A 56,533-nucleotide genomic window follows, 5' to 3' on the forward strand; every position below is an offset into this window, starting at 1 on the left:
CGCAAGCGCCGCTATCAGGAAAAGCCGGAGATCAAGTATTCGAAGGTCGCCGACCGCCTGTGCGAACAGGGCCGCTTCGGCCAGAAGTCCGGCGCGGGCTGGTACGACTACAAGGCGGGCGAGCGCAACGCGCTGCCTTCGAAGCTCGTGGACGAGATGATCGTCGCGTACTCGAAGGAAGCGGGTGTCGAGCGCCGCAAGATCGGCGACGAGGAAATCGTCGAGCGCCTCGTGTACGCGCTGGTGAACGAAGGCGCGAAGATCCTCGAAGAGGGCATTGCGTCGAAGGCGTCGGACATCGACATGGTCTACCTCACGGGCTACGGCTTCCCGCTGTGGCGCGGCGGCCCGATGCTCTACGCGGACGCGGTCGGCCTCTACAACGTGGCGCGCGCGATCCGCGACTATGCGCAGCAGCCGAACGGCGACGCATGGCAGATCGCCTCGTCGGTTGCCGAACTGGCCGATAAGGGCGGTACGTTCAACTAAGCACCCAGACACATATTTGGACGAACATCATGAGAAGCGCTGAAGACGTGCTCCTGCTGATCGACCTGCAATACGACTTCATGCCGGGCGGAGCGCTTGCCGTCGCGCACGGCGACGAAGTCGTGCCGCTCGCGAATCGGCTCGCGCAAGACTTTCAGCACGTCGTGCTCACGCAAGACTGGCACCCGGCGCAACACGTCTCGTTCGCGGCCGGGCACGCCGGGCGCAAGCCCTTCGAGACGATCGCGCTGCCTTACGGCGAGCAGGTGCTGTGGCCGACGCATTGCGTGCAGGGCACCGAAGGCGCCGCGCTGCATCGCGATCTCGCCGTGCCGCACGCGCGCGCGGTCATCCGCAAGGGACATCACGCACATGTCGACAGCTACTCGGCGTTTCTCGAAGCCGACCGCACGACGTCTACCGGGCTCGCGGGCTATCTGCGCGACACGGACGTGAAGCGCGTCTACTGCTGCGGTCTTGCGACCGATTATTGTGTCGCGTGGTCCGCGCTCGATGCGCGTGCCGCCGGCTTCGAGACCGTGCTGATCGAGGACGCCTCGCGCGCCATCGACTTGCACGGCTCGCTCGCCGCCGCGTGGCAGCAGTTGAGCGCAGCGGGCGTGAAGCGCGCGCAAATGGCCGAGGTGCTGAGCGGCGCGGTCTGATGAGCGTTCGAAATCTATCTGATTCGCAGGATCAACACATTCGCAAGGGATCGCATGTCGAGCTTCGATGCTTGATGCGATTGACTGGAGACACACATGACTGATGCCGTAATCGTTTCTACCGCCCGCACGGGCCTCGCCAAATCGTGGAAAGGCGCGTTCAACATGACCCATGGCGCCACGCTTGGCGGTCACGTCACGCAGGCCGCCGTCGAGCGCGCGAAGATCGACCCCGCACGCGTCGAAGACGTGATCATGGGCTGCGCGAACCCCGAGGGCGCCACGGGCACCAACATCGCGCGCCAGATTGCGCTGCGCGCTGGCCTGCCGGTCTCGGTGCCGGGCATGACCGTGAACCGTTTCTGTTCATCCGGACTCCAGACGATTGCGCTCGCCGCGCAGCGCGTGATCGCAGGCGAGGGCGATGTGTTCGTCGCCGGTGGCGTGGAGTCCATCTCGTGCGTGCAGAACGAGATGAACCGCCACATGGTGGTCGAAGGCTGGCTCGGCCAGCACAAGCCAGAAATCTACTGGAGCATGCTGCAGACCGCCGAGAACGTTGCGAAGCGCTACGAGATCTCGCGAGTGCGTCAGGACGAATATGGCGTGCAGTCGCAACTGCGCGCGGCGGCGGCCCAGGCTGCGGGCCTCTTCAACGATGAAATCGTGCCGATGACGGTGCTCGCCGGCGTGGCCGACAAGGCCTCGGGCCAGCTCGTCACGAAGGAAGTGACGATTGCCGCCGACGAAGGCATTCGCGCCGACACCACGCTCGAAGGCGTGTCGAAGATCCGCACGGCGATGCCGGGCGGCGTGATCACGGCGGGCAACGCGAGCCAGTTCTCGGACGGCGCGAGCGCCTGCGTGGTGATGAACGCGAAGGTTGCCGAGCGCGAAGGACTGCAGCCGCTCGGTATTTTCCGCGGCTTCGCCGTGGCCGGTTGTGAGCCCGACGAAATGGGCATCGGCCCCGTGTTCGCCGTACCCAAGCTCCTCAAGCAGGCCGGCCTCAAGGTGGAAGACGTCGGCCTGTGGGAATTGAACGAAGCGTTTGCGGTGCAGGTGCTCTACTGCCGCGACAAGCTCGGCATTCCCGCAGATCGCCTGAACGTGAACGGCGGCGCGATCGCGGTCGGCCATCCCTACGGTGTCTCGGGCGCGCGCCTCACGGGCCATGCGCTCATCGAAGGCAAGCGCCGTGGCGCAAAGTTCGTGGTGGTGACGATGTGCATCGGCGGCGGGCAGGGCGCGGCGGGGCTGTTCGAAATCGCCTGATCGCGCTGTGGCCGCTGGCCCAGGCAGGTATCATGACGGCTGGATTGCGCCCGCGTGGCGCGTCCGCCGTTCAAGATTGACTGAAAAGGTGAACACGTGATTCGTCATATCGTGATGTGGAAGTTCAAGGAATCAGCGGAAGGCGCAACGCGTGCCGAGAACCTCGCGAAGTTCAAGACGATGCTCGAAGGTTGCCGCAATCTCGTGCCGGGCACGTTGCATCTCGAAGCCGGTCTTGCCGAGCCGGGCCTCGCTTCGACGTTCGATCTCGTGCTGCTCTCCGATTTCGCCGACCGGACTGCGCTCGACGCCTACCAGGATCACCCCGACCACCAGATCGTGAAGGACTTCGCCAGGCGCGTGGTCGAGGCGCGCCAGTGCGTCGATTACGTGCTCTGAAGACTGTGGAGAATTCGAGCGCAACCATGACCGGTACCACGGATACAACGCAGGGCGATGCATCGAGCCAGCAGCCCATCATCGAAAGCCCGTTCGTCGATCATCTCGGCGCGCAGCTCGTGAGCGCGCGCGACGGCGCGAGCGAAGTGCTGCTTTCGCTCGCCGAGCGGCATATGAATACCTGGGACGTCGCGCACGGCGGCGTGACCATGACGCTCGCCGACATCGCACTCGCGATGGCCGCGCGCAGCGTCGCCGCCGACGGTGTGGGCGTCGTCACCGTCGAAATGAAAGTGAACTTCATGCAGCCCGGCCGCGGCGAGCTGCGTGCCTATGGCCGCGTGCTGCATCGCTCGACCACGATGGCTTATTGCGAAGGCGAGATTCGCGACAGCGAAGGTCACTTCGTGGCGAAGGCGCTCGGCACCTTCAAGTACATGCGCCGTCTCGCAGTGGGCCGCGACGTGACGCGTCAGCGCCTGCGCAGCGACCCCAACGCAAAACCCGGTCCGAGCGACGGCTGAACGCCGCGCCCGATGTACCTCGGGCACACAAGCCGCATGCGTGTTTGCATTTGCTGGGCGTGTGCGACTCCACTCCGCTCCCAACCCGCGCGGTGCAAGCCGCGACGACACACCCGAACGCCATGACTCAATCCAATCGTCAGATTCTGCTCGTCTCGCGCCCGGAAGGCGCGGCCAGCGTCGATAACTTCCGCCTCGTCGAAACGCCGCTCGCGCCGCTTGCGCAAGGTCAGGTGCGCGTGCGCAATCACTGGCTTTCGCTCGATCCATACATGCGCGGCCGCATGAACGACAGCAAGTCGTATGCAGCGCCACAGCCGCTCAATGAGGTGATGATCGGCGGCACGGCGGGCGAAGTGGTCGAATCGCTCAACCGCAAGTTCAAGGTTGGCGACCAGGTGGTCGGCATGGCCGGCTGGCAGGAGTACGGCACTTCGGACGGCAGCGATCTGCATGTCGTCGATACGAAATACGTGCCGCTGGCCGCGTATCTGGGGCCGGTGGGCATGCCGGGCGTCACGGCCTGGTACGGGCTGAACCGCATCATCGCGCCGCAGGCCGGCCAGACCGTGGTGGTGAGCGCGGCGAGCGGCGCAGTGGGCAGCGTCGTGGGCCAGCTTGCGAAGCGGGCGGGCTGCCGCGCCGTGGGCATCGCGGGCGGCGCGGAAAAGTGCCGCTATGTCGTGGAGACGCTCGGCTTCGATGCATGCGTCGATTACAAGGCTGGCGATCTCTACCAGCAACTTAAGGCCGCAACCCCGCAGGGCGTGGACGGCTACTTCGAGAACGTGGGCGGCGACGTCCTCAACGCCACGCTCGCGCGCATGAATGCCGGCGGGCGCATCGCGGTGTGCGGCATGATCGCGGGCTATGACGGCGAGCCGATCCCGCTCAAGCACCCGCAATTGTTGCTCACGCAACGTCTGCTTGTGCAAGGCTTCATTGTGACTGAGCACCTGGACGTCTGGCCGAAAGCGCTCACCGAACTCGGTACGCTGGTCGTGAAGAAGCAACTGGTCTATCGCGAGAGCATTGCCGAAGGCCTCGAGAACGCGCCCACGGCGTTCCTTGGCATGCTCAAGGGACAGAACTTCGGCAAACAGCTCGTCAAGCTCGTTTGACGCCTTTGCAGCATTAACGATCAGGTGAGGAAGCGCAATGTCTGACCCGTTTCAATTCGAAGGCCGGGTGGCCGTCATTACCGGCGCGGCGAGCGGCTTTGGCCGCGCGTTCGCGCAGCAGGCCGCGTCGCTTGGCATGAAACTCGTGCTCGCGGACGTGGACGCGCTCGCGCTAGACGAAACCATTCAGGCGCTGCGCGCCCAGGGCACCCAGACGATCGGCTTGCGCACCGACGTGCGTGACCCGGCGCAGGTGGACGCGCTCGCTCAGGCGGCGCTCGATGCCTATGGCAAGGTCCATCTGCTCTTCAACAATGCAGGCGTGGGCAGCGGCGGCTTCGTGTGGGAAAGCAGCGCGCGGGACTGGGACTGGGTGTTCGGCGTGAACGTGATGGGTGTCGCGAACGGCTTGCGCAGCTTTACGCCCATCATGCTCAAGCAGGGCGAGCGCGCGCATATCGTCAACACGGCCTCGGTGGCGGGGCTGCTCGCGCCGCCCGCAATGGGCATCTATAACGCGTCCAAGCACGCGGTGGTTGCGCTCACCGAGACGCTTTACCACGACCTCCGAAACGTGAGTGCTCAGGTTGGCTGCTCGCTCCTGTGCCCCGCGTTCGTGCCGACGGGCATCGCCAACGCCGAGCGCAACCGGCCTGACGATATGCGCAACGAAGCGCCTCCCACGCGCTCGCAGCAGGCCGCCGATCTGCAATTGCAGCGCGCGGTGCGCTCGGGCCGCCTCACGGCCGACGATGTCGCGAAAGTCACTTTCGACGCGGTGCGCGAAGGGCGCTTCTACATCCTCACGCATCCGGGCATACTCCCTTCCGTGAAGCTGCGTCACGAAGACATCGAGACGTTGCGCAATCCCACCGATCCGCTCTCGCTCAAATCCGAAGTGAAGAACGCGCCGGCTTGACGATACCCCTGCGGGCACGGCCGGCGTTCGAGCGGAACCTTCAATCGACAGACTCATGCCGCTCAACGCGAAGATCGCTTTAGTGCTCGACATGGTGGCCCGCGCGGGCCGCACGCCTTATCACGAATTGACACCGCAGCAAGCGCGCGCGTCGTATGAAAAGAGCGCGTCGGTGCTGGAGATCGCGTCCGCGCCGATGCACTCGGTCGAAGACCTGCAAGTGCCCACGCGCGACGGCGAGACGATCCGCGCGCGGCTCTATCTGCCGGTCGAGCCGCAGTGGTCCGAACCCTTGCCAGCGCTCGTCTATTACCACGGCGGCGGCTTCACCGTGGGCAGCGTCGACACGCACGACGCCTTGTGCCGCATGTTCGCGCGCGACGCGCGTTGCGCGGTGCTTTCGGTCGATTACCGGCTTGCACCCGAACACAAGTTCCCGACTGCCGTGAACGACGCGTTCGACGCCTATGCATGGCTGCACGCGCACGCGGCCGAATTCGCGATCGAGGAGACGCGGCTCGCCGTGGGCGGCGACAGCGCGGGCGGCACGCTCGCGACGGTGTGCGCGGTGCTCGCGCGCGACGCGGGCATGCCAGCAGTGCTGCAAATGCTGATTTATCCGGGCACGGGCTCGCACCAGCAAACGGCATCGCACAAGCGCCTCGCCATCGGCTACCTGCTCACGGAGCCCACCGTGCAATGGTTCTTCAATCACTACGTGCGTGATGCGTCCGATCGCGACGACTGGCGTTTCGCGCCGCTCGACGGCACGCATGGCGCGCCCGATTTTCACGGCGTGGCGCCGGCGTGGATCGCGGCAGCGGAGTTCGATCCGCTCGTCGATGAGGACGAAGCCTATGCACAGAAGCTGCTCGCCGCCGGCAACGAGGTCACGCTCGTGCGCTTTCCCGGCATGATCCACGAGTTCTTCAAGATGGGCGGTTTCGTGGACGAGGCGCGGCGCGCGCAGGCGCAAGCCGCACAAGCGTTGCGCGCGGCATTCGGCATCGACGATTGATCAGGCGGGTGGGGCGGCAAGGGCGGGTGGGCCGCCTGGCTTCAGCGCGCCGCGCTTACCGTGAAGCGTTCATGGCGCTCGAATGCGCCGGGCCGCACGATGCGGTGCGAGCCGTCATCGTCGCTGCGCTCGCTGGCTTCCACGCTCAACTGGCCGCCATTCACGCGCACGCGCAGCGCCGTCGTGCCACGTGTGCCGTATTCGGGTGTCTCGATGAAGGCCGCCGAAAGCGCGCGCTCGCGCTCGAGCGGAATGCCCGTCGCGGGTAATTCACTGTCGAGCGCGATGCGCGGGTCGCGCATCAATTCGATCAGGCGTTCGAGTGGCACATCGGGACCATCAGCAGCGAGTTCGGCAAGCCCTGCGCGCTTGTGCACGAGCTTTGGCCACGGCGTGTCGAGCACCGCGTTGGAGATGCCGTGGGTGCCCTCGGGCAGCAGCGCGGGCATGCGCTCGCCTCGGTTGCAGTACCAGGCCAGCTCGCGCCGCCTCCAGTCGCCGATGACCAGGTTGAAGCCGTTATACATTTCGCCGTCGCGCGCGACTTCGGCGAGATAGGCTAGCGGCGTATCGGGGATATCGATCCCGGCACCTTCGGAGCCGGCCGCCAGCCAGCGCGAGACGAGCGTGCCGCGCGTGGGGGCGTCGGGGCGCATCTCGTGCGGCGCGCGGTAGTTGGTGAGCGCCGCGAAGCGGCCACCACGTGTCATGCCGAGCCAGGTGCCGCCGCCCACTAGATCGCGGCCTGCGAGCACGTCCGGCGCGTCTTGCCACCACTGCATGGGATCGGCGGTGCGACGCAGGAATTCGTCGCGGTTCGCGGCGAGCGTGAAGAGCGCGCCATCGGTCGCATGCGGCCGCCAGTCGAAGACGATCAGGCACATCGTGCGCGGCCTCCGCTGCGACCCGCAAAAACGAGGCGCGGCGCGAACTGCGTCGTCACAGGACTCTTTGCCAAGCCGTCACACCTCGGACGGCAGTGCGTACGGCAGCGGCAGGATGCGCAGTGCGGGGCCGTCACCGGCGCCCAGATGCACGCTGCCCGATTCGAGCGCCGCCAGCTTGATCTCCGCGAGCAGATCGACGCAACCTTCGGGCGCTGCCGCCGCGTTCACGATCATGCCGCACGGCTGGCTCGGGTCGTCGGAATGGAACAGCTCCGCTCCCGCGCGCGCGGCGTCGGTCCCGGCTGCGACGCTCGCGAGCGCGGTGCGGCGCTTGATCGTGCCGCGATACTGGCTGCGCGCCACGATTTCCTGGCCCGGATAGCAGCCCTTCTTGAAGTTCACGCCGCCGAGCACGTCGTAGTTGACCATCTGCGGGACGAATTGCTCGCTCACGGCCTGAGTGATGCGCGGCTCGCCCGCGCGGATGTCGAGCCAGTCCCACACCGCGGGCGAGACGGGCTTGAGCACGTCCTGGAGCGAGGCGAGCTTCGCCTCCACGGCGTCTTTCGGACCAACCCACAGATAGCGCAGGCGCCCGAGCGCATCGGGCACGCGGATCAGCGTGCCGGCGGGATCGTCCACCTTCACGTGCACGCCGTCGGGCAGCGCGTCGAATACGCACGCGAGCGCGCCGCGCACATCACCCGCGAGGCCCACCACGAGCAGCTTGTCGCTGTCGTCGGTGAGCCTGGCCTTGGCGCGCAGCACGAACATCGAGAGACGCTTTTGCACGCTCGCCTGGACATCCTTCGAAACCAGCAGGCGGATCGTGTCGCCCGTCTTCCATGTGAGGAACGAGGCGAGCAGTCGGCCCTTGGGCGAGCAGTAGCCGGCGAGGCGCGCGCCGGTCACGTCCAGATGCTGGATGTCGTTCGTGAGCTGGCTGTGCAGGAAGCTGGCTGCATCGTCGCCATTGGCGTCGATTACGCCGAATTGCGGCAGGATCGCCCAGGCGCCTCCCTTGAGGACGGCGTCGAACTCATCGGCGGCAGGCGCCGCGATGGAATGCGTGTCGGGGGAATGCGTGTCGTGGGATTCGAGCGGAGCGTTCATGGATTCGGGGAACAGTCAATCCTGACTTTAGCGAGGGCAAGCAGTTATTATATGAGGTCCGCCTGAGTCACGTTACGCATGTCCCTCCTCAAGAAATGCCTTGTTGCCGGCGCCGGCCTCGTCGTGCTTGGCGCCGTCGCAGCGGGTAGCGTCTGGCGCTGGGCGACCTCGCCCGTGGCGCTCGCCGTCCCGCAACTCGACGTCACCATCAAGCCGCACAGCTCCGTGCGCAGCGTCACTGCACAGCTGCGCCGCGGCGGCGTGCCGGTCCAGACCGATTTGTTCGTGCTGATGACGCGCGTGCTCGGCCTGCAAAGCCAGCTCAAGTCCGGCAACTACGAATTCAAGGCCGGCGTCACGCCCTATGAGGTGCTGCAGAAGATGGCGCTCGGCGACGTCAACGAGTCCGTGGCGACCATCATCGAAGGCTGGACGTTCAAGCGCATGCGCGACGAGCTCGATACCAATCCGGCGCTGCGCCACGATACCGCCGGCATGAGCGACGCCCAACTGCTGGCCGCGATCGGCGCGCCCGCCGCGCCGCAGGGCAGCGGAGAAGGGCTGTTCTTCCCGGACACCTATTTGTTCGACAAGGGCTCGAGCGATCTGGATGTCTACCGCCGCGCCTACAAGCTCATGCAGACGCATCTGAACGAGGCGTGGGCCGCGCGTGCGCAGGGCTTGCCGCTGAAGTCGCCCTACGAGGCGCTCACGCTTGCCTCGCTGGTCGAGAAGGAGACCGGCAAGGCCGGCGACCGTCCGCTCGTGGCGGCCGTGTTCGCGAACCGGCTCAAGGTAGGCATGCCGTTGCAGACAGATCCGTCGGTGATCTACGGGCTCGGGGTGAACTATACGGGGCGGCTGCGCAAGAGCGATTTGCAGACCAACACTATCTACAATACCTACCTGCGTCCCGGGTTGCCGCCGACGCCAATTGCACTGCCGGGCGTCGCCGCCCTGCAGGCCGCGCTCAATCCTGCCTCGACCCCTGCGCTATATTTCGTGGCGCGTGGCGATGGCAGCAGCGTTTTTTCTGACAATCTCGTCGACCACAACAAGGCCGTCGACAAGTACATCCGGGGTAATTAAATGGCGCGGGGCCGATTCATCACGTTCGAGGGCATCGACGGCGCGGGCAAGACCACGCATCTGGCGTGGTTTCGCGAGCGGCTCGAACAGAAGCTGGGCGCCTCGGGCCGCTCGGTGGTCATGACGCGGGAACCGGGTGGCACGCCGCTGGGCGAAAAGCTGCGCGAGATCCTGCTGCACGAGCCGATGGACCTCGAGACCGAGGCGCTGCTGATGTTCGCCGCGCGCCGCGAACACCTCGCACGCGTGATCGAGCCGGCGCTTGCGCGCGGCGACTGGGTGCTCTCGGACCGTTTCACCGACGCCACTTTCGCCTATCAGGGCGGCGGCCGGGGCCTGCCGCGCGACAAGCTCGAAGCGCTCGAGCGCTGGGTCCAGGGCGGATTTCAGCCCGATCTGACCGTGCTGTTCGACATCGAGCCCAATACGGCGAGCGAGCGCCGCGGCGCCGCGCGCGAGCCGGACCGCTTCGAGAGCGAAACCGACGCGTTCTTCGCGCGCACCCGCGCCGAGTATCTGCGCCGGGCTGAGGAAGCGCCGTACCGCTTCGCGATCGTCGACTCGTCGCAGAGCATCGATGAGATTCGTGAGAAGCTCGAAAAAGTCATCGCAACGCTTTGATAAAAAGCGTTATTTGCTGCTCTGATGGTTTATAGAGTTCGCGCGGGTTCTCCGAAATACCGCTTAACAGATTGATTTAAAACATGATCTATCCGTGGCAATCGGGCGACTGGGAGCGCCTCCAGCAGTTGCGCAGCCATTGGCCGCATGCGTTGCTGCTGCATGGCCAGGCGGGCATCGGCAAGCTCCAGTTCGCGCAGCATCTGGCGAAGGGACTGCTGTGCGAGTCGCCGCAGGCCGACGGCCAGCCGTGCGGCGCCTGCCCGGCCTGCACCTGGTTCGCGCAAGGCAACCATCCCGACTACCGCATCGTGCTGCCCGAGGCGCTGGCCGGCCTCGCGGGCCAGACGGGCGCCGACGACAAAGAAGACGCCAAGGCCGATAAAGGCGACGCGGACGAGGGCAAGAAGACCCGCGCGCCCAGCAAGGAAATCCGCATCGAGCAGGTGCGCGCGCTGCTCGATTTCACCGGCGTGGGTTCGCATCGCGGCGGCCTGCGCGTGGTCGTGCTGTATCCTGCTGAGGCGCTCAATGTTGCGGCCGCGAACGCGCTGCTGAAGACGCTCGAAGAGCCGCCCGCGGGCGTGGTGTTCCTGCTGGTTTCGGCGCGCATCGACCGGCTGCTGCCTACCATCATCAGCCGTTGCCGGCAGTGGCCGATGAGCACGCCCGCGCCGGACGGGGCTCAGGCGTGGCTCGCGAACCAAGGCGTGGGTGATCCAGCTGGCCTGCTCGCGGAAGCGGGAGGCGCGCCGCTTGCGGCGCTCGCGCTGTCGCAGGACGACAATCGCGCGCTGCGCGACTGGACCCTCGGCCAGCTCGCGGCTGGCGCGGCGTGCGACGCCTTCGCCTGCGGCGAGACCCTGCAGAAGCTGCCAGTGCCGCTCGTACTCGGCTGGCTGCAGCGCTGGGTCTACGATCTGCTGGCCGAGCGCACGGCGGGCCGGCCGCGCTACTACCCGCAGTCCGCAGCGGCGCTCACGCGCTGCGCAGCGAATCTGGATGCGTCAGCGCTCGCCCGTTACCTGAAGTCCGTAACGCGCCAGCGTGCCGTGGAAAATCATCCGCTGAATGCGCGCCTCGTGTTCGAGGAGCTGTTTCTCGGCTATCGTGAAATGTTTGCCTGAGACGTCTTGCTGAGCGTCCGCCTTATCCGATGATTCGCCGCTGATCCGCACCATGAGCCTTGCTTACCGGGATGCCACCCTTGACGGTCTGCCCACGATCGTCGCCATTTACAACTCGAGCGTGCCGTCCCGCCAGGGGGACGCTGCCGGGCGTGGCCGTGCTCGACGGCGTCGAGCGCGACCTCGTGATTCTCGGCAAGCGGCTTGCCGCCTGAGTTGCAGGCCTGAATTTTTCGTTGCGCACGTTGGTTGCACATTTCCGTAGATTCCGCGCAGTCGGCCTTACCCGTAACCCCATCGCAGGACCGCCATGTTTGTCGATTCACATTGCCACATCAATTTCGAAGGTCTCGCCGACCGGCTACCCGAGGTGCTCGAGAACATGCGCGCGCAGGCCGTCACGCATGCGCTGTGCGTTTCGGTCGACCTCGAGACGCTGCCCTCGGTGCTCGACATCGCGAGCCGCTACGAAAACGTCTACGCGTCGGTGGGCGTGCACCCCGATCACGAGGACGTTCAGGAGCCCAGCGTCGCGGACCTCGTGGAGCTGGCGCAGCACCGCAAGGTCGTGGCGATCGGCGAAACGGGGCTCGATTACTATCGGCTCGGCGAGCGCACGATCGAGGACATGGAGTGGCAGCGCGAGCGCTTTCGCGTCCATATCCGCGCGGCGCACGCGACGGGAAAGCCGCTCATCGTTCATACGCGAGCGGCGTCGGACGATACGCTGCGCATCATGGAAGAAGAGCGCGCCGGCGAACCCGGTGGCGTGATGCACTGTTTCACGGAGCCCTGGGCGATCGCCGAGCGCGCCCTTGTGCAGAATTTTTACATTTCTCTTTCAGGTATCGTGACGTTCAAGAGCGCGACCGAGGTTCAGGAGGTGGCGCGCCGCGTGCCGCTCGAGCGTTTGCTGATCGAAACGGATTCGCCCTATCTTGCGCCAGTGCCATATCGCGGCAAACCCAATGAACCTGCGTACGTTAGCCATGTCGGAAGATTCATCGCCGAGCAACGCGGATTGCCGGACGCCGAACTCGGCGCTGCCACCACGCAGAATTTTTTCCGGCTTTTCAAGATTCCGGCCGCGGCCTGATTCGTGATCCGCTAGCAGTCGATTTTGATTTATCGCTTTTTATCAATTAGATATCGAATAACGTTAAGGTCTGACATGAACTCGAATCCGCTTACGTCCACCGTCCAGGCCGCGCGCGCTACCGGCGTGCGCCGCATCGCTGCCGCGCTCGCCATCGGTATGAGCGCCGCCTTCCTCGCGAGCGCGCCGGTCCACGCCGCGTCGATCGATTCGCTCGTGAAGGGCGTGAAGTTCGACGACGCCAAGGGCGTCGCCAAGGACCTCGCAGACGGCATGGACCCGAACGCCACGGATAGCCAGGGCATGCCGCTGCTCGTGCTGGCCGCGCGCGAGAAGTCGGACAAGGTCGCGGCAGTGCTGCTCGACAATCCGAAGACCAACATCGCCGCCGAGGACAAGTCGGGCGAGAACGCGCTGATGCTGGCCTCGCTCAATGGCGACATGGATCTCGTGAAGCTGCTCATCACCAAGGGCGCCGAGGTGAACAAGCAGGGCTGGACGCCGCTGCACTACGCCGCCGCGAACGGCCGCGACGACGTGGTGAAGCTGCTGGTCGGCTATTCGGCCGACGTCAACGCGCTGTCGCCCAACGGCACGACCCCGCTCATGATGGCCGCGCGCGGCGACCATATGAGCACCGCTAAACTGCTGCTCGACCACGGCGCCAATCTGAACGCAAAGAACCAGATCGGCATGACGGCGCTCGATTTCGCCAAGCAGTACAAGGCGCCTGACGCGATCAAGGACCTCTCGGCGCGCATGGGCCAGGCGGCGCAGTAACGCCGCCGCGGGCGCTGACGGCCGGGTCATCGGGTGCATTCGCGCAAGCTCTTTCGCGGAAGAGCCGCACGACGCGCCCCTAAAACAGTGCACAATACCGGGGTTGCCGCCGGCCGCCAGCGGGCGGCTCGCGGCGCGGCAAATGCCGCACCCGATGACGAATCAAGCGACGAATCAAGGAGAATCATGCTGCGGGCTCTGATCTGCGCCGGCGCGCTCGCTGTGCCGGTTTCGGCTTTTGCCTTCACCGCCTCCGATCTGAACCGGCTGTGTTCGAAGACTGACGTGGCGTCGCGCAGCGCATGCGCGGCTTATATCGAAGGGGCCGCCGACGGCATTTTCAACACCATCGACGCCATCGGCGGCACGACCGGCCCGCGCGTCGGCCAGTATTTCTGCCTGCCGCAGGAGGCTCGCTCGGCGCAACTCACCGACGCCGTGCGCAAATACATCGCCGATAACCCGAACGTCGCCGGCTACAACGCCAGCACGGCCATCTCGCTCGGGCTCGGCAAGGCGTTTCCTTGCAAGACCGGCAATTGACGGGGCACTGGGCCGGGCCAGCAATCGCGACGGCAATCACGCCGAAAACCGACTCAGCGCCGAGCCGTCGGCCTGAATTTTTTCCTGAGCGGCCCGACTTGGCCGATCGCAATCTTTAGCGCATCTTTACGCGCATTCAAGTAGCGTGACGTCGGGTACTGTTGCCTTGCGCCGCGCTCACTACCTTCCCGAACGCTAGCCAGTCCGGCGAGTCCGCAGGCTCCGGCCAATACCGTGGCACGTCCCTTGCTGGGGAATTCGGTTGCCGGAGCAAAACGGAGGAGGAAATATCTCGATGGCCAGACTGATAGTCGTCTCGAACCGCGTGGCGACGCCCACGGAGACCAAGGGCTCCGCAGGGGGGCTCGCTGTTGGCGTGTTCGGGGCGCTCAAGGACGCAGGCGGCGTGTGGTTTGGCTGGAGCGGCGATGTCGTGAGCGAGACGGTGGCCAACGCGGGCCCGACGCTCGCCGAGGAGGGGCCGGTCACTTTCGCGACTGCCGGGCTCACGAAGAAGGATTACGACCAGTATTACCGCGGTTTCTCGAATGCCACGCTGTGGCCGGTGTTCCACTACCGCAACGATCTCGCGCGCTATGAGCGCGATGAATACGCCGGATACCGGCGCGTGAATGCGTGGCTCGCGCACAAGCTCGTCAAGCTGATCCAGCCCGACGACATGATCTGGGTCCACGATTACCACCTGATTCCGTTCGCCGAGGCGCTGCGCTCCGAGGGCATGCGCAATCGTATCGGCTTCTTCCTCCATATTCCGTTTCCTTCGCCGCAAGTACTGCAAACGATTCCGCCGCACGATGAGCTCGTGAGGTCGCTGTGCTGCTATGACCTGCTCGGCTTCCAGACGCGCAACGACCAGCAGGCGTTTCACGATTACATCGCGCGCACCGCGAGGGGCGTGGTGCGCGAGCATGGCGAAAACAAGGAAGCGGGCGAGGTGGAGGCCTACGGGCGCAAGCTGCGCACGGGCGTCTATCGCATCGGCGTGTTTCCCGACGAGATCGCCGAGCAGGCCGCGCGCTACGAGAGCCGCCAGCATGTGCTCGATCTCAAGCAGAGCCTCGAAGGCCGCAAGCTCGTGATGAGCGTGGACCGGCTCGATTACTCGAAGGGGCTCGTCGAGCGCTTTCACGCCTTCGAGCAATTGCTCGAGCATTCGCCCGAATGGCGCGGCAGGGTCACGCTCGTGCAGATCGCGCCGCCCACGCGCTCCGACGTGGCGAGCTACAAGATCATCCGCGAGGAACTGGAGCGCGAGGCCGGACGCATCAACGGGCGTTATTCGGGCCTCGACTACACGCCGATCCGCTACCTGAGCCAGCAGTACGACCGCTGGAAGCTGATGTCGCTTTTTCGCGAGTCGCAGGTGGGCTATGTCACGCCGCTGCACGATGGCATGAATCTGGTCGCGAAAGAATACGTGGCCGCGCAGAATCCCGACGATCCCGGCGTACTCGTGCTCTCGATCTTCGCGGGCGCGGCCGCCGAGCTTACGGGCGCGCTGCTCGTGAATCCTCATGATGCCGCGGGCATGTCGGAGGCGCTCGGGCGCGCGCTGTCGATGCCGCTAGAAGAGCGCAAGGCGCGCTACCTGACCAACATGGAAGCGCTGCGCCGCAACGATCTGGGCGTCTGGCGCGACCGCTTTCTCTCCGATCTCGCGGCCGTGCCCCAGCTGCGCTGACTGCGTGAGTATGGAGATAGCGCGAGCCGCGCCCGATTGCGTATCATCGGGCGCTGGCTCAACCCGCGCATGCGCGCGCTTGCTACGGCCCATGCTTTCGACCCTCGCCATCGCCAACTACCGCTCACTGCGCGAACTCATCGTGCCGCTCGGGCCGCTGAACGTCATCACCGGCCCGAACGGCAGCGGCAAGTCCAATCTCTATCGGGCGCTGCGCCTGCTCGCATTGACCGGGCGCGGTGGCGTGATTCCATCGCTCGCGCGCGAGGGAGGCTTGCAATCGACGCTCTGGGCCGGCCCCGAGCGCTTTTCGCGCGCGGTCGCCCAGGGCGATTACGCCGTGCAGGGCACGGTGCGCAAAGACGCCGTGAGCCTCAAGCTCGGCTTCGCGAGCGAGACCTTCGGCTATGCGATCGACCTGGGCTTGCCGGTGCCCGGCTCCTCGCAGTTCTCGCTGGACCCGGTCATCAAGCGCGAATGCATCTGGGGCGGGCCGCTGCTGCGGCCATCGACTGTGCTCGTCGACCGTCAGGGGCCCATGATCCGCATTCGCGACGGGGAAGCGGAGGGCGGGTGGACGACGCTCGCGCAACCCGTGGCGAGCTTCGACAGCATGATGACGGAGTTCGCCGACCCGCGCAGCGCGCCCGAAATGATCGCGGTGCGCGAACAGATCCGTTCGTGGCGCTTTTACGATCACTTCCGCACCGACGAGCACGCGCCCGCGCGCCGGGTGCAGATCGGCACGCATTCGCCGGTGCTGGCCGACGATGGCGCCAATCTTGCCGCCGCGCTGCAGACGATCCGCGAGATCGGTGACGCCGGTGCGCTCGATGCGGCGATCGGCGATGCGTTTCCGGGCGCGCGCGTCGAGATCGTCAATCACGAAGGGCGCTTCGAAGTCGCGCTGCGTCAGGAGGGTTTGCTGCGGCCGTTGCGTGGCGCCGAGCTTTCGGACGGCACGCTGCGCTATCTCTTGCTCGCCGCCGCGCTGCTGAGCCCACGCCCGCCCGCGCTGCTCGTGCTCGACGAGCCTGCACCCCGACTTGCTGCCGTCGCTCGCACGGCTCATCGCGCGCGCCTCGGCGCACTCGCAGGTGCTGGTGGTCTCGCACGCGGCGCGGCTCGTTGCAGCGCTCGAGCGCGAGGCGGGCAGCCAGTCGATCGTGCTGGAGCGGCGTCTCGGCGCGACGGCGCTCGCCGACGCCGATTCGCTCGATGTACCGGCGTGGCAATGGCCGTCGCGCTAAGCCGCCTCGGGCGCTCTGCGACGGGCGCCAGGCAGGATGTTTCGACGTGTAAGTCCATATAGCAATTGAAAGACTCGCAGCGCGGGCGCGGCGCAAGGCGAATAATAGCGAAATGCGCCGTGCTGCGAGCCGCCCGATCGCGTTCTCCGCGAGTCTGTCCCTTCCATCGATATTCGAAGGCACGATTGCAATACTGGGCTTCCTTTAAAATGGCTCGAACCACCTGGCGGAATTTCCCGCGTGCGTGCGCGGAACACGAAGGAGACACTCAATGAGAATTGCGCAGATCGCCCCGCTGACCGAATCGGTGCCACCGAAGCTCTACGGCGGCACCGAGCGCGCCGTGTCGTACATCACCGAGGCGCTGGTCGAGCTCGGTCACGACGTGACGCTGTTCGCAAGCGGCGATTCGCAAACGCGTGCGAAGCTCGAACCCGTGTGGCCGCGCGCGCTGCGCCTCGACCCCGGCATTCGCGACCGTATTGCGCCGCACATGCTGCTCATGGAAATGGTGCGCCGCCAGGCCGACCAGTTCGACGTGCTGCATTTCCATATGGATTACTACTCGTTCTCGGTGTTCAAGCGCCAGGAAACGCCGTTCGTGACCACGCTGCACGGCCGTCTGGACTTGCCCGAGCAGCAACCGGTGTTCGACACGTTCAACACGGCGCCGGTCATCTCGATCTCGACCGCGCAGCGCCAACCGATGCCGCAGGCTAAATGGCTCCGGACGGTCTATCACGGCCTGCCCGAGGCGCTGTATACGCCGCAGCCCGTCGAGCCGCGCTATCTCGCGTTTCTCGGCCGCATCTCGCCCGAGAAGAGAGTGGACACGGCGATTCGCATTGCCCAGCGCTGCGGCTTGCCGATCCGCATCGCCGCCAAAGTCGACGAGGCCGATCGCGAGTATTTCGAACGCGAGATCAAGCCACTCTTCGCACTCCCGAATGTGGAATTCGTGGGCGAGATCAACGACAGCCAGAAGGCCGAGTTCCTCTCCGGTGCGCATGCGCTGCTGTTCCCGATCGACTGGCCCGAGCCGTTCGGGCTGGTGATGATCGAGGCGATGGCGTGCGGCACGCCCGTGATCGCGTTCAATCGCGGCTCGGTGCCGGAAGTGGTGGATGAGGGCGTTTCGGGATTTATCGTCGAGGACGAAATTGGCGCCGTGGCGGCCGTGAACCGGCTTTCACGCGTGCCGCGCGCCGGTGTGCGGCAGCGCTTCGAAGAGCGCTTCACGTCACACCGCATGGCGCAGCAGTATGTCGAGGCGTATCAGGCGGTGATCCGCGCGAACAAGCGTTCGCGCTTCAAGGTGATCGACACGTCCACGAGCTGAGCGGCGGGGGGCCTTGTTTCGCACAGGCAGCGCCCGAGCGGAACAAGGCCCGGGCGCCCTGCATGCTCGTGAACGCGTGAACCTTACAGCTTCAGCGGGGAGATCTTGGTCGTGCCGAGCGAGAGGTCGCCGATCAGGCCGCTGTTGGTGAGCACGAAGACTTCCACGGGCTTGGTGGCCGTGGTGGTGTCGATCGTGCCGTTCGCGCCGACCTTCGCGATCGCGACCGAGGCGTCGCCGCCTGCCGACCAGCCGCTCGAATTGCGGAATTTGTCGAGTGCTTCCTGCGTCATGAACAGGTAGACGACCGACTTCGACTGCATGCCGAGCGTTGCGCCCACCGAGGCGCCCGTGGTGCTGTAGTAACCAACCGTGCTGCCGCCGACACGCAACGCGCCGTCGCCATGCTCGCCGCCAATGCCGATCCCTGCCTGAGTCACCTGCGGGAAGACCAGCACGCCGCGCGCCTTGCCTACGAGTTCGCGCGCGCCGGGCACGGTCTGATAGAGCCGCGACATCGTGCCGTCGACGCTTGCGTCGATCGACTGGCGTTTCGCATCATTGGTTTGTGCCGTCGGCGGCGTGTTGCCGGTGGTCGAGCAGCCTGCGAGCGCCGCGCTGGCAAGCGCGATTGCAACCGAAGCCTTAAGGATGAAACGGCGTCCTTGCATGTTGTTCTCCGTTCTGTGTTCCGGGATATCCGAAATAGCCTTAAGCCGTGCCGTCATGGCGTTTTGCCAATGAAGGAATCAGCTTTCGCTCTTATAACACAGGGTCCGGATTTGCCCGTTCAAGACCGTGCATCGGCAAGACGCGCATCAGTGTTCCGCCACGGGCTTCGCAGCGGGAGGGCGTCGCAGCGCGCGGCGCACGGCGCCCAGGACGATGCCGATGGCGAGCAGGGTTGCAGCCGGCACGACCCAGTAGCCAACGAATGCGTGCCACAGATAGCTCACGAGTGTGGCGCGCCGCGTGGCGTATTCGTCGAGCGCAGCCTGGTGAGCCGCGGCGTTTTCCGCGAGCACGGCGGCAGGGCAGCCCAGCGCGCGTGCCCGTTCAGGCGTCCCCTGGCAATGCAACGGCGCGCCGACGGCCCGTTCGGCGTCGGTGAAAGTCCAGCTGGCGAGGGCGCGCTGCAGATCCGCGCGGTTGTAGGCCATCTCGTCCTGGGCCTCGCGCACCGCAATGATCATCACCGGCACGAGCCAGAAAACGATCACCACCAGCCAGCGGCGAAACCAGCGATTCTTGTGCTTCCATGCCATCCGCGCCTCCGTACGATGCGACAGGCATCACTCCGGCTCCAACCTTCGTTCGGCGGCCCGATGGCGTCTGTGCGATTGCGTATCAGGGAAAGGGCGCCGCTGCAGCCATCATAGAAGAAAAATCGCGCGCGGGCGCAACGCCGAAGCGCGCGGGATGCAAGTGGACGGCCTGCCAGGCTAGGTGCGCCGCACCATGAAAAACGACGCGCCGCAGCATGAGCTACGGCGCGTCGTGAAAGCGATCGTTCTGCGGTGGTGCGGTGGCAGGGCAAACCCGATGCTTCGATCAAGCTTCGGCCGCCTGGCGGATCAGCTCTTGGTCGTGAGGCACTGCTTCATGAAGGCCTTGCGGTCGTCGCCTTTCTTGTCGCCGGCCTGCGTGTTGCATGCCTTCATGCGCTCCTGCTGCGACATGGTGGGGGACACGCCGGCCGCGGAAAGGCATTGCTTCATGAAGGCCTTGCGCTCGTCACCCTTCTTGTCGCCGGCCTGCGCGTTGCAGGCCTTCATCTTGTTCTGCTGGCTATTCGGGCTAGCGGCTGCGGAAGCCGCTGCCGCGGGTGCGGCGGTCTGTGCGAACGCCGGTGCGGCCAGTGCGCCGCCCAACACGATTGCAGCAATGACGGATTGCATCTTCATCGTTCACTCCCATGGGATTTCGACGTTTGTCGTTAGTCGTGCGAGCAGGCGGCCCATCTGGTCCATCATTGCCTATCGCCGCAACCATTATGGCAAAGCCAACCTGAAAACGAACGGGGAGTGGGTTCGGTTGACGCATGCTCAGGCACAATGCGCTGTATGCACACCACAACGAGACCGGAGATCGACTATGCATTACCTCTTGATGTACGAACTCGTAGACGATTATCTCGAGCGGCGCGCCGAGCATCGCGATGCACACCTGGCGCTTGCTTGGGCGGCGGTGGAGCGCGGCGAGCTGCTGCTCGCGGGAGCGATTACCGAGCCCGTGGACGAGGCGTTGCTGCTCTTCCAGGGCGAGAGCCCGGCAGCCGCCGAAGCGTTCGCGCGCGCCGATCCCTATGTGAAGGCCGGCCTCGTCAAGGCGTGGCGCGTGCGGCCCTGGCAGACCGTAGTAGGAGAAAAAGCGGCTAATCCGGTGCGCTGAACGCGGGTACGCTGGGCGCTTCTATCGTTACGGCGTGGCCGCGCGGTCGAGCAAATCGCGTACCGTGTCGTCGTCGACCTGGTCGAAGTCGAAGTAGAACTGGCCCACGCTCATGAACGACGAGGGCGTCTGGACGCAGACGAAATCGTCGACTGCGCCGGCGAGCCGTGCGCGCGCACCGGCCGGTGCAACCGGCAACGCCGCGATGATGCGCGCCGGCCCGAGCGACGCGAGCGCCCGCGCGGCGGCCTTGAGCGACGCGCCCGTGGCCATGCCGTCGTCGACCAGCAGTGCCACGCGCCCGGCCACCGGCACAGCGGCGCGTGCACCGCGGTAACGCGCCTCGCGCCGGCCCAGCTCGATGCGGGCGAGCGAAAGTACACTCTGTAATTTCGCCTGGCTCACTCCGGCTTCGCGGATCAGCGCTTCATCGACGTATTGCGCACCATTCGACGAGATCGCGCCCATGGCGAGCTCCGGCTGCCACGGCGTGCCGAGCTTGCACACGGGCAGCACGTCGAGCGGCGCGCTCAGCGCCCCGGCCACTTCATACGCGACCGGCACGCCCCCGCGCGGCAGCGCGAGCACGACGATGTCGCGGCGCCCGGCGTAGGACGCGAGTTGCGCGGCGAGCATTTGCCCGGCCTCGCGGCGATCGGTGAAGGGACGTTCCATGAACGACTCCTGTGTCATGCAAAGTTGAAGCGGAACGGTTGTTTCAGTGTGCCACGCCCGGTCCTGGCGCGGGTGCCCGGGCGTCTTCGCGTGTGCCTGCCTGTGCCCGGTTCGCAGCCGGGACGCCTTCGGGACCGGGGCGGCGCAGAGCGTAACAAGGTGACGTGATTCCGCGCGTGGCGGCCGTGACCGCGCAACTGCGCGCGGACGGCGTACGCATTGGCTCGACCACGGGCTACACACGGGCCACACACGGGCCACACACGCGAGATCATCGACCAGATCGTGCCCGGCGCTGCCGAGCAGGGCTAGCCGCGGACAGCCCGAAGAATTCGCCCAGCGCCGCGATGCCGCCACGAAACGCCTGCGCGCTGCTGGTGAGCATCATGTGATCGACAGCGAAGCCGACCGCGGCTCGTGGTTACGGAAATCGAAATGCGGCTCGTGCGCGGCGAGCCCCCCTTAGTTGCATTGAATTGCGTTAAATTGCGCCGAGTTGTTCCGAGGTTCAGGCGCGGGCGGCTTGCCTCTGCCCGTTTGCTTCATCGTGAGCGCTTCATCGTTCCGAAGCATGCCTGATCATGCAACACCGCTCACCAGGTCGCTGCGAACGCCTTCTGCACCTGCGCGGGCGAGGTGATCCCGTTGGCGACCAGCAATTGCGTGAGCACGCGCGCCTTCTGCGGATTCAAGTCGAGCGAGACGACGAAACCGCTCGTGTCGTCATTCACTTCGACATTGCGGTTCACGAATCCCGACCCCACGCGCGATGCTCGCACCACCACGATTCCCTGCTTCGCGGCGCGCTGGAGCGCCTCGATCGCCGGCTTCGAGGTGTTGCCGTCGCCCACACCCGCCAGCACGATGCCCTTGGCCTTGTTGGCGATGGCGTTGTCGATCTGCACGCTATCCATATTCGCGTGCGCGTAGACGATTTCGACGCGCGGCAATTGCTCGCCCGAAGGCAGTGCATACTTGTGGCTGTCGGGTTGGACCGCGGACGCCAGGAAGCGCACGCTTGCGGGATCGACATAGCCGATCGGCCCGCTGTTCGGCGAAACGAACGTTTGCACGCTCGTGGTGTTGGTCTTGGTGGTTGCGCGCGCCGACTGGATCGTGTCGTTGAGCACCACCATCACGCCGCGCCCGCGCGCTGCGGGGCTGGCAGCCACTTCGACGGCTTCGTACAGGTTGCTCGGGCCGTCAGCGCTCGTGGCCGTGGAGGGGCGCATGGAGCCCACCAGCACGACGGGCTTGTCGGTGCGCAGCACGTTGTCGAGGAAGAAGGCCGTTTCTTCGAGCGTGTCCGTGCCGTGCGTGATGACGACCGCATCGGCTTCGTTGCGGTCGAGGATTTCCTGGATGCGCCGCGCGAGCGTGAACCAGACCTTGTCGTTCATGTCCTGCGAACCGATCGACGCAACCTGTTCGATGCTCAGGCGGGCAAGCTTTTCGATGCCGGGCACGGCCTGCACGAGTTGCTGCGCGCCCACCGCGCCCGCGTTATAGGCGTTGGCCGCGCGCGTGTCCGCCTGGCCCGCGATTGTGCCGCCCGTGGCGAGCACGGCCACGCGCGGCAACGCCGCCGACGCCGTGGTGGACGTGGCGGACACGGCGGCTTCGCCGGCGGCCAGAGCGACGCTTGCGGGCAGGACAGTGCCGACAAGCACGAGTGCGGCGGCAAGGCATTTGGCGTGGATGGCGGTTGTCATGTTTTTTCCTTGGCGGTTAATAATCATTTTTAAAATGAAAATTTTGAAAATAATTATCTACCGATTATGGATAAATTCAATCCTGCGTTGAGAATTAATTGATTCATGTCGTGCGCATAATGCGCTCTGCATGTATGTTGAAAACCGGACCTCAACGATTGAGCCGATCTTTGGTACAATTGTTTGCAGTATTTTTATCGATGAATCAATGAATTCAGATAACCGAAATTGCAATAGCAATGCCTGTGCGGCACGTTCAATAATTTGAAATGAAGATATTCAATCTTCCAGGGCAAAAAATAATCGGCGGGCGGGGTCCACGCATTCCGTGCTTTTACTGTTTATTGGCCACGTGCGCTACCATGAGCCCCCACGACTCTCGCGCAGTACTTGTGCCATCCATGAAGACGTTCCTGCTGTTCATTGCCACCGCGCTTGCCGAAATCGTCGGCTGCTATCTGCCGTATCGCTGGCTGCGCGAGGGCGCGAGCGCCTGGCTGCTCGTGCCGGCCGCCGCATCGCTCGCGCTGTTCGCGTGGCTGCTCACGCTGCATCCGAGTGCGGCGGGGCGCACCTACGCCGCCTATGGCGGCGTCTACGTGTGCGTAGCGATGCTATGGCTGTGGGGCGTGGAAGCCATCCGGCCGAGCCCGTGGGATTACGCCGGGATGGCGCTTGCGCTGGCCGGCATGGCGCTCATTGCGTTTCAGCCGCGCTGAACCGGTATTCTGCGGGGAGTCAGTTCAGACGAAGTGCGGATTCGCTTCCGGCGAGCGAGTTGACGCCCGGGAATTTCGCGCGGAATGCCACCGGCATCGGCACGACTTTCTTCGCCTCGTAGTCGAAGAAAACAAACCCCGACTTGGCCATCGCAATGAGTGCGCCGTCCGAGGGGCGTGTGATGCGGAAAATGATGTCGCCGCCGTAGCGGTTGAAATCCATGATGCCGACCTCGAAGCACAACTGGTCGCGCGCATAGGCTTCGGCGCGATACGTGGTGGCGAGGTCGGTGACGATGATGCTGGTATGGACGTCTTTCATGTCCTCGATGCCGGCATCGAAGAGAAAACGTGCCCGTGCCTCGGAAATCATCGAGATCATCGAGTCGTTCGCGAGGTGGTTGGCCGAATTGATGTCGGTGACGCGCACCGTGAGGTGGGTCGAGTAGTAAAACTGGTCTTCGGGGAAATGGAGCTCGATGCGGGCCATGGCGCAATGCGTTGAATAGGGGCGTGGGGAGCACGGCGCCCGGCCGTCGGCCAGGCGCCGCTTGTGCGCCGGCAAGCGCACTCCGCTATTTTATCGGTTCGCACAGGCGCGCATGCGCGCCGGCCTAGATGCGCGGCAGATCATCCATCGACTTTTCGACGCTGCCGTCCGGGACCTCCATATCGATTCCGTCGATGCCGTTGGGGTGGGGAACCGCCTTGATCTTCGGCCCGAGGAATTTCATGCCGCCCAGCGTGAACACGGAATACACCACGGCGCCCGAGCGCAGGCCGTTCGCGACGTCGGCCACTTCCGAGATTTTGGGCGGCGAGAGCCAGTCATGGGAATGAGGGTCGATTGGCGCCCAGCGCACGTGCGTCACGCGGTCCGTTGAAGCGCTGATGCGCACGCCATCGACAGCATACGTAGCCATGGTCGTCTCCTTCGCCACCGAAATTCCTATGCTATTCCGTTCGGCAACGGCTGGAAAGCGGCGCGCGAGCGATGGCGCAAAATGCGAGGCCCCCTCAGGCGACGGACGCCGCCTGTGGGGCCGAACGGGCCCCGCGTGAGCCTTGCGTGCAGGCGAATCCGGACTTACTGCAGATTGCCGGCCACCGCGACGGTCTGACCCGTGATGTAGTTCGACTCGGGCGAGCAGAACAGATACACGCCGCCCGCGGCTTCCTCGGGCGTGCCTCCACGGCCCAGCGGGTTGCGCTGTGCGTGCGTCTTCAGCATTTCGGGGTTCAGCCCTACGCGGATGTCGCGTCCGTCGATCTTCACCGTCGCACCGGCCTTTGCGTCAGCGGACGTCATGCGCGTATGGATCAGGCCGAACGCCACCGCGTTGACGTTCACGTTGAAGCGACCCCATTCGCGCGCGAGCGCGCGCGTCATGCCGATCACGCCGGCCTTCGCGCCCGAGTAGTTCATCTGACCCGCGTTACCGTTGAGCGCCGACGTCGACGAGATATTGACGATCTTGCGATAGACCTCGCGGCCCTCCGCTACGTCCGCGGCGTGCAGCGCCTTGATGTGCGGGTAGGCGGCGCGCAGGATGCGAAACGGCGCGGTCATGTGGCAGTCGAGAATCGCATACCACTGCTCGTCGGTCATCTTCTGGATCACGTCGTCCCACGTGTAGCCCGCGTTGTTGACGACGATGTCGATGCCCTTGAAGGTGTTCATCGCGGTGCCGATGAAGCGCTCGGCGAAGTCTGGCGCGGACACGTTGCCCACGCAGGCCACCGCTTCGGCGCCCATCTTCTTGAGTGCTTCCACCGTTTCGTGCGCCGGATCGGCGTCGAGATCGTTCACGACGATGCGCGCTCCTTCGCTCGCGAGCTTTTCCACGATTGCGCGGCCGATGCCGCGGCCCGAACCGGTGACGAGCGCCACTTTGCCGTCGAGTTTGCCCATGCTGCTGTCTCCTTCAATAAGTTGATAGGTGTGTGTTAGAGCGCGACCACCGCGTCGCCGACGACGCGCGATTCGCCATACTGGTTGGCAGTCTGGATTTCGAGGCGCAGGCGTTTTTCGCCTTCGGCTTCGAACTTCTCGACCACGCGTCCCGTGCAGGCAATGCGGTGACCGAGGTGAGTAATGCCGACGAAGCGCACGCCGAACTGGCGCAACTGACGTTGATCTACCCACTTCGTGAGCAGGCGGCCGAGCCAGGCCATCGAGAGCATGCCGTGCGCGAACACGTCGGGCATTCCGGCGCGGCGTGCGTAGTCGATGTCGATATGCACGGCGTTGTGGTCGCCCGATGCGCCGGCGAAGAGTGCGAGCATCTTGCGGTCGACCGGCGCCAGGTCCAGCGGCGGCAGCGTATCGCCAACCTGGATTGCGTCGTAGTTGAGGTTGTTCATGCGTTGGCTTCCTTAACCGTTACGTTGCACGATCACGCTGCGCAGATCGGCCACGTGTTCGCCGCGCTGGTTCGTCACGCGCGTTTCGCGCACCACGAACTCCAGCAGGCCACCTTTCTTGTCGTAGATGTCCGCGATGTGCGACTCGAACAGCAGCACGTCGCCGGCGTAGGCAAGCCGGTGATAGGTGAAGTTCTGCTCGCCGTGCAGAATGCGCGGCAGTTCGATGCCGATCTCGTCGCGCCACGAAGCGTCTGGCTGTTCGAATTCGAGCGAGAACAGGAACGTGGGCGGTAGCGGCAGACCGGGATGGCCCGCATCGCGCGCGGCGGCTTCGTCGAAGTAGACCGGGTTCGTCTCGCCAATCGCCTTGGCGAAAAAGCGCAGGCGGCCTGCTTCAGCCACCGCGCGAAACGCCGGCAGTTTCTTGCCGATGAACTGCTTGTCGATCATGTCGGTTGCTCCGTGGTTATCTGGTCAATGACCCGTTCAAGCCGACTGGTAAACCGTCACCACACAAGCGCCGCCGAGACCCACGTTGTGCGCGAGCGCGACCTTCGCGCCCTCGACCTGGCGCTCTTGCGCCGTGCCGCGCAACTGCTGCGTGAGTTCGTAGCACTGCGCGAGACCGGTTGCACCTAGCGGGTGGCCCTTCGAGAGCAGACCGCCCGACGGATTCACGACCCACTTGCCGCCGTAGGTGTTGTCGCCGTCGTCGACGAGCTTTTCGGCTTCGCCTTCGCCGCACAGACCGAGTGCTTCATAGGTGATGAGCTCGTTCTGCGCAAAGCAGTCGTGCAGCTCGATCACGTCGAGGTCCTGCGGGCCCACGCCGGCCTGTTCGTACGCGCTCTTCGCAGCGGCCTGGGCCATGTCGAAACCCACCACGCGGATCATGTCCTTCGCGTCGTAGGTGCTGGGCGTGTCGGTGGTGAGCGCCTGGCCGGCAATGATCACGTCGGTGCGCAGGCCGCGCTTTTTCGCGAACGCTTCCGAAACGATCAGTGCCGCCGCCGCGCCGCAGGTGGGCGGGCAGGCCATCAGGCGCGTGAGCACGCCTTCCCAGAGCATGGGTGCGGCCATCACGTCCTCGGTCGTAACGACGTTTCGGAACACCGCGAGCGGGTTGCGCGCAGCATGGCGGCTCGCCTTCGCGCGAATGCTGGCGAAGGTCTCGAGCCTGGTGCCGTACTTCCTCATATGCGCCATACCGGCTCCGGCGAACTGGCGGATCGCGTTGCTGAGTCCGTCGAGTTTGCCGACCAGTTCGTCAACCACCACGTTCGCCCGTTCTAAGGCTGGAGCGCGATCGGTCCAGTTGGACTTGAGCGCGCCGGGCTGCATGAATTCGAACCCCACGGCAAGCGCGCAATCGACCGCGCCGCTCTGCACGGCCTGACGAGCGAGGAACAGCGCCGACGAACCGGTCGCACAGTTGTTGTTCACGTTGATGACGGGAATGCCGGTCATGCCCACGTGATAGAGTGCCTTCTGGCCGCACGTCGAGTCGCCGTAGACATAGCCGGCGTAAGCCTGCTGGACGTCAGCGTAGTCTAGCCCGGCATCAGCCAGCGCCTGGCGGATCGCCGTGGCACCCATCACGTCATAGGTTTCGCTCGTGCCCGGCTTCTTGAACGGGATCATGCCGACGCCGGCGACAAATGCTTTTTTCGTCATATCAGGACTCCTGTTTATCGAAAAGTTTTTTAAAGCTTGCGGGAGATGAGATCGCGCATCACTTCGCTCGTGCCGCCGTAGATGCGCGTGACGCGCGAGTCAGCGAAAGCGCGGGCCACCGGGTACTCGAGCATGTAGCCGTAGCCGCCGTGGAGCTGCACCATCTCGTCGAGCGCCTTGCCGAGCGATTCGGTGGCGAAAAGCTTGGCCACGGCCGCTTCTTCGAGCGTGAGGCGGCGGCGCACGTGCTCGGACAGATAGTGGTCCACCATCAGGCGCACGGCGATCGTCTGGGCCTTGATGTCAGCCAGCTTGAACTTGGTGTTCTGGAAGTCCCACACGGTCTGGTTGAACGCCTTGCGGTCCTTCACGTAGTTCAGCGTGTGCTCGAGGCAGGCCTCCAGCTTCGCAGCGGCACCGACTGCGATCGAAAGGCGTTCCTGTGGCAATTCCGCCATCAGGTAGGCGAAACCTTTGCCTTCTTCGCCGAGCAGGTTCGACACGGGCACGCGCACATTGTCGAAGAAGAGCTCGGCGGTGTCGCCGGCGTGCTGGCCCACTTTGTCGAGCTTGCGGCCACGGCGGAAGCCCGCGCGATCGGCTTCGACCACGACGAGGCTCACGCCTTTCGAGCCCGCCGCCGGGTCGGTCTTGCACACCACGATGATGAGGTCGGCGTTCAGGCCGTTGCTGATGAAGGTCTTGCTGCCGTTGATGACGTACTCGTCGCCGTCGCGGATCGCGGTGGTGCGCACGGCCTTCAGGTCGCTGCCCGTGCCGGGCTCGGTCATCGCGATCGCGAGGATGCACTCGCCCGAGCAGACTTTCGGCAGCCAGCGCTGCTTCTGCTCTTCCGAGCCGATGCGGGCGACGTAGGGGGCGATGATGTCCGAGTGGACCGAGAAGCCGAGGCCGCTCACGCCCGAACGGTTGACCTCTTCGTTGAACACGGCTGCGTGGCCGAAATCGCCGCCGCCACCGCCGTACTCGGTGGGAAGCGTGAGGCACAACAGACCCTCGCGGCCCGCCTTGAGCCAGGTTTCGCGGTCCACCTTGCCGGCTTTGTCCCATTCGGCCTGTTTCGGCAGGCATTCTTTTTCCAAAAAGCGGCGCGCGGTGGTGCGCAGCATTTCGTGATCATCACGGAAGAAGGTCCGGTTGATATGCATTTTGTTTTCCTAAGCTTGGGCGTTTGGTTCGAAGCGTATTTCAGCGTGCGCGCGCGATGTGCGCCGCGGGCTCGGTTACATAGAGTGCATCAACCAGATCGGCGCGGCGCGCCCGCGTGACGGCCTGGTTGACGTAGCCTTTCTCGGCAATTTCGTTGGCGTCCATCGAGGGTGGTTCGGCCATCAGCATGAGGCGATCGACCGAGAGGCTCGCGCCTTTCGCACCCTGACGGCGCAGCCTCTCGCCCAGTTCCGCGACAACGCGCGGATGCTGCACGAGGGCGGCGGCGTCGAGTCCCTCGAGCTCCGGCGCGAGACGCCGGCAAGCGGCCACGTTGGGCCACGCGAGCGCAGCCAGGTAGTCATGGTCGTGGCCGCAAATCACGGCGTCGGTGAGGAGCGGGGCGCAGCACTCGAGCAGCGCGAGCCGCACGGCGCCCGTGCGAACCCATGTGCCATTGGTGAGCTTGAAATCTTCCACGACGCGGCCCGCGAACAGCATGCCCTTCGAAGGATCCTCGGGGTCCGCAAGCCGCACGGCATCGCCGAGCCGGAAGAAGCCTTCTTCGTCGAATGCGGCTGCAGTTAGTTCGGGATGCTTGATATAGCCGCCGAACACGTTGGCGCCGCGCATGCGGATCTCGTAGCGGCCATCGCCGCCTTCGAGCGGTATCAGCTTCACTTCCGAACCGGGCACGGGCGTGCCGATGTTGCCGATGGTCTCGGTCGTCCAACCGCAATACGTTCCCATGCCGGACGTTTCCGTGCAGGCGAGGCCAGTCATGAAGGCGATGCGCTCTCCCGTGATCTCTTGCGCCACGCGTTGAATGCGCTGCCAGACGTCGGCAGGCAGGCTGGCGCCGCCATAGCCGAAGTAGTGGACTTTCGAGAACAGATTCGCCGCGAGCGCGTCATCGCGTTCGAGCTCGTTAGCGAGCACGGTCCACGCGGACGGCACGGTCGTGAAGATAGTGGGCGCCACTTCGCGCAGATTGCGCACGGTGCGCTCGACGAGGCCGGGCAGCGGACGCCCGTCGTCGATGTAATGGGTTGCGCCGAACTGGATCGAGCGGCCGAGATTGAGCACGCCGCCAAGACCGTGATGCCACGGCAGCCAGTCGAGAAATACGGGTTCGAGCTCGTTCAGGAATGCAAGGTTGTCGGAGAAGTAAGCGGCGACAGCCTTGAAATTGCCATAGGTGAGGTTCACGCCCTTCGGAATGCCGGTGGAGCCTGAAGTAAAGAGCACGCGCGCCGTTGCATCGGGCGAGATGGCCGAGTGGGCGGCGGTAACGGCGGCTTCGCGTGCGGGTGTCAGCTCGGTGGCCGCAAGCTTGGCCCAGTCGGCCTGCCCTGCACGCACGTTGCGCACGGCGATCACTGCGGCCCCCGTGTGCTCGAGGGCGGCGAGCGCGCGCTCGAGGGCGGTGCCGTCCTGCACGAAGAGCGCGGCCGGCGGCACCATGTCGATCACGCCGTTCAGGCGCGCAAAGTCCTTGCTGAGCGACGCGTAGGCGGGCGAAACCGGCGCTGTCGGGATGCCCGCGTACTCGGCCGCGAGCAATACCACGGCCTGTTCGATCGAGTTGCCTGATAGCAGCGTCAGCGGGCGAGTTTGGCCGAGCCCCATTTCGAGCAGCGCAGCCGCGACCGCACGCACTTGTTGCCACAGATCGCGCCAGCTCAAGCGGCGCCACTCGCCGGCGCTATCGCGCTCGGCGAAGGCCGTCATGTCGCCGCGCACGGCGGCCCAACGTTCGATGAAATCGGCAAAGCTGTTTTGGGTGATGGCGGGCGGCGGGTTGGCCGAACGGAGAACCAGGCTGCCGTCGCTGCGGCGTTCGACGAGGGTTTGCCGCGAGGGCAGCCGGACCGGGCGGAATGCGGCCGCCGGGGCAGAACTGGGCGTGAGCGTAGTCATTACGCCGTGTCTCCTGTTACGTTTTTTGGCTGTGTCGGGTTTGCGCCGCCGTGGCGAAGCGCAAACCCTGATACAGAGAATAGTCGGCCCCGGCGCCGGGCTGAACCACCCGCGACGGGTAGCGAGGAGGGGGAGTGGGGCGAAACGCCCGGGCTACTGGTCGAGATCGAGCCCGAGATCGCGCACGCGTGCGACGGCTTCGTCGCGGCTCGAAACGCCGAGCTTGCCGTAGATGTTCTTGAGGTGCCACTTGACCGTTTCCGGCGAGATGCCGAGGGTTCGGGCGATCTTCTTGTTAGGCAACGTCTGCGCGAGCAGGCTGATGACCTTGGCCTCGCGATCGCTGAGCGCTTCGGCGCCGCCAGGCAGCGCGCCACGTGCGCTGCTCGCCGTGGCCGGCGGCGCGGCGAGAACGCTCTCGGCCGCCTCGGCGCGGCGCAGCCGGTCGACATAGAACGCCAGCACCGCATCGTCCGGCTCGGCGCGCACGACCTGTTCCGCGAACGCGATCACATCGGGCGCGGCGTCGAGAATGCTGCGCACCAGCCCGATCCGGTGGCCGAGGCGCAGGCTGGCGAGCGCGCTCTGGTGCGCCGCATCGGTGCGTCCGCGCTTCAGGTCGACCAGCGCCGACTGCAGGCGCAGGCGGGCGACGTGATGCTGACGGCCCCGCTCGCCACATAGTGCGATGAGCGCCGGCAAGCGCAAGGCGGCGCTTTCGTAATCCTTGTGGGCGATGTTCCAGCTGACGTGCGCCTGCTCCGCGAGCGCTACGACGTCGCGGTGGGTGAGCGGGCGCGTGGGCGCGAGACTGGCCGCGATCATGTCGAGCCGCGCGAGACCGGCCTCGGCGTCGTCGAACCGGCCGGATTGGAGATGATACTGGACCTGGGCTGCGAGGCTGTGAGCCTGAAGCCGTGGCAGGCCTTGCCGCGTGGCGTACTCATCGAGCCGTTCGAGGTAGGCGAATGCGTCGAGGTGATGTCCTTCCGCCCAGTGCGCCGCCGCAAGCACGCTCAACACGCGCACGACCGAATCGGGGATGGACACCCGCTCGAGCACATCGACGCGATCTTCGAGCAGACGTCTCGCGCCGGCGATGTCGTTGAACTCGTACAGCGCCTCGCCAAGCAGCGCGGCCGCGAAGCAGGCCGGCTCCGCCGCGCCGCTGCCGCGCTGCTCGGCTTCGGCCAGCACGTCGCGGCTGATGCGCTCGACCTGCGTGAATTGCCCTTCGAGCGCATGGCTGAAGCCGGTCATGCAGCGACTATTGAGCACGCCTGCGGAGGTGCCGAGCAGCGGTGCGCCGGCGACGAGCACACGCGTCGGGTCCAGTTGCATCGCGCGCGCTTCTTCGTACTCGCCCGCGTGCATGTAGAGCCATGACAGCAGGATGGCGCGCGCGCCGACCGAGAAGCCGTCGGCATCCGCGGGCGCATTCAGGATCACGGGCAATTGCTCCATCGCCCGGTCGGGATCGTCGCGCTGCACCTCGACTGTGGCGCGCAACAGCGCCAGCCGGTAGCGCGTGCGTGCATCCCCGGCGGGGATGTCGGCTTCGAGCCGCGCGATGCTGTTCGCGCAGGCTTCGAAATCGCGCGCATATAGCTGCAGTTGCAGGCGCCACATGCGCAAGCCGATGCGGGCTTCGATCTCGACATGCGGCAGCAACTGCATGAGCGAGACCAGCTTGCGCAGATCGCCAGACACCTGCAAGCCGCGCGCCACTTCCAGAACGAGGTTCGCCGCGGCCGCCGATTCGCCGGCCTGCAGCGCATGCCGCACGGCCTCGTCGGGCAGGTCGTGGTCGCGGAACCAGCACCATGCCGCATGGTGCACCGAACGCTGCACCGCCTCGCTGCGAGCCCGGAAGCGGTCGAGCAGGGTCTCGCGAAAGAGCGGGTTGAGGCGGTACCAGGTTTCGTTACCCACGCGCTCGATCTGCGCGATGAACAAATTGTCGGTCTCGAGGCGTTCGAGCAGCGCGAGCAGCTCGCGAGGCGGCTGCTCCGCGCCGACCAGCGCCACGCACAGCGATGAGCACAACCGCGCGCACACCGAGGTGCGCACGAGCAGCTCCACCTCGTTCGCCGTGAGGTGGGACAGCACTTCGCGCTCGAAGTAGTCGCCGAGCGAGCGCGCATCGAGCAGGTGAGTGTGAGGAAGACGGCTGAGCGACTCCGCCGCGTTGCGCGCGCCGGAGGACGCGCGGTGCCGCTTCAGATGCATGGCAAAAAGCTGCAAGCCTGCGACCCAGCCGTCGGTGAGCTCGTGCATTTCGCGAGCATCGCGCTCGCTGACTTCGCCCAGTTGCGCGCGCAGGTATTGCGCAGATTCCTCGAACGTGAAGCGCAGGTCCCGCATGTCGAGTTCGAGCACGAGATCCTGATCGCGCAGGCGGCCGACCGAAACAGGAAAGGTGCCGCGCGAGACCAGCACGATATGCAGATTGGGCGGCGCGTAATCGAGCAGCCATTGCAGCGCCTTGTGGCTGCGCGGATTGGCGATATGCTGCAGATCGTCGACGACGAGGGTGAGGTCGCCGGAGCGTTCCGCGATGCCGCGCACCAGCGCGATCACGGTGCGCTCGACCGCTTCGTCGTCCACGCCGCGCCCGCCGAGGAGGGCCGCTTCGCGGCAGATGGCCGGGTCGATCTGCGCGAGGCTCGCGACGAGGTAGTCGATGAAGCTCGCCAGATCGTCGTCTTCGGGCGCGAGCGTGAGCCACGCGAGCTCGAAGCCGAGCGGCAGCAGCGCCTCGCGCCAGGCGACCAGCGTGCTGGTCTTGCCGCAGCCGGCAGGGCCTTGCAGCATGATGCAGCGCTTGCGCCGCGCCTCGATCAGCTGGGCGACAAGACGCTCGCGCGCGACGACGCGGGTTCGGTGACGCGGGGCCATGACACGGGATGCGGGGTTGGTGGGGAGGGTGGGGGCCTTGTCGGAGCGGCCCTCATCGGACGGAACTGAGGATTGCGGCATGTTCGCGTGCGCCTTTCTGTCGAGGCGCGGCTATTGCTGCGCGCGCCCAATGACGAAATGGATATTCGGCCATTGTAGCGTGCGAAGAATGCACGCGAAGCGCTCTGCCAGCGGTGCCGCGGCTAAGCCGGGCGTGCCTCCCCCTCGGCGTGCTCGTCGGCCGCGGTGGGAGCCGGCGAGGCTTGCTGGCTCCGGTTGCGGCGCGCGAGCCGGACGACTTCGCCGTCCGCGCGCCAGGCGTGGCAGGTGTCGAGCATGGGCAGCAGCGGCGCGCGGGCGTCGTCCACCATGGCCGCGTGCGTGCGCTCGCGCAGCTGCATGAGGGTCTGGAATGCCGTGGTGGCCATCGGGCCGAGCAGTTCGGTCAGGTGCGTGCAGCCCGCGCCGCCGCCGACCCGCGCTTTGACCTCCTTCATGAAGCCATTGCCGATGCGCACCCCGATCAGCTTTCCGTACGCGGCGTTGATATGGGTGCAATACGGCGTAGGCGCGGCGTGGGTGAGCGCGCGGGCATCGTGAATCACGAGATTGTTGTCGACGGTGATCCTGAGCCACATGTCATGAATCGGCTCGCCGGCAGGCACTTCCTTGAACAGCATGCTGGCGTGGTGCCCCTTGGTGTCCCGCATGCAGGCCTCGATATCGTAGAGGCCGTCTTCGCGTGCGTATCCTGTGCAGACGATCTGGCGCGTGTGCGCCAGCCTTCGTGCGGCGGTGGGGGCGGGATTCTCGGACATCGCGGCGGGCTCCTGACGAGCGCCCTCACGGGCGCGGTATCGCGATGATGGCTGGATACCCCGGGTGTTGTCCCTACCCGCGGCGGGTAGTCGCACCCTGGCCCCTCGCGCACGCGCAGGAGGCGAAGGCGGCAGACCATGCCGCTCGTGCCCTGAGGATGCCTTAATGATGCTCGCAGGGCGGCGGCCTTACATCGTCACCGACTTGCACTCGAGGAACTCAGCCAGCCCCTCGGCGCCGTATTCGCGCCCGTTGCCGGAGGTCTTGTAGCCGCCGAACGGTACCGTGACGTCGAGCATCGCGCCGTTGATGCGCACCGAGCCCACGCGCAGCCGTGCCGCGACCTTGCGGGCGCGCTCCGGATTGCCCGAAGCGATATAGCCCGCGAGACCGTAGATGCTGTCGTTGGCGATGCGGATGGCGTCTTCCTCGTCCTCGTAAGGCATCACGACCAGCACGGGACCGAAGATCTCCTCGCGCGCGATCGCCATGTCGTTATGCACGTCGGCGAAAATCGTCGGCTTCGCATAGAAGCCGCGCGTGAGCCCGTCGGGCCGGCCGGTTCCGCCCGCTGCCACGCGCGCGCCTGCCTCGATGCCGGCAGCGATCATGTGCTGGACCTTTTCGTACTGCGCACGATTGGAGATGGGGCCCATGCGCGTGGCGGGATCGGCGGGGTCTCCCACGGTCACCGCGTTCGCGGCGGCTGCCGCGATGGCGACCGCTTCCTCATAGCGCGAGCGCTGAACCAGCATGCGCGTGGGCGCAATGCAGGTCTGGCCGGAGTTCGCCATGCATTGTGCAACGCCGCTGGCGACCGCGCTTTGCAGATCCGCGTCGTCGAGTATCAGCAGGGCCGACTTGCCGCCCAGTTCCTGGGTCACGCGCTTCACGGTGGGCGCGGCGCTGATCGCCACCTCGACGCCAGCCCGCGTGGATCCCGTGATGGAGACCATGGCCACGTCCGGATGCGAGGACAGGCGCGTGCCCACGATGCGGCCTTCGCCGAACACCATGTTGAACACGCCCGCCGGCGTGCCGGCCTCGTGCATGATCTCGGCGAACAGCATCGCGTCGAACGGCGCGATCTCCGAGGGCTTGAGCACGACGGTGCAGCCCGCCGCCAGCGCTGGCGCGACCTTGGCCACGATCTGGTTCAGCGGCCAGTTCCACGGCGTAACGAGCGCCGCGACGCCGATCGGTTCCCGGCGCACATAGCTTTTGGCATGCGTGGTTTCGAACTCGAAGCGACGCAGCGTGTCGATGGCCGCCTGCAACTGCATGAGGCCGATCGGCGCCTGCAACGCATTGCACAGCATGACCGGCGCGCCGATTTCCTTGCGCACGGCCTCGGCGATCTCGGGCATGCGGCGCTGATAGATTCCGGCGATGCGCTGGAGCAGGGCAATCCGCTCCTCGCGGCTCGATTCGGACCACGAAGCAAACGCGTCACGCGCAGCGGCGACGGCGCGATCGGCGTCCTCTGCCGTGCCCATCGCGAGCTTGCCGGTGTGCTCCTCGCTGGTCGGGTCGACGATGTCGAAGAACGTGGCGCCGGTCGAGGGCTCGACCCACTCGCCGCCGATATAGAAACGGTTCAATGTTGTCATGACTTGCTCGTTGACGAAAATTGGCTCGATGTCGATGCTGTGGGCGGCTCAGAAAGGCCGGTCGCCGATCACCGTCGCGCGCATCATCTGGCGCACGGCGGGGAAGTAGTCCTGGATGGCGTAGTGCTGGCACGACCGATTGTCCCAGAACGCGATGGTGTTCGGCTGCCACTTCAGGCGCACCTGATACTCGGGCGCCTGCGCCTGGCGGAACAGGTACTGCAGCAGTTCCATCTCGGCGAGCTTGAAATCGAAGCCCACGCGGTAGCGCTCGACCGTCTTGTGGCCATAGTTGGCGATATGGGTCGTGAAGGCCTCGTTGACGTACAGAATCTTTTCGCCGGTTTCCGGATGGGTGCGCACGACGGGGTGTGTTGCCGGCGGAAAACGCTTCTTCATCGTCTCGTGCTGATCGTCGGGCACCACGATGCCGAACAGCGGCAGGAAGTCGTGCACCGCCTTCAGGTCGGCGATCAGCGCCTTGACGTCCTCGGGCAGGTTTTCATAAGCCGCGACCATGTTGATCCACAGGGTGTCGCCGCCCACCTCGGGGCATTGCACGCAGCGCAGCATCGAGCCCATCGACGGAATCTCGCGCCACGACACGTCCGAGTGATAGAGATTCTCGCGCCCGCGCTTCGCCTCGCCGCGACCCAGAATCGCGAGTTCGGGATGGTCGGGGTGATGCGGGAAAGTCGGGTGCAGTTCGAGCTCGCCAAAGCGGCGCGCAACGGCAACGTGCTGGGCCGGTGTGATGTCCTGGTCGCGGAAAAACAGCACCTTGTACTTGAGAAGCGCGCGGCGCAGGGCGAGGTAGGTCGCGTCGTCCAGCGGCTCGCGCAAGTCGATGTCGCCGATCTCAGCGCCGATGGTCGGGGTTTGACGAGTTACGGTGAGCGGCCAGCTTTCGCTTGAGGCTTCGGCGGCTGGGGTACCAACGGTTGCTTGCATGTCGAGTCTCCAGATTGGATGTTTGTGTTCGGCCGCTCATTGGCAGGTGCCGACCCGATGATAGTTGGATCGATTCAATGCCGGGATCATGCGTGACGTGCTCCGAAAAGTTGAGAATCGGCCGGACATCACGCGGCAAGCGGCGCCGCTTCGCGGTTGAGCGTGCGCAGCGAGCGCGCCGGATGCAGCCAGCGCAGCGCGACGAGCGCGGCCACGATCAGCAGGGCCGCGGTAACGAGGATGCCAAGCTCATAAGCATGACTGCCCGCGTTTGCGCGCGACTGGATGATGCGGCCCGCCACGGCCGGCCCCACGGCGGCACCGAGGCTCGATATGGCCGTGTTGATGGCGATGATCGAACCGCGCTGCGCGAATGGCACGATCTCGGCAAGAATGGCGGGCGCGAGCGTGAGGCACAACATGGGCAGCGCGCCGGCGATGGCATAGCAGAGCACCTTCTGAACCGGCGTCAACTCGATGGTCGCGAGCGCGACGAACAGCAGCGCGCCGCCGATCATGGTGGCGCAGGATAGCTGGACGCGTGCTTCGCGCGTGGTCGCGCCGTGCTTCACCATGGACTGTGACAGCGCGCTCAGCCCAACGGTCACGGGCGCAGCAAACGCAATGACAAGGGCAAACCAGCGGCCCGCGACGACGCCGCCGAAGCCGAGCCCTTTTTCCAGATACGTGGGCAACCAGGTAATGGTCTGGCCGAGCAGCCAGTAGGCCACGAAGCCGAGCAGGAATATGCACAGCACCGAGGTATCGGTGAGTATCCTGCGGTACGGCAGGCGCTCGGGCACCTGCTCAGCCGGGTCCGCCTGGGCCTGGGCGCCGCCAGGCCTTGCGCCGAGCAAGCCCTCGCGGCCAAAGCACAGCCACAGCGCACACCAGACGCAGCCGATCGCGGCAAGCACGAAGAAGTTGGCGCGCCAGCCCCAGCGAAGCGTGATGAGCGGTATGCCGACGCCGGCCAGGACCATGCCGATGACCGCGCCCTGATTGATGACGGCGACCGGAACACTGCGCTTGTGATCCGGAAACCACTTGAACAACGCGTGAACAGAGGTCGGAAACGAAGGGCCTTCAGCTGCGCCGAGCAGGACGCGGCAGACGAGCAGCGCAAACACGCTGTCCGTGAATGCCTGCGGCAACTGGAGGATCGACCAGCTCGCGCCCATGGCTAGCAGGATCCAGCGCGTCTCGATGCGATTCGAGAGGAAGCCGACGATGACGGTGGAGGTCGAGAATAGCCAGAAAAAGCTGCCGGCGACCAAGCCGAACTGGGCCGGTGAAAGATGCATGTCGGCCATGAGCGGCACGGCCACCATGCCAAGAACGATCTTGTCGAGGAAGTTGATCATGGCAAGCCAGGTGAGCAGTGCGGTGATCATCCAGGCTGGCTTGGGCTGGTAGGCAGAGGAAGCAGACATGTGCGCGGTCTCGTGGTTCGGCATGTGAGGCAAGGGTGGCCTGGGTGGCCAAGCGCGCGCCAGTGGCTGGGATAGCCGCGTGAAGGCGCATAGAAACAGCGAGGTGGAAAGAGGCCGAAAGCGCGCTAGCGGGGCCGGGCAATCATGGCCGCCATTGGTGTCTCCTTGTTTTTGGACTACGCGTGCCGAACGGCTTGCCGTCACGATTGCGTGTACCGGTTTGCAGGTTAGGGGGCACGCCGCGCGGGGCACCCCCCCGTGGTGGGGAGGACGCACCCGAAGCTCACGAAATCGCCAAAATAGCGGCATTTCTGCTTTCAGATGGTGCTGGTGACATCGCGGGGCAGAAAGACGTCCGCAGGCAATGCTCAGCAGTCGCGTAAAAGCCGCCACTCTCACGTTAGAGCGTGGGCTATGTAACCGCGAGCGAGGACGAGGCACGCTTGCCCGACACCAGTCCAGCGATGCCTGCGGCCCAGTAACGCAGCACCAGCCGCTCGATCTGGCGCACGCTCAGGCCCAGTCGCTCGGCCGCGCGACCTGGCTTCAGGCCCGAATCCACGACAGCCTGGATTACCTTCAAACGATCGAGTTCTCGCATGTTCAATGTCACCAGTGCGCTTCGGTGCATGGGCGGCTCCACAGTCTCGCAGGGAACCGGCAAGCTTACCGAGGTCGAAACGCGACATTTCTAAATGGCTAGAGCACGCCATTTCTATTTGGGACCTACACATAAAATATTGATAATTTGCATTATGTCAAATACAAAATTCACCGGCTTTCGCTTCCACCACCGCCTGGTTCCGTCCACGCATGCATCCCGCACTATTGCACGCGCCGATCCATCCCATGCAACGCGCCCGCACGCCGAACGGCCGAATCTGGCGAGGCCTCGCATTGCGCACAGCGCCCGAAGATCACAAGGCTTGCGCTTGCATACCGAAACTCGCGCGCGGCCGCAATGGCCTCGTGCTGCAACTCGAGCGCGTTGTCGTCGACATCACAAATCGTGCCGCAATCGCTGCAGACCAGATGCGAATGGCGCGTGCCGCGATTGAGTTCGTACACGACGCGCTGCTCGCCAATCCACGCGCTCGTGATCAGGCCCGCATCCAGCAATTGCGCCAGCGCACGATACACACTCGCGAGGCTGCATTGCTCGGTCTCCGGCGGCACGCGCCGAAAGACCTGGTCGGCGGTCATGTGCTCGCGCGGAAATTCGTGGAACAAATGCAGAACCGCGACGCGACTAGAGGTCGGACGCATACGGGCTCGCTTAAGATCGGCGTAAATCGCTTTCATTCCATCGGCACACTTTTTCAGACTTGGCCGATAGTCTCGTCGCCGGTAGCTTAAGAATTGCTTAAGTCACTTTTCGCCCCTCGAGTAATTAGGCCCGTGCCTGCGTTCCATGCGCACAGGTGTGAGGCTCGTGCTTCGGCTTCCTCATTCCGCCTCCCCGTAAGGTGAATGATCTGCGGGCTTAAGCTCGATCTGCCGCGCACCGGGGCCCGGATGGAACACGAACGTCGACGCCGCGAAGGCCGGATTGAGCCGCCAGTGGTACGTCACATCATGGCGCGGCCGCGCCGGCTGGGTCGTGTCGGTAACGATCATTTTGCACGGCAGCGGCCTGCGCCCCGTTTGTACCCACAGTTCCCAGTCCACGTCCGCTTCCCGGAATGCATAGTGCGTGCAGGTGCGCGCGTCGATCTTCTCGTCGCCAAGCGTTTGTGCCGATTGAATGGCGCTGTTGTCGGGCTTGCCGTTGCCCCAATAGAACAGATCGGCGAGCGGCGTTTCGATATGCCAGTTGGCGGCGAGGTCATGCACCAGAGCGTCGAGCGTGGGCGGAGCATCGTGCCGCGCGTAGTAGCCCTTTTTCTCGTTGAAGATCGTGAAGCGATGGCCGTCATAGACGATGCCGCGCACGTTGCCGTTACCTGTGATGTCCGCGCGCAGGCGATCGGGCCGTTTGACCTTGAGCACGGTGTGATGCAGGAACGCTACGTTTTGGCCGTTGTCGAGCACGACGTCGGTGGCCGTGTTCGCATTCACTTCGAAGGTGCGTAACGAGCGCAGATACCGGCCCATGGCATCCAGCTCACTCGTTGCGCGCGCATCGATTATTGCCGCACTGCTCTCGCCTGGCCCGCTACCGAGGTCATTGAGCGGCGATGGCACGTTCGATTGCACAGGCTCATGCTTGCTTGCCACTTTCTGGTGAGCGCAGCCGCCCAGCATGACTGCACCTATGAGCGCGAGGCAAATCGGGCTCACGAGCTGCACCGCGAAGGTTCGCGCAATGACTCCAGGGAAGACAATTTTGTTCACGTCGTCTCCTGACTGAAAGGTCGTCTATGACTGTCCCAGCTTGCAGCACCCATTTGTTCCCTGCGCGCGCGAACCGGCACTGATCAGCGAAGCCTGGACATGGCCCTCCACAGGCTTTGCAGTATCCAGCTTACCAGCGGCTAGCGTATCGCGGCACGAATGCGCCATCGCCCTGGTTTCGTGGCTCGATGCCCCCCCTTGAAAGCATGCCACGCAGACCGGGAAGCGTCACTTCGCGCTCAGGCGTGCGCCTTGATGCAGGCAACGCGACGGCACACCATCTGCTCCGGCTTTAGCCGTGCGACCTCGTTTCAGGCGCCGGGCACGGTATTGCACGGGTGACCTTGATGCCTATCATTCACGGCATGATTGCCATGAATGAAAAAAAATAGAAAGGCCGTTTTGTTTGTTCTACTTATCGAATAGATGCCAGTTTTTTAAGCTTCGACCGGTCGCGGGCGACAAGTCAGCGTCTGCTTGACGTGCCGCAATGGCGCTGACGCCGGGTATCGGTAGCATCAGCACGCTAATCCGTCTCGGCCCTTCTTCACCTGGCGTTCACCGTACTCAGGTCCATGCCAGAGTGGGCTTGTTCGGGCCCGACATCCGCTCAGGATTCCCAGGTTCCCTACAACCAACGCCAACAATGAAAAAATTCCTCGTCGGCGCTGTCGCGCTTCTCGCCGCCGGCTATCTCGGCCTTAGCGGCATCGCCTGGTATCACGACACCCTCTACGCCGAAAGCACGGCCAGCCTGCCCGCCGCGTCTCCGGAGGGTGCAAAGGTTCGCAATATCCTCGCCCGCAACGCATGCTATTACTGTCACTCGACCAAAGCGGTACTGCCGGCGTATGCGTCCCTGCCCGGCATCCAGCAGCTCTTCCGCTACGACATCGAGACCGGCCAGCGTTATTTCCGGCTCGACGCCGTGTTCAATGCGCTGCGCAACGGTACACCTCCCCCGCAGGCCGATCTCGCCAAGCTGGAGCGCGCCGTGACGAACGACACGATGCCTCCCCTGCGCTTTCGCATGGTGCACTGGCGCACCGGGCTGAACCAGCACGACCAGCAGACGCTGCTCACATGGATCTTGCAGGAGCGCAAGCGCGGGTATACCACGCCTGGCGTCGGGATGGCTTTCGAGAACGATCCGGTGCAGCCGTTGCCGCAGGCGTTGCCGACCGACGCGCGCAAGGTCGCGCTCGGCGCGCAGTTGTTCCACGATCCGCGCCTTTCCGTTGACAACACCATTTCGTGCGCGAGCTGCCATTCGCTCGCGACCGGCGGCGTGGACAACCGCAAACGCTCGATCGGCGTGGGCGGCCAGCTGGGCGGCGTGAATGCGCCCACGGTATTCAATGCCGCGCTCAACCATACGCAGTTCTGGGACGGGCGCGCCGCCACGCTTCAGGAGCAGGCAGGCGGGCCGCCGCTCAATCCGGTCGAGATGGCGTCGGCATCGTGGGATCAGATCGTCGGCAAGCTCAATGCCGATGCGCCGTTCGCGCAGGCCTTCTTGCAGGCCTACCCTGATGGACTGAACGGCGCGAACATCACCAACGCCATTGCCGAATACGAAAAGACTCTACTCACGCCCAGCCGTTTCGACGCCTGGCTGCGCGGCAACACTGAAGCATTAAGCAACGAAGAGGTGCGTGGCTATAACCTGTTCAAGTCGGTGGGGTGCGCGAGCTGCCACGTCGGCGCCAATCTGGGTGGGCAATCGTTCGAGCGCATGGGCCGTGCTGGCGACTACTTCGCCGCACGCGGCGACGCGCTGACCGAAGCCGACAACGGCCGGGCCAACGTCACGCACGATCCACGCGATCGCCAGTCGTTCAAGGTGCCGGGATTACGCAACGTGGCGCTCACGGCACCGTATTTCCACGACGGCAGCGTAACGGATCTGCGTGAGGCGGTGCGCATGATGGCGCAGTATCAGCTCGGCACCACGCTGTCCGAAGCGGACGTCGACGCGCTGACCGCGTTTCTCAAGTCGCTCACCGGCACCTATACGGCTGCCACCACACACACCAGCGCCCCTACCCCGTCGTCCTCGCCTGCGCTCGCTGCGCAGCCTTGATTCGCGCGGGCGGTAGTGCGCGCGTGCGTGCCACCGCCATCCCATACGCTCTTGCGCCGAGCAATAGTCAGACAAGACGAGCGGGATTCGGCCGTGCGACCGAGGCACGCATCGTTACGCTGACGCCGAAATCGCGCTCGATGTCCCAATGCGTGCCATAGCACTGATTGATCAGCCAGCGCACGGCATTGCGGGTGAGTTCCGCCGTCGGAATGTGGACCGAGGTGAGCGCGGGTGCCATATAGGCCGCTGAATAATCATCGTCGTAGCCCATCACTGAGATGTCGTCCGGCACCGCAATGCCCGCCTGCTGCAAACGGGCGAGCGCCGACATGGCCATCGTGTCGTTGGCGCAGAAAAGTGCCGTGAAGCGTTGCTTCGAGTCGAGCAACTCGCCGGCCGCGGCATAGCCGCCCTCGGGCGAGAAGTCCGACATGATGAGCGGCACTGCCGCGCGCGCAATGCCGTGGTGCGCGAGTTCGGTGAAGAAACCGTCGAGACGCGCGAGGTTGTCCGAAGAGCTCGGCGGCCCGCCGATCACTGCAATCTCCCGGTGGCCATGCTCGACCAGCGTCCGCGCGGCCAGTTCGCCGCCGTGAAAATGGTCGGCGCAAAACGACGCCTCGGGCAACTGATCGAACACACGGTTCAGGAACGCCATACGCGGATGCATCGCATGCAGCATATTGAGGTCTTCGTCGTGCAGGTCGTGGCTGATGACCACCATGCCGTCGCAGTCGCGCCCGATCAGAAAGCGCACGGCCTCGATGGCCTGCTCGCGTGGCGAGCCGTCGCCGCAACCGGTGGCCACTACCACGTGCCGCTTCACCGCGCGCAATTCCGTATCGGTCTCCTTGAGGATGGTGCCGTAATAGGAGCCAAAAAAAGTCGGCACGAAAATGCCGACGATGCCGAGCGACTGCGTCGCCATCGCCCGCCCTATCGACGACGGCCGGAAGTTTAGTTGCTCGATAGCGGCCTGCACGCGCGCGGCAGCCTCGGCCGACACCGGCCCCTTGCCCGAAATCGCCCGCGAGGCCGTGGAAAGACCCACACCGGCCAGCGTTGCCACGTCTTTGAGGGTTACCACGCTTGTTTGCCCCCTTGCCTTCTTCTGGTTATGTTTTCCGAGCGCCCGCCCCTTTCATCTAATGGTCTGATGAATGGGCGCTCAAAGTCGCAGGCTGCTCGCCTCGTCGAACAGCGATACCTGCCCGGCATCGATCTCGAACGGCACACTAGCTCCGCTCGCGAGCGGTGTCTTGTCCTGATCGATCGAAGCGATCTGCGTTCCATGATAATCGAGCCAGAGGACCCGGTGGTTGCCCATCGGTTCGATCAGCGTAATTTGGCCTTGCAGCGCCTCGCCCCGCGAGGCAATGCGCACCGGATCGCCCGAGCGGATGTCCTCGGGACGCACGCCCAGCACACATGGCCGGCCAGGATCGGGCGCTCCCTTGAACGCATAGCGCGAGACGTCCACGGCGAGCCGCTGGCCGCGGAACCACAGCTTGCCTTCGCCGGCTTCGAGCACACCGTGCAGAAGATTCATCGGCGGTGCACCAAGGAAGGTCGCCACGAACAGGTTTTCGGGCCGCGCATAGACATCGGCGGGCGCGCCGAACTGCTGGATCACGCCGCCCTTCATGACCGCCATGCGCGTGGCGAGCGTCATGGCCTCCACTTGATCGTGCGTCACGTAGATCATTGTCGCGCCCAGTTGCTGATGCAGTTGCTTGAGCTCGCGGCGCAGTTCCGTGCGCAGCTTGGCGTCGAGATTCGAGAGCGGTTCGTCGAACAGGAACACATCGGCTTCGCGCACCAGCGCGCGCCCGATCGCCACGCGCTGGCGCTGACCGCCCGAAAGCTGCGACGGCTTGCGCGAGAGCAGCGGGCCGAGCTGGAGCATCTCCGCCGCTCGCTGCACGCGCCGCTCGATTTCCGCGCGTGGCGTGCCATTGATACGCAATGCGAATGAAAGATTTCTCTCGACGTTCATCGTCGGATAGAGCGCGTACGACTGGAACACGAGCGCCACGCCGCGATCCTTGGGATCGGCCCACGTCATGTCTGCGCCCGCGATTTCGATGCTGCCGTGGGTCACGTCGATCAGGCCGGCGATGCTGTGCAGCAAGGTGGACTTGCCGCAGCCCGAAGGGCCGAGCAGCACCACGAACTCTCCCGCGCGCACATCGAGGTCGAGATCTTCGATCACCGTGTTCGCGCCAAGGTCGATGCGCAGGTTGTGCACCGCTACGTTTGCCGGATTCGCCATCGTCTGCCTCCTTGTCCTGACCTCATCGTCGGTTGCTCATCCCTTCATCGCGCCCGATGCGATGCCGCGCACGAACCAGCGGCCCGAAATGAAATAAATCGCGAGCGGTACGAGCGAGGTTAGGATCGTCGCGGCCATGTTCACGTTGTAGAGCCGCTCGCCTGTGGTGGTATTGATGATGTTGTTGAGTTGCACGGTCATCGGCAGGTTATGGGTGCCCGCGAAAACCAGCCCGAGAATATAGTCGTTCCAGATGCCCGTGACCTGCATGATCAAGGCAACCACGATAATGGGCGCCGACATGGGCAGCATGAGTTGCACGAAGATGCGCCAGAAGCCGCCGCCGTCGATGCGCGCCGCCTTGAAGAGCTCCTGCGGCAGCGCGGCATAATAGTTGCGAAATAGCAGCGTCATTACGGGCATGCCGAAGATCGTGTGGATCACGACGATGCCCGGCAGCGAAGCGAACAGATGCACGGCGGCCAGCACGCGCACGAGCGGATAGACCATCACCTGCACGGGAATGAACGCGCCCGCGAGCAGCACGGCGAATAGCACGCCCGCGCCGCGCGGCCGCCAGAACGAGAGCGCGTAGCCGTTCACGGCGCCCACCGCAATCGAAATAATCGTGCTCGGCACGACGATGCGCACCGAATTCCAGAAGCCCACGCGAATGCCCGCGCATTCGAGGCCCGTGCATGCCGACGACCAGGCGTCCTGCCACGGCGCGAGCGTGACATGAAGCGGCAGCGCAAGCAGATGGCCCATGCGGATTTCATTCATCGGCTTGAGCGAGGTAACGAGCATCACATAGAGCGGCAACAGGAAAAACAGCGCGGAAATAATCAGGAATCCATATATACCGAAGCGAGCCGGTGTGAAATGACGCCGCCGCCTCGGGGCAGGCATGCGGCGCCCGGGCTTCGCTTCAGTCGCGCGGGCGCTGGACGGTTTGGCAAGCCGAACGTTCATGTTCGCTCTCCCCTGCGCGCTGCCATGGCCGAAACACGGCTGCGCGCGTACAGCACTGGCGCGAGCACCGCGAGAACCGTCGCGAGCAGCACGATCGAGGCGGCGGAAGCCAGCCCGATGTTCGCACGATTGAACAGGTAATCCATGATGAACTTGCCCGGCACTTCGCTTGCGGTGCCGGGGCCGCCTTGCGTCATGGCCACCACCGCGTCGTAGAGCTTCACCACCATCACGAAGAGCAGCACGAACGCGGTGGACATCGAGGTCTTCAGCATCGGCACGACGATGCTCGCGTAAACACGCCAGCGCGGAATGCCGTCGAGGCGCGCGGCCATCCAGATCTCTTCCTCGATGCCGCGCAGCCCCGCGAGCATCAATGCCATCACGAGCCCCGAGGCCTGCCACACGGTCGCGATCACGAGCGTATAGATCGCGAAGCGTTCCGAAACGATCCAGTCGAAGTGCGCGTGCGCGAAACCCATATGCCGCAGCACCGCCTGGACGCCGAGTTCGGGATTGAGGATCCACTGCCACACGAGCCCGGTTGCTACAAACGACATCGCATATGGATAGAGAAAGATCGTGCGCAGCGCACCCTCGGCTGCAACGCGCTGGTCGATGAATATCGCGAACAACAAACCAGTCGCGAGACAGACTACGATAAAGCACACACCGTAGATCGCGAGGTTCTGCAGCGAGACGATCCAGCGGTCGTTTTCGAAGAGCCGCGCATACTGGGTCGCGCCCGCGAACGTGTTGGTCGGCAGTGAGCGCGAGTAGCTCATCGAAACACGCGCGGTCCACAGCATCGTGCCGATATAGGCGAACACGACCGTGGCTGCCATCGGCAGCAGCGCGATCCACGCGGCCAGCGACAGGCGCCGCCGCATGGGGCGCCCCGCGCGTTTCAATCGTTCCCGGCGCCTCGCATGATCCAGCTTGAGCGCGTACATGGGCTGCCCCGGCTCAGCGCTTGATCGCCGTGGCGAACGCTTTCTGCGCTTCGTCGACGGGCTGGTTCTTGTTCCAGAAGTTCGTGATGACGTCCTGAAGCGCGCCCTGCACATCAGGCGGAATCAGCATCTCCGGGTTCGGCAACTGGCGAGATTTGTCCTTCATGATTGTCATGCCCTCCTTCGCGCAGATGTCGAAGTTCGAAGTATCCACGTCCTGGCGAATCGGTATCGAGCCCTTCTTCTCGCTGAATGCCGCTTGCGCCTTGGGCGAGGTCATCACCGTCGCGAGCAGTTGCTGCGCTTTCACGGCCTGCGGGTTGTCGGTCTTCGGGAACACGAACGCATCGCCCGCCACCATATACGGGGAATTCGCGAAGCCCGGAAAGCAGCCGAAGTCCTTGCCCGCCATCTGATGCGCGTTAGAGAACTCGCCCTTCGCCCAGTCGCCCATGATTTGCATGCCTGCCTTGCCCGAAATCACGAGCGCCGTCGCATCGTTCCAGTTGCGGCCGGGCGAGCCCGGATCGACATAGCTGTGCAGGCGTTTGAAGGTCGTCAGCACGTTCTTGAAAGCCGGCGAATTGACCGCGTTCGCATCGCGGTCGCGATAGACCCTCATGTAGAGATTGCGATCCATGTCGGCGAAGATCGCGTCGAAAGTGATTTTCTCCTGCCACGCCTGGCCGCCGAGCGCGAGCGGAATCAGGCCTGCCGCCTTGAGCTTGTCGAGGTCGGCGAAAAGGTCGTCGAAGTTCCTGGGTTCGCTCGCGATGCCGGCTTTGGCAAACGCGGGCTTCGAGTAAAAAAACCAGTCCTGCATGTGGATGTCCACGGGCGCGGCATAAAAATGCCCGTTCACCTTGATCTGGTTGAGCACCGATTCTGGCAAAATGGCGTTCCAGTTCTCTCTGGCTGCAACGTCATCGACATTATTCAGGAGTCCCTGGTCGATGAGATCGTGAAACTGTTTGGACGTGTTGAACTGTGCCGCCGTGGGCGGATCGCCGCCAACAATGCGGTTGATTGCCGTGGCGCGCGCCTGGTCCGCGCCGGCAATCGCGTTGTCGATCCACTGGCCGCCCGCCTGATCATAGGCTTGCGCGAATTGCTTGATGGCGGCCGATTCGCCGCCCGAGGTCCACCAGTGAATCACGGTGGCCTTGATCGGTGCGTCCGCGGCGTGCGCCACCAGCGCGCCGGCCATCGCGAGCGCAGCGACGACAGCGCGCAGCATGGGCGCGCGCGGGTTCATCCGGTCCAATCGCTTCATTGCGTCTCCTCCGGTGTACCGGTTTGTCTATCGTTCTATGAAGTCAAGCCCGCGCGCCTCGCTGGGCCATGAAGCGCGCAATCAGTTGTGCGCTGCGTTTGGGCGTGCGCTTTTGCGTGTCGTAATCCACATGAACCACGCCGAAGCGCCGTTCGTAGCCGAATGCCCATTCGAAGTTGTCGAGCAGCGACCACACAAAGTAGCCGCGCACGTCCACGCCCACCTTGATCGCGGCGTCGACGGCAGCCAGATGCCGCTTGAGAAACGCAATGCGCTGCGCGTCGTCCACTTGCCCCTCGCGCACGCTGTCGTCGGAAGCCATGCCGTTCTCGGTGATATAGACGGGCGGCAGGTTTTCATACGTGCGATGAAAGCCCACGAGCAGATCGCGCAGACCGTCCGGATAGACCTCCCAGCCCATCTGCGTGCGTTCGACGCCGGCAAGCGGCACTTCGACAAAGCCGTGTGCGCCGTCGCTTTTCACCTGGGTACGAAAATAGTAGTTGATGCCGAGGAAGTCGAGCGGCGTGGCGATCGTCTGCATGTCGCCGTCGAGCACGAGCGGCTCAGTGCCGGGCCACAGTTCGAACAGCTCGGCTGGATACTCGCCCTTGAGCAACGGGTCGAGAATCCACGCGTTGTGCTGCACTTCGAAGCGGCGCGCGGCGGTGAGGTCGGCGTGCGAATCTGAATCCGCCGTGCCGCGCCCGACGTTCGCGACAAGGCCCTTGGCCGAGCGCGGATCGTTCGCGCGCAGCGCCGCCGTCGCCAGCCCGTGGCCCAGCAGCAGATGATGCATGGCCTGGGTCGCATAGCGCGGATTCGCAAGGCCCGGCGCATGATGGCCGTTGCCATAGCCGAGATACGCCGAGCACCACGGCTCGTTGAGCGTCATCCATGCGTCGACGAGGCCCGACAATTCACGGCTCATCAGGTCCGCATAGTCGGCAAAACGCCAGGCAGTATCGCGATTGAGCCAGCCACCGCGATCCTCCAGATGCTGTGGCAAGTCCCAGTGATAGAGCGTCGCGAAAGCCCGGATGCCCTTCTCTTTCAAACGCTCGAGCAAGCGCCGGTAGAAGCCGATGCCCTTTTCGTTCGGACGGCCCGACGCATCCATCACCCGCGGCCAGGCAATCGAGAAGCGATAGGCCTCGAAGTTCAATGCTTCCAGCAGATCGAGGTCGCTTTCCCAACGGTGGTAATGATCGCAGGCCACAGCGCCGGTATCGCTCGCGAGCACCTTGCCGGGTGTGGCGCTGAAGGTGTCCCAGATCGATGGCAGACGGCCATCCTCGCCCACCGCGCCTTCGATCTGGTACGACGCGGTGGCCGCCCCCAGCAAGAAGTCGCCTCGCCAGAGCACGGAATCGGGCGCCGGCGTGAAGGCGTCGGGTTCGAACGAGGCAGCCGGATCGGGATGCGGCGAAGCGGAATGCGGCGAAGCGGCTAGGTCGTGTGTCACGAAAGCTCCTGCGCAAAGTAAGCGGTAAGCCATGAGCGTTATAGAGTTCGCGTAGATGTCGTTGCAGAATGCTCCTCGTTCAATGCGATCAGGAGCAGACGATGAAGGCAGCAGCGAAGCGAGAGGAAGTGGAATTAGCGTGGCGCCAGAGGCTGGCACGCTTCGCAGAGCGCGGACTGACGGTCAGAGCGTTCTGCCGTGAGGAGTCGGTGTCGGAGTTTCGCTTCTATCATTGGCGGCGGCGCTTGCAGGGCCTGGCATCTCCGTGTGGCGTGGATGCATCCGCCGGGGACTCGGCCTTTGTCGATCTGGGGACCATTGCGGCAACTGACACGCACATCAACCCGGGCACGCAGGCTGGACAGGCGAATCTGACGATCCGCCTCGATCTGCCCGGCGGCATCGTTCTGACAATCGCGAGAAGCTGATGTTCTTCCCTGAGCAGCAGGTACGTGTGTTCCTGTACGGCGCACCCGTGGACATGCGGCGCTCGTTCGATGGCTTGCACGCGATCGCACGCCACAGCATGCCGGTCGATCCACTTGGGGGCCATCTGTTCGCGTTCATCAATCGTCGTGCCACGCAAATCAAGGTGCTTTATTTCGATCGCAGCGGCTGGTGCGTTTGGGCCAAGCGGCTCGAGCAAGGCCGATTTCTGGCCAACTGGAACCGGGCGGACACGCGTGAGATCGATGTCACCCAACTGAAGCTGTTGCTCGAGGGAATCGAGGTCGTCCGGCAGCGGCATCGTTACCGGCACACGCAGCCACAGTCGCCGGTGAGGCCCTCGCCATGAGGCATGCGTTGCCCTATGATGGTGGCCATGCCATCGACTGCCGCCACCGACGAAACGCTCGTAGCGCTCACTGCGCACGTGGCGGCGTTGTCAGCGCGATGCGAAGCGGTACTGAGCGAGAACGCACAATTGCGCGCGCAAGTCGCGTGGTTCCAGCGCCAGCTGTTCGGCCGCAAGAGCGAGCGTCGCATCGTACAGCCCGATGCGGCACAAGGCACGCTGGGCGAAGCCTTCGATGCTGTGCCCGATGCACCGGCGCCGGGCAGGAAGACGCGCATAGCAGGCCACGAGCGCAGCACCACGCCCAGTCGCCCGGGTGTCGACGAATCAACGCTGTTCTTCGACGAGGGCAAGGTGCCGGTCGAAGTCATCGAGATCGCGAACCCCGAGAGCGCAGGTCTCGATCCCGAGGATTACGAAGTAATCGGCGAGCGTGTGAGCCACCGGCTGGCCCAACGTCCCGGCAGCTATGTCGTGCTCAAGTACGTGCGCCCGGTGATCAAGCGGCGCGATACGCAGGCACTGTCGTGTCCTGCGGCGCCGGTTGGTGTGATCGAAGGCAGCCGCGCCGATGTGTCGTTCATCGCCGGGCTGCTCATCGACAAGCTGGTGTACCACCTGCCGCTGTACCGCCAACATCAGCGGCTTGCCCAGTGCGGCATCCGCGTGTCGCGGCAGTGGCTCACGCAGATCGCGCAAGCGGCCATTGCGCTGATCGAGCCCGTCCACGACGCGCAGTGGCAGTCGATCCTGAGCTCGCGTGTCAAGCGCATGGACGAGACGCCGATCAAGGCCGGACGGGACGGCCCGGGCAAGATGAAGTCGGCGTACTTCTGGCCGGTGATGGGCGAGCTCGAGGAGATCTGCTTCCACTACCAGCCGAGCCGGCGGCAGGAGCACGTCGAGCAGTTGCTCGGGCAAACCGCGGCGGCTGGCAGCGTCCTGCACACGGACGGCTACAAGGCGTACGCCTGGTATGCGAAGAAGACGGGTCTGGCCCACGCGCAGTGCTGGGCGCACAGCAGGCGTGCCTTCGTGAAGGCCGAAGAGATCGAGCCGGCACGCGTGGCCGAAGCGCTGGAGCATATCGGCGCGCTGTATCGCGTCGAGGAAGACATCCGGCAGAAGGGCCTGACAGGCTCCGGCAAGCGCGCATGGAGGCAGCAGCATGCGAAGCCGGTGGCGCAGCAGTTCTTCGTCTGGGTGGACAGGCAGTTCGAAGCGCAAGGCTTGCTGCCGAGCAGTCCGCTCACGAAGGCGCTGGCCTATGTCCGTGAGCGCCGCGATGGCCTGTTGCTGTATCTGGATGATGCGGATGTCGAGATCGATACGAATTCATTGGAGCGGGCGCTGCGCGCCATCCCAATGGGCAAGAAGAACTGGATGTTCTGCTGGACCGAACTCGGCGCCAGGCAGATCGGTATCGCGCAAAGCCTGCTGGTGACGTGCAAGCTGCACGACATCGATCCCTACGACTATCTGGTCGACGTGTTGCAGCGCGTGGGCCAGCATCCGGCATCGCGCGTGCATGAACTCACGCCGAGGATGTGGAAATCACTCTTCGCCGGCAATCCCCTGCGCTCGCCCTTGCATCAGAGCGCCTGAGATCGCAAGAACGTCGGTGAATTACCGATTACTGCGCAAAAGCCGTCAGCGAGATGTTGCCGCGCCCCGGCGGAGTTGATGTGGAAGCGCTTCCACAGCGCTTGACGCGCACGATATCAGCCACGAAATCTCGCGGGCAATTCGGGTTTCTCTGGAGGTCCGGTGTCTCTGCAAACGCTCGCGAGCACGGCAGCCCCGCTGGAACCATGCTGCACTGCGCGAGGATGGTGCAAGGACGTGCAAGGACGTGCAAGGACGTGCAAGGACCGGTCACGCGTCAGCGTGCTGGCCGAGTTCCGGATGCACGGCCGCGAGCGCCTCGTGGAGCGTCGTATAGATGTTTTCCGCGCCCACCACGGGGGTGATGCCGTGGCGATCCATGTCCGCGCGCAGATAGCGGTTGACCCGGCCGAATATCACCTCGATGCCGCGATTGCGCAGCGACTCGCATAACTCGTTAACCGAACGACCTGCCGAATAATCAATGGCCGTGATGGCCGATGCGTCGATCACGAGACAATGCACGGGCGACGGCGCCCCGTCGATCAAACCGTTCACTTCGTCGACGAAAAGATGATCGTTGGCGTAGAAAAGATCGGAGCCAAAGCGATAGACGATGAGGCCGGGCCCGGTCACGAGTCCGACCTGCGCCGGCACGGGCATCCAGCGCCCCGTCTCGTTGGGCGCAAGCATCATCGTATGCGGGCGATAGCTGTGGCGCACGTGGCGCAGCAGCGAGAGCCCGATCGCAATGAGAATGCCGTTCTCCACGCCGATCACAACCACGGAGAGCGCGGTAACCACGGCGAGCCAGAACTCGCCACGGCTTTCGCTGCGAATATCGATCAACTGGCCAATGTGCACCATGCCGGCAGCGATCGTGAAGACGATGGCCGCAAGCACGCAGCGTGGCAGATATTGCAGCCAGTTGCTCAGAAATAGCAGCACCACCACGACAACCGCAGCAAACGCCAGTTGCGCAAACTGGCTGCGCGCGCCGGCCTGCTCGGCCATGGCGGTCTGCGTGGGGCTGCCGTTGACCACGAACGCGCCGCTCAGCGAAGCCGCCGCGTTTGCTGCGGCGAGGCCCAGCAAATTCTGGTCTTCGTCCACGCGCTCGTCGTAGCGCTCGGCGAATGCGCGGCTCGTCGCGGCGCTCTGCGCGATGATGATCACGAAGCACGCTGCCGCCACCTGCATCAAATCGAGCATCTGAAACCAGCCCACGGCCGGAAACGCAATGTGCGGCAGCCCTCCTTGCAGCGGTCCGGTCACGGCAATGCCGCGGCCCGCGAAGTCGAACGTGGCGCTCGCGGCAATGCCGCCCACCACCGCGACGAGCGGCACGGGCCAGGCCGGCCGCAAACGCTTGAAGACGAGAATCGTCAAGACCACGAGCGCCGCGATCGCAGGTGTCTGCCAGTGAATGGAGGAAAACTGCAAGATGATCTGCCTGACCTGCAGGGCCGTGCGCCGCGAGGCGAACGGAATGCCGAGCATGTCGCCGAGCATCGCCACGCCCACCTGTACGCCAACACCGGTAAGAAAGCCCACCAACACCGTGCGCGAGAGAAAGTCGGCGAGAAAGCCTAACCGGAAAATGCGCGCGAGCAGCAGGAAGAACGCCGTGAGCAACGCGGTCATGCCAGCCAGCGCGACGTATTCGGCGCTCGCAGGCGCCGCCATGGCTGTGAGCTTGCTCGCGAAGATCGTGGCCGTAGCCGAATCCGCAGCGACCACGAGGTGGCGCGAAGCGCCGAAGAACGCGAACGCGATGAACGGCAGGAAGCCGGTATAGATCCCGGTAACGGCCGGCATGCCCGCAATGCGCGCATAGCCGAGCAGTTGCGGAATATTCATCGACGCGAGCAGCACGCCCGCTTTCGCGTCACGCAACGCCCCTGCACGGTTGAGGTGACGCATGCCACTGAAAAATTCAAACGCCACGACGGCTTCCTTTCGATGCCTGCATCCGCATGGGCTCCGGAGTGACTGGCGAGTAAGGGTAATAGCGCCGTATCTTAGCGCGGCACAGCCGGTTCGTTCACGGCGGCTTGCCATGCTGCGATCCTGGCGAAAGGCAAGCTGCGCGACAACAAGAAAAAGGCCAGCGCGCGGGCTGGCCTTCGGTTGCACTGCGGGCGTCGAAGCCGGTGTATGCCTATACCCTCACCGCCGGCGGCACGTAACGGCATTCGTAGCGCTTCCTGACCGTGCCGTTCTCGTCGACGCTTTCCAAATACACATCGAATTGCCAGAGCCGCGCCATGTGCCGCAGCACTTCGTCAGTGTCGCCCGACAGATGACGGTTATCGCTCATGAAGTGGCGCAGCGTGAGGCTGCGGTCGCCGCGCGTGTTGACCGACCAGACCTGAATGTTCGGCTCGCGATGATGCATGTCGTACTGCCGCGAGAGGGCCTGGCGCACGTACTGATAGCCGCTGTCGTCGTGAATGGCCGAGACTTCCAGTGCGTCGCGCATGTCGTCGTCGAGCACCGAGAAGAGCCGCATCTCGCGGATCAGATGCGGCGATAGATACTGCGCGACGAAGCTCTCGTCCTTGAAGTTGCGCATCGCGTAGTGCAGCGCACTGAGCCATGGGCTGCCGGCGAGTTCCGGGAACCACTTGCGGTCTTCCTCGGTGGGGCTTTCGCAGATGCGGCGTATGTCGCTCATCATCGAAAAGCCCAGCGCATACGGATTGATTCCGCTGTAGTAGTGCTTGGTGACTGGCGGCTGATAGACCACATTGCTGTGCGAGTGCAGGAACTCCATCATGAAGCCGTCTTCCAGCTTGCCTTGCGCATACAGCGTATTGAGCAGCGTGTAGTGCCAGAACGTGGCCCAGCCCTCGTTCATCACCTGAGTCTGGCGTTGCGGATAGAAGTACTGACCCACCTTGCGCACGATGCGGATGACTTCGCGCTCCCACGGTTCGAGCAGCGGCGCGTTCTTTTCGGCGAAATACAGCAGGTTCTCCTGCGGCTCGGGCGGGAAGCGCTCGTCGATTTCCTCGGCGATGGGCTGCTGCGTCTTCGGCAGCGTGCGCCATAGTTCATTGACCTGCGATTGCAGATACGCCTCGCGCTCGCGGCGCAGCGCAGCCTCGCGTTCGAGCGAAAGCTTTTGGGGCCGCTTGTAGCGGTCCACGCCGTAATTCATGAGCGCGTGGCACGAGTCGAGCAACTCCTCCACACGGTCGAGACCGAAGCGCTCCTCGCATTCGGCAATGTAATTCTTCGCGTAGACGAGGTAGTCGACGATCGCATGCGCGTCGGTCCAGAGGCGGAACAGGTAGTTGCCCTTGAAGAACGAGTTGTGCCCGTAGGCCGCGTGCGCGATGACGAGCGCCTGCATCGTCATCGTGTTTTCTTCCATCAGATACGCAATGCACGGATTCGAATTGATGACGATCTCGTACGCAAGCCCCATCTGTCCCCGGCGATAGCTCTTCTCCGTGGAGAGAAAATGCTTGCCGAACGACCAGTGACGATAGTTGACCGGCATGCCGACTGACGCATAGGCATCCATCATCTGCTCCGCGCTGATCAATTCGAGCTGGATCGGATAGACGTCCAGTTCGTATTGCTCCGCAACATGCGAGATATGCGTGTCGTATTCTTCGATCAACTCGAAGGTCCAGTCGGATGGGCACGGCAACGGCCGTCTGTCGGCTACGTTCATATGCAATTCCCTGGTTTCCGGAAGCCGGGGTTCAGGGAGGTCATGTTCGGGGAGCCCGTGCGCGTCTTTGCGCGCCGGCTCGGCCGGGTGTCCCCCCCGTTTTGCGGCAGCCTCGTGATCGCCGTGCTGTCCCTTCCCGTGGCCGCCGGTCTTGCGGCGCTCCGGCTGATAGCCGCGCGCCTCGTTGTGCAGGTGGCGTGTCGTCATGAATGCTCCACCTGCTTTTCAAACAGTTCCCGGAAGACCGGATAGATATCCGCCGGGTTGTCGACCTTCTTCATCGCCAGATTCGGGTCGGTGAGCGCCAGTTGCGCATATTCGAGCCAGAGGTTTTGCTCCTCGGGCGTCACCTGAATATAAGCAAAATAGCGCACCTTAGGCAGGATGTCATCCGCGAGCAGCTTGCGGCACTTCGGCGAATCGTCGGTCCAGTTGTCGCCGTCCGAAGCCTGCGCCCCGTAGATGTTCCAGTCGCTCGGCGAATAACGGTCTTCGATCACCTTTTTCATCAATTCCAGCGCGCTCGACACCACCGTGCCGCCGCTTTCCGTCGAATGGAAGAAGGTGTCCTCATCCACTTCCTCGGCGCGCGTGTGGTGGCGAATGAAGACCACTTCGATCTTTTCGTAATTGCGCTTGAGGAACAGGTACAGCAGGATGAAGAAGCGCTTCGAAAGGTCCTTGCGCTGCTCGTCCATCGAGCCGGACACATCCATCAGGCAGAACATCACCGCCTGGCTCGACGGCTGCGGCTGCTTCACGCGGTTCACGTAACGCAGGTCGAACGGGTCGATGA

53 protein-coding genes and 3 pseudogenes (2 of these 56 running past the window's edge) are annotated in these 56,533 nt (G+C 64.5%); 24 read left to right on the top strand and 32 right to left on the bottom strand.

The window, feature by feature from the left end; genetic code table 11:
- The 8 genes from PWP93_RS05585 to PWP93_RS05620 all read left to right on the top strand — a co-directional run.
- A protein-coding gene (locus PWP93_RS05585; RefSeq protein ID WP_421043760.1) for a 3-hydroxyacyl-CoA dehydrogenase NAD-binding domain-containing protein crosses the window boundary here: on the top strand, positions 1-489 show its final stretch. It extends 1,593 nt beyond the left edge of the window; the window shows 489 of its 2,082 coding nt (coding positions 1,594-2,082); the start codon falls outside the window, past its left edge; it ends in the stop codon at positions 487-489.
- Between the two features lie 29 nt (positions 490-518).
- Positions 519-1,154 (top strand): bifunctional nicotinamidase/pyrazinamidase, encoded by a 636-nt coding sequence (gene pncA / locus PWP93_RS05590; protein WP_421043761.1) that lies wholly within the window; start codon positions 519-521, stop codon positions 1,152-1,154.
- 96 nt (positions 1,155-1,250) lie between these two features.
- The gene (locus PWP93_RS05595) at positions 1,251-2,429 is read left to right on the top strand and encodes an acetyl-CoA C-acyltransferase (RefSeq protein ID WP_421043762.1); all 1,179 of its coding nucleotides are present in this window, start codon (positions 1,251-1,253) and stop codon (positions 2,427-2,429) included.
- 96 nt (positions 2,430-2,525) lie between these two features.
- Positions 2,526-2,828 carry a Dabb family protein gene (locus PWP93_RS05600; RefSeq protein WP_421024003.1) on the top strand — a complete coding sequence of 101 codons (303 nt, stop codon included), beginning with the start codon at positions 2,526-2,528 and terminating at the stop codon, positions 2,826-2,828.
- Positions 2,829-2,854: 26 nt separating this feature from the next.
- Entirely contained in the window at positions 2,855-3,352 is a 498-nt protein-coding gene (locus PWP93_RS05605) for a PaaI family thioesterase (protein WP_413185975.1), read from the top strand.
- Positions 3,353-3,474: 122 nt separating this feature from the next.
- On the top strand, positions 3,475-4,473 hold the full coding sequence (locus PWP93_RS05610) for an NADP-dependent oxidoreductase (protein ID WP_421043763.1): 999 nt from the start codon (positions 3,475-3,477) through the stop codon (positions 4,471-4,473).
- Positions 4,474-4,510: 37 nt separating this feature from the next.
- Complete coding sequence (locus PWP93_RS05615) at positions 4,511-5,392, top strand: SDR family oxidoreductase (RefSeq protein ID WP_421043764.1); 882 nt, start codon at positions 4,511-4,513, stop codon at positions 5,390-5,392.
- A gap of 55 nt (positions 5,393-5,447) precedes the next feature.
- Positions 5,448-6,410 carry an alpha/beta hydrolase fold domain-containing protein gene (locus PWP93_RS05620; RefSeq protein WP_421043765.1) on the top strand — a complete coding sequence of 321 codons (963 nt, stop codon included), beginning with the start codon at positions 5,448-5,450 and terminating at the stop codon, positions 6,408-6,410.
- Between the two features lie 41 nt (positions 6,411-6,451).
- On the opposite strand, the gene PWP93_RS05625 is transcribed toward PWP93_RS05620, so the two are convergent.
- Positions 6,452-7,294, bottom strand: a complete 843-nt coding sequence (locus PWP93_RS05625) for an NRDE family protein (RefSeq protein WP_421043766.1) — start codon at positions 7,292-7,294, stop codon at positions 6,452-6,454.
- Between the two features lie 78 nt (positions 7,295-7,372).
- Complete coding sequence (locus PWP93_RS05630) at positions 7,373-8,410, bottom strand: YgfZ/GcvT domain-containing protein (RefSeq protein WP_421043767.1); 1,038 nt, start codon at positions 8,408-8,410, stop codon at positions 7,373-7,375.
- A 78-nt stretch (positions 8,411-8,488) separates the two neighbouring features.
- On the opposite strand from PWP93_RS05630, the gene mltG reads away from it, so the two are divergent.
- The 10 genes and pseudogenes from mltG (at position 8,489) to PWP93_RS05680 (ending at position 17,957) form a co-directional block, all read left to right on the top strand.
- Complete coding sequence (gene mltG, locus PWP93_RS05635) at positions 8,489-9,499, top strand: endolytic transglycosylase MltG (RefSeq protein ID WP_421023997.1); 1,011 nt, start codon at positions 8,489-8,491, stop codon at positions 9,497-9,499.
- Positions 9,500-10,120: a dTMP kinase gene (gene tmk, locus PWP93_RS05640; protein WP_421023996.1), complete on the top strand. Its 621-nt coding sequence runs from the start codon at positions 9,500-9,502 to the stop codon at positions 10,118-10,120.
- A gap of 83 nt (positions 10,121-10,203) precedes the next feature.
- A complete protein-coding gene (locus PWP93_RS05645) occupies positions 10,204-11,247 on the top strand; it encodes a DNA polymerase III subunit delta' (RefSeq protein WP_421043768.1) in 1,044 nt (347 codons plus the stop codon).
- Between the two features lie 131 nt (positions 11,248-11,378).
- A pseudogene (locus tag PWP93_RS05650) lies at positions 11,379-11,462 on the top strand (N-acetyltransferase); the annotation flags it as partial.
- A 95-nt stretch (positions 11,463-11,557) separates the two neighbouring features.
- Complete coding sequence (locus tag PWP93_RS05655) at positions 11,558-12,343, top strand: TatD family hydrolase (RefSeq protein WP_421043769.1); 786 nt, start codon at positions 11,558-11,560, stop codon at positions 12,341-12,343.
- 75 nt (positions 12,344-12,418) lie between these two features.
- Positions 12,419-13,123 (top strand): ankyrin repeat domain-containing protein, encoded by a 705-nt coding sequence (locus PWP93_RS05660; protein ID WP_421043770.1) that lies wholly within the window; start codon positions 12,419-12,421, stop codon positions 13,121-13,123.
- A gap of 186 nt (positions 13,124-13,309) precedes the next feature.
- Positions 13,310-13,666, top strand: coding sequence for a Rap1a/Tai family immunity protein (locus PWP93_RS05665; protein WP_421025216.1), 357 nt, complete (start codon positions 13,310-13,312; stop codon positions 13,664-13,666).
- 295 nt (positions 13,667-13,961) lie between these two features.
- Entirely contained in the window at positions 13,962-15,368 is a 1,407-nt protein-coding gene (otsA, locus tag PWP93_RS05670) for an alpha,alpha-trehalose-phosphate synthase (UDP-forming) (RefSeq protein ID WP_421023992.1), read from the top strand.
- A gap of 91 nt (positions 15,369-15,459) precedes the next feature.
- Positions 15,460-16,618 (top strand): annotated as a pseudogene (locus PWP93_RS05675) (AAA family ATPase).
- A gap of 271 nt (positions 16,619-16,889) precedes the next feature.
- Positions 16,890-17,957, top strand: a complete 1,068-nt coding sequence (locus PWP93_RS05680) for a glycosyltransferase family 4 protein (protein ID WP_421043771.1) — start codon at positions 16,890-16,892, stop codon at positions 17,955-17,957.
- Between the two features lie 83 nt (positions 17,958-18,040).
- On the opposite strand, the gene PWP93_RS05685 is transcribed toward PWP93_RS05680, so the two are convergent.
- From PWP93_RS05685 to PWP93_RS05695, 3 genes are all read right to left on the bottom strand, one after another.
- Positions 18,041-18,628 carry a YSC84-related protein gene (locus tag PWP93_RS05685; RefSeq protein ID WP_421023989.1) on the bottom strand — a complete coding sequence of 196 codons (588 nt, stop codon included), beginning with the start codon at positions 18,626-18,628 and terminating at the stop codon, positions 18,041-18,043.
- 147 nt (positions 18,629-18,775) lie between these two features.
- Positions 18,776-19,222 carry a hypothetical protein gene (locus tag PWP93_RS05690; RefSeq protein ID WP_421043772.1) on the bottom strand — a complete coding sequence of 149 codons (447 nt, stop codon included), beginning with the start codon at positions 19,220-19,222 and terminating at the stop codon, positions 18,776-18,778.
- Positions 19,223-19,531: 309 nt separating this feature from the next.
- Positions 19,532-19,861: a PsiF family protein gene (locus PWP93_RS05695; RefSeq protein WP_421023987.1), complete on the bottom strand. Its 330-nt coding sequence runs from the start codon at positions 19,859-19,861 to the stop codon at positions 19,532-19,534.
- Positions 19,862-20,051: 190 nt separating this feature from the next.
- Between PWP93_RS05695 and PWP93_RS05700 the strand changes: the two genes are divergently transcribed.
- Positions 20,052-20,348: a YciI-like protein gene (locus PWP93_RS05700; RefSeq protein ID WP_421043773.1), complete on the top strand. Its 297-nt coding sequence runs from the start codon at positions 20,052-20,054 to the stop codon at positions 20,346-20,348.
- 27 nt (positions 20,349-20,375) lie between these two features.
- On the opposite strand, the gene PWP93_RS05705 is transcribed toward PWP93_RS05700, so the two are convergent.
- Positions 20,376-21,023, bottom strand: a complete 648-nt coding sequence (locus tag PWP93_RS05705; RefSeq protein WP_421043774.1) for a phosphoribosyltransferase — start codon at positions 21,021-21,023, stop codon at positions 20,376-20,378.
- Between the two features lie 593 nt (positions 21,024-21,616).
- Positions 21,617-22,735, bottom strand: a complete 1,119-nt coding sequence (locus tag PWP93_RS05710; RefSeq protein WP_421043775.1) for an asparaginase — start codon at positions 22,733-22,735, stop codon at positions 21,617-21,619.
- Positions 22,736-23,136: 401 nt separating this feature from the next.
- Here PWP93_RS05710 and PWP93_RS05715 point away from each other — a divergent pair, with 401 nt between their 5' ends.
- Positions 23,137-23,454, top strand: a complete 318-nt coding sequence (locus PWP93_RS05715) for a YnfA family protein (RefSeq protein WP_421023982.1) — start codon at positions 23,137-23,139, stop codon at positions 23,452-23,454.
- A gap of 19 nt (positions 23,455-23,473) precedes the next feature.
- On the opposite strand, the gene PWP93_RS05720 is transcribed toward PWP93_RS05715, so the two are convergent.
- From PWP93_RS05720 to PWP93_RS05795, 16 genes and pseudogenes are all read right to left on the bottom strand, one after another.
- On the bottom strand, positions 23,474-23,944 hold the full coding sequence (locus PWP93_RS05720) for a thioesterase family protein (RefSeq protein ID WP_421043776.1): 471 nt from the start codon (positions 23,942-23,944) through the stop codon (positions 23,474-23,476).
- A 124-nt stretch (positions 23,945-24,068) separates the two neighbouring features.
- Positions 24,069-24,377 (bottom strand): hypothetical protein, encoded by a 309-nt coding sequence (locus tag PWP93_RS05725; RefSeq protein WP_213295559.1) that lies wholly within the window; start codon positions 24,375-24,377, stop codon positions 24,069-24,071.
- Positions 24,378-24,541: 164 nt separating this feature from the next.
- Positions 24,542-25,366: an SDR family NAD(P)-dependent oxidoreductase gene (locus PWP93_RS05730; protein WP_421043777.1), complete on the bottom strand. Its 825-nt coding sequence runs from the start codon at positions 25,364-25,366 to the stop codon at positions 24,542-24,544.
- Positions 25,367-25,401: 35 nt separating this feature from the next.
- On the bottom strand, positions 25,402-25,818 hold the full coding sequence (locus tag PWP93_RS05735; protein ID WP_421043778.1) for a MaoC family dehydratase: 417 nt from the start codon (positions 25,816-25,818) through the stop codon (positions 25,402-25,404).
- Positions 25,819-25,830: 12 nt separating this feature from the next.
- The gene (locus tag PWP93_RS05740; protein WP_421043779.1) at positions 25,831-26,271 is read right to left on the bottom strand and encodes a MaoC family dehydratase N-terminal domain-containing protein; all 441 of its coding nucleotides are present in this window, start codon (positions 26,269-26,271) and stop codon (positions 25,831-25,833) included.
- Between the two features lie 36 nt (positions 26,272-26,307).
- Complete coding sequence (locus tag PWP93_RS05745) at positions 26,308-27,495, bottom strand: lipid-transfer protein (RefSeq protein WP_421043780.1); 1,188 nt, start codon at positions 27,493-27,495, stop codon at positions 26,308-26,310.
- Between the two features lie 29 nt (positions 27,496-27,524).
- On the bottom strand, positions 27,525-28,664 hold the full coding sequence (locus PWP93_RS05750) for an acyl-CoA dehydrogenase family protein (protein ID WP_421043781.1): 1,140 nt from the start codon (positions 28,662-28,664) through the stop codon (positions 27,525-27,527).
- Between the two features lie 40 nt (positions 28,665-28,704).
- The gene (locus tag PWP93_RS05755; RefSeq protein WP_421043782.1) at positions 28,705-30,585 is read right to left on the bottom strand and encodes a feruloyl-CoA synthase; all 1,881 of its coding nucleotides are present in this window, start codon (positions 30,583-30,585) and stop codon (positions 28,705-28,707) included.
- A gap of 153 nt (positions 30,586-30,738) precedes the next feature.
- The gene (locus PWP93_RS05760) at positions 30,739-33,564 is read right to left on the bottom strand and encodes a LuxR C-terminal-related transcriptional regulator (RefSeq protein ID WP_421043783.1); all 2,826 of its coding nucleotides are present in this window, start codon (positions 33,562-33,564) and stop codon (positions 30,739-30,741) included.
- Between the two features lie 122 nt (positions 33,565-33,686).
- A complete protein-coding gene (locus PWP93_RS05765; protein ID WP_421043784.1) occupies positions 33,687-34,301 on the bottom strand; it encodes a DUF2889 domain-containing protein in 615 nt (204 codons plus the stop codon).
- 189 nt (positions 34,302-34,490) lie between these two features.
- Positions 34,491-35,912, bottom strand: coding sequence for an aldehyde dehydrogenase family protein (locus PWP93_RS05770; RefSeq protein ID WP_421043785.1), 1,422 nt, complete (start codon positions 35,910-35,912; stop codon positions 34,491-34,493).
- A 48-nt stretch (positions 35,913-35,960) separates the two neighbouring features.
- A complete protein-coding gene (locus tag PWP93_RS05775) occupies positions 35,961-36,863 on the bottom strand; it encodes a TauD/TfdA dioxygenase family protein (RefSeq protein ID WP_421043786.1) in 903 nt (300 codons plus the stop codon).
- A gap of 128 nt (positions 36,864-36,991) precedes the next feature.
- Positions 36,992-38,296: an MFS transporter gene (locus PWP93_RS05780; protein ID WP_421043787.1), complete on the bottom strand. Its 1,305-nt coding sequence runs from the start codon at positions 38,294-38,296 to the stop codon at positions 36,992-36,994.
- 427 nt (positions 38,297-38,723) lie between these two features.
- Positions 38,724-38,927 (bottom strand): annotated as a pseudogene (locus PWP93_RS05785) (helix-turn-helix domain-containing protein); the annotation flags it as partial.
- Positions 38,928-39,121: 194 nt separating this feature from the next.
- On the bottom strand, positions 39,122-39,562 hold the full coding sequence (locus PWP93_RS05790; RefSeq protein WP_421023968.1) for a Fur family transcriptional regulator: 441 nt from the start codon (positions 39,560-39,562) through the stop codon (positions 39,122-39,124).
- 180 nt (positions 39,563-39,742) lie between these two features.
- Complete coding sequence (locus tag PWP93_RS05795) at positions 39,743-40,630, bottom strand: DUF2092 domain-containing protein (RefSeq protein ID WP_421043788.1); 888 nt, start codon at positions 40,628-40,630, stop codon at positions 39,743-39,745.
- Between the two features lie 646 nt (positions 40,631-41,276).
- Here PWP93_RS05795 and PWP93_RS05800 point away from each other — a divergent pair.
- The gene (locus PWP93_RS05800) at positions 41,277-42,713 is read left to right on the top strand and encodes a cytochrome c peroxidase (protein ID WP_421043789.1); all 1,437 of its coding nucleotides are present in this window, start codon (positions 41,277-41,279) and stop codon (positions 42,711-42,713) included.
- 67 nt (positions 42,714-42,780) lie between these two features.
- Here the strand turns inward: PWP93_RS05800 and PWP93_RS05805 are convergent, their stop codons facing one another.
- The 6 genes from PWP93_RS05805 to PWP93_RS05830 form a co-directional block, all read right to left on the bottom strand.
- Positions 42,781-43,803 (bottom strand): substrate-binding domain-containing protein, encoded by a 1,023-nt coding sequence (locus tag PWP93_RS05805; protein ID WP_421043790.1) that lies wholly within the window; start codon positions 43,801-43,803, stop codon positions 42,781-42,783.
- Positions 43,804-43,884: 81 nt separating this feature from the next.
- Positions 43,885-44,988, bottom strand: a complete 1,104-nt coding sequence (locus PWP93_RS05810) for an ABC transporter ATP-binding protein (RefSeq protein WP_421043791.1) — start codon at positions 44,986-44,988, stop codon at positions 43,885-43,887.
- A 36-nt stretch (positions 44,989-45,024) separates the two neighbouring features.
- Complete coding sequence (locus PWP93_RS05815; protein WP_421045014.1) at positions 45,025-45,897, bottom strand: carbohydrate ABC transporter permease; 873 nt, start codon at positions 45,895-45,897, stop codon at positions 45,025-45,027.
- Positions 45,898-45,956: 59 nt separating this feature from the next.
- Positions 45,957-46,913 carry a carbohydrate ABC transporter permease gene (locus tag PWP93_RS05820; RefSeq protein ID WP_421043792.1) on the bottom strand — a complete coding sequence of 319 codons (957 nt, stop codon included), beginning with the start codon at positions 46,911-46,913 and terminating at the stop codon, positions 45,957-45,959.
- A gap of 13 nt (positions 46,914-46,926) precedes the next feature.
- On the bottom strand, positions 46,927-48,168 hold the full coding sequence (locus PWP93_RS05825) for an ABC transporter substrate-binding protein (RefSeq protein ID WP_421045015.1): 1,242 nt from the start codon (positions 48,166-48,168) through the stop codon (positions 46,927-46,929).
- Between the two features lie 61 nt (positions 48,169-48,229).
- On the bottom strand, positions 48,230-49,684 hold the full coding sequence (locus PWP93_RS05830) for a GH1 family beta-glucosidase (protein WP_421043793.1): 1,455 nt from the start codon (positions 49,682-49,684) through the stop codon (positions 48,230-48,232).
- A gap of 68 nt (positions 49,685-49,752) precedes the next feature.
- Here PWP93_RS05830 and tnpA point away from each other — a divergent pair, with 68 nt between their 5' ends.
- Genes tnpA through tnpC form a run of 3 tightly spaced genes read left to right on the top strand, consistent with a single transcriptional unit; the run spans position 49,753 to position 52,052 of the window.
- Entirely contained in the window at positions 49,753-50,079 is a 327-nt protein-coding gene (gene tnpA / locus PWP93_RS05835; protein ID WP_342964817.1) for an IS66 family insertion sequence element accessory protein TnpA, read from the top strand.
- Positions 50,079-50,447, top strand: coding sequence for an IS66 family insertion sequence element accessory protein TnpB (gene tnpB / locus PWP93_RS05840; protein ID WP_421043126.1), 369 nt, complete (start codon positions 50,079-50,081; stop codon positions 50,445-50,447). Before tnpA ends, tnpB begins: the two co-directional genes overlap by 1 nt.
- Before the next feature lie 18 nt (positions 50,448-50,465).
- Positions 50,466-52,052 (top strand): IS66 family transposase, encoded by a 1,587-nt coding sequence (gene tnpC, locus PWP93_RS05845; protein ID WP_421044971.1) that lies wholly within the window; start codon positions 50,466-50,468, stop codon positions 52,050-52,052.
- A gap of 270 nt (positions 52,053-52,322) precedes the next feature.
- Here tnpC and PWP93_RS05850 read toward each other — a convergent pair whose 3' ends face one another.
- From PWP93_RS05850 to PWP93_RS05860, 3 genes are all read right to left on the bottom strand, one after another.
- Complete coding sequence (locus PWP93_RS05850; protein WP_421025213.1) at positions 52,323-53,975, bottom strand: SulP family inorganic anion transporter; 1,653 nt, start codon at positions 53,973-53,975, stop codon at positions 52,323-52,325.
- Positions 53,976-54,213: 238 nt separating this feature from the next.
- On the bottom strand, positions 54,214-55,944 hold the full coding sequence (locus PWP93_RS05855; RefSeq protein ID WP_421023960.1) for a SpoVR family protein: 1,731 nt from the start codon (positions 55,942-55,944) through the stop codon (positions 54,214-54,216).
- Positions 55,941-56,533, bottom strand: the end of a protein-coding gene (locus tag PWP93_RS05860; RefSeq protein WP_421043794.1) for a YeaH/YhbH family protein. The gene runs 676 nt beyond the window's last position; 593 of the gene's 1,269 nt are visible here — the last part of the coding sequence; its start codon lies beyond the right edge, outside the window; the stop codon is at positions 55,941-55,943. Before PWP93_RS05860 ends, PWP93_RS05855 begins: the two co-directional genes overlap by 4 nt.

The organism is Paraburkholderia sp. A1RI-2L, assembly GCF_048957375.1.
GTDB lineage: Bacteria > Pseudomonadota > Gammaproteobacteria > Burkholderiales > Burkholderiaceae > Paraburkholderia.

Bases quoted from the DNA above. Each gene is read 5' to 3' on its own strand.
- pncA (WP_421043761.1), top strand. From the start codon at position 519: ATGAGAAGCGCTGAAGACGTGCTCCTGCTGATCGACCTGCAATACGAC.
- PWP93_RS05595 (WP_421043762.1), top strand. From the start codon at position 1,251: ATGACTGATGCCGTAATCGTTTCTACCGCCCGCACGGGCCTCGCCAAA.
- PWP93_RS05605 (WP_413185975.1), top strand. From the start codon at position 2,855: ATGACCGGTACCACGGATACAACGCAGGGCGATGCATCGAGCCAGCAG.
- PWP93_RS05610 (WP_421043763.1), top strand. From the start codon at position 3,475: ATGACTCAATCCAATCGTCAGATTCTGCTCGTCTCGCGCCCGGAAGGC.
- PWP93_RS05615 (WP_421043764.1), top strand. From the start codon at position 4,511: ATGTCTGACCCGTTTCAATTCGAAGGCCGGGTGGCCGTCATTACCGGC.
- PWP93_RS05620 (WP_421043765.1), top strand. From the start codon at position 5,448: ATGCCGCTCAACGCGAAGATCGCTTTAGTGCTCGACATGGTGGCCCGC.
- PWP93_RS05625 (WP_421043766.1), bottom strand. From the start codon at position 7,294: ATGTGCCTGATCGTCTTCGACTGGCGGCCGCATGCGACCGATGGCGCG.
- PWP93_RS05630 (WP_421043767.1), bottom strand. From the start codon at position 8,410: ATGAACGCTCCGCTCGAATCCCACGACACGCATTCCCCCGACACGCAT.
- mltG (WP_421023997.1), top strand. From the start codon at position 8,489: ATGTCCCTCCTCAAGAAATGCCTTGTTGCCGGCGCCGGCCTCGTCGTG.
- tmk (WP_421023996.1), top strand. From the start codon at position 9,500: ATGGCGCGGGGCCGATTCATCACGTTCGAGGGCATCGACGGCGCGGGC.
- PWP93_RS05645 (WP_421043768.1), top strand. From the start codon at position 10,204: ATGATCTATCCGTGGCAATCGGGCGACTGGGAGCGCCTCCAGCAGTTG.
- PWP93_RS05655 (WP_421043769.1), top strand. From the start codon at position 11,558: ATGTTTGTCGATTCACATTGCCACATCAATTTCGAAGGTCTCGCCGAC.
- PWP93_RS05660 (WP_421043770.1), top strand. From the start codon at position 12,419: ATGAACTCGAATCCGCTTACGTCCACCGTCCAGGCCGCGCGCGCTACC.
- PWP93_RS05665 (WP_421025216.1), top strand. From the start codon at position 13,310: ATGCTGCGGGCTCTGATCTGCGCCGGCGCGCTCGCTGTGCCGGTTTCG.
- otsA (WP_421023992.1), top strand. From the start codon at position 13,962: ATGGCCAGACTGATAGTCGTCTCGAACCGCGTGGCGACGCCCACGGAG.
- PWP93_RS05680 (WP_421043771.1), top strand. From the start codon at position 16,890: ATGAGAATTGCGCAGATCGCCCCGCTGACCGAATCGGTGCCACCGAAG.
- PWP93_RS05685 (WP_421023989.1), bottom strand. From the start codon at position 18,628: ATGCAAGGACGCCGTTTCATCCTTAAGGCTTCGGTTGCAATCGCGCTT.
- PWP93_RS05690 (WP_421043772.1), bottom strand. From the start codon at position 19,222: ATGGCATGGAAGCACAAGAATCGCTGGTTTCGCCGCTGGCTGGTGGTG.
- PWP93_RS05695 (WP_421023987.1), bottom strand. From the start codon at position 19,861: ATGAAGATGCAATCCGTCATTGCTGCAATCGTGTTGGGCGGCGCACTG.
- PWP93_RS05700 (WP_421043773.1), top strand. From the start codon at position 20,052: ATGCATTACCTCTTGATGTACGAACTCGTAGACGATTATCTCGAGCGG.
- PWP93_RS05705 (WP_421043774.1), bottom strand. From the start codon at position 21,023: ATGGAACGTCCCTTCACCGATCGCCGCGAGGCCGGGCAAATGCTCGCC.
- PWP93_RS05710 (WP_421043775.1), bottom strand. From the start codon at position 22,735: ATGACAACCGCCATCCACGCCAAATGCCTTGCCGCCGCACTCGTGCTT.
- PWP93_RS05715 (WP_421023982.1), top strand. From the start codon at position 23,137: ATGAAGACGTTCCTGCTGTTCATTGCCACCGCGCTTGCCGAAATCGTC.
- PWP93_RS05720 (WP_421043776.1), bottom strand. From the start codon at position 23,944: ATGGCCCGCATCGAGCTCCATTTCCCCGAAGACCAGTTTTACTACTCG.
- PWP93_RS05725 (WP_213295559.1), bottom strand. From the start codon at position 24,377: ATGGCTACGTATGCTGTCGATGGCGTGCGCATCAGCGCTTCAACGGAC.
- PWP93_RS05730 (WP_421043777.1), bottom strand. From the start codon at position 25,366: ATGGGCAAACTCGACGGCAAAGTGGCGCTCGTCACCGGTTCGGGCCGC.
- PWP93_RS05735 (WP_421043778.1), bottom strand. From the start codon at position 25,818: ATGAACAACCTCAACTACGACGCAATCCAGGTTGGCGATACGCTGCCG.
- PWP93_RS05740 (WP_421043779.1), bottom strand. From the start codon at position 26,271: ATGATCGACAAGCAGTTCATCGGCAAGAAACTGCCGGCGTTTCGCGCG.
- PWP93_RS05745 (WP_421043780.1), bottom strand. From the start codon at position 27,495: ATGACGAAAAAAGCATTTGTCGCCGGCGTCGGCATGATCCCGTTCAAG.
- PWP93_RS05750 (WP_421043781.1), bottom strand. From the start codon at position 28,664: ATGCATATCAACCGGACCTTCTTCCGTGATGATCACGAAATGCTGCGC.
- PWP93_RS05755 (WP_421043782.1), bottom strand. From the start codon at position 30,585: ATGACTACGCTCACGCCCAGTTCTGCCCCGGCGGCCGCATTCCGCCCG.
- PWP93_RS05760 (WP_421043783.1), bottom strand. From the start codon at position 33,564: ATGCCGCAATCCTCAGTTCCGTCCGATGAGGGCCGCTCCGACAAGGCC.
- PWP93_RS05765 (WP_421043784.1), bottom strand. From the start codon at position 34,301: ATGTCCGAGAATCCCGCCCCCACCGCCGCACGAAGGCTGGCGCACACG.
- PWP93_RS05770 (WP_421043785.1), bottom strand. From the start codon at position 35,912: ATGACAACATTGAACCGTTTCTATATCGGCGGCGAGTGGGTCGAGCCC.
- PWP93_RS05775 (WP_421043786.1), bottom strand. From the start codon at position 36,863: ATGCAAGCAACCGTTGGTACCCCAGCCGCCGAAGCCTCAAGCGAAAGC.
- PWP93_RS05780 (WP_421043787.1), bottom strand. From the start codon at position 38,296: ATGTCTGCTTCCTCTGCCTACCAGCCCAAGCCAGCCTGGATGATCACC.
- PWP93_RS05790 (WP_421023968.1), bottom strand. From the start codon at position 39,562: ATGCGTCCGACCTCTAGTCGCGTCGCGGTTCTGCATTTGTTCCACGAA.
- PWP93_RS05800 (WP_421043789.1), top strand. From the start codon at position 41,277: ATGAAAAAATTCCTCGTCGGCGCTGTCGCGCTTCTCGCCGCCGGCTAT.
- PWP93_RS05810 (WP_421043791.1), bottom strand. From the start codon at position 44,988: ATGGCGAATCCGGCAAACGTAGCGGTGCACAACCTGCGCATCGACCTT.
- PWP93_RS05815 (WP_421045014.1), bottom strand. From the start codon at position 45,897: ATGCCTGCCCCGAGGCGGCGGCGTCATTTCACACCGGCTCGCTTCGGT.
- PWP93_RS05820 (WP_421043792.1), bottom strand. From the start codon at position 46,913: ATGTACGCGCTCAAGCTGGATCATGCGAGGCGCCGGGAACGATTGAAA.
- PWP93_RS05825 (WP_421045015.1), bottom strand. From the start codon at position 48,168: ATGAACCCGCGCGCGCCCATGCTGCGCGCTGTCGTCGCTGCGCTCGCG.
- PWP93_RS05830 (WP_421043793.1), bottom strand. From the start codon at position 49,684: ATGGCTTACCGCTTACTTTGCGCAGGAGCTTTCGTGACACACGACCTA.
- tnpA (WP_342964817.1), top strand. From the start codon at position 49,753: ATGAAGGCAGCAGCGAAGCGAGAGGAAGTGGAATTAGCGTGGCGCCAG.
- tnpB (WP_421043126.1), top strand. From the start codon at position 50,079: ATGTTCTTCCCTGAGCAGCAGGTACGTGTGTTCCTGTACGGCGCACCC.
- tnpC (WP_421044971.1), top strand. From the start codon at position 50,466: ATGGTGGCCATGCCATCGACTGCCGCCACCGACGAAACGCTCGTAGCG.
- PWP93_RS05850 (WP_421025213.1), bottom strand. From the start codon at position 53,975: ATGCGTCACCTCAACCGTGCAGGGGCGTTGCGTGACGCGAAAGCGGGC.
- PWP93_RS05855 (WP_421023960.1), bottom strand. From the start codon at position 55,944: ATGACGACACGCCACCTGCACAACGAGGCGCGCGGCTATCAGCCGGAG.